Origin of the sequence: Lentzea sp. NEAU-D7, assembly GCF_026242055.1 — a bacterium.
GTDB lineage: Bacteria > Actinomycetota > Actinomycetes > Mycobacteriales > Pseudonocardiaceae > Lentzea.
Genome location: NZ_JAPJDL010000007.1, coordinates 56,752 through 114,011, shown reverse-complemented (window position 1 = coordinate 114,011; position 57,260 = coordinate 56,752). Strand labels below are relative to the sequence as shown.

At 68.9% G+C, this 57,260-nt stretch carries 53 protein-coding genes and 1 tRNA gene (2 of these 54 only partly in view); 33 read left to right on the top strand and 21 right to left on the bottom strand.

Features of this window, described 5'->3' with window-relative positions; translation table 11 throughout:
* Window positions 1–1,165 carry the 3' portion of a tyrosine-type recombinase/integrase gene (locus ORI60_RS16295; protein WP_266038148.1) on the top strand. 233 nt of this gene lie to the left of the window's left edge, so 1,165 of the gene's 1,398 nt are visible here — the last part of the coding sequence; its start codon lies beyond the left edge, outside the window; it ends in the stop codon at window positions 1,163–1,165.
* Between the two features lie 177 nt (window positions 1,166–1,342).
* On the opposite strand, the gene ORI60_RS16290 is transcribed toward ORI60_RS16295, so the two are convergent.
* A tRNA-Arg gene (locus tag ORI60_RS16290) sits at window positions 1,343–1,417 on the bottom strand.
* 151 nt (window positions 1,418–1,568) lie between these two features.
* Here ORI60_RS16290 and ORI60_RS16285 point away from each other — a divergent pair.
* Window positions 1,569–2,477 carry a cation diffusion facilitator family transporter gene (locus tag ORI60_RS16285; RefSeq protein WP_266038147.1) on the top strand — a complete coding sequence of 303 codons (909 nt, stop codon included), beginning with the start codon at window positions 1,569–1,571 and terminating at the stop codon, window positions 2,475–2,477.
* A gap of 262 nt (window positions 2,478–2,739) precedes the next feature.
* On the opposite strand, the gene ORI60_RS16280 is transcribed toward ORI60_RS16285, so the two are convergent.
* Window positions 2,740–6,969 (bottom strand): GH92 family glycosyl hydrolase, encoded by a 4,230-nt coding sequence (locus ORI60_RS16280; RefSeq protein ID WP_266038146.1) that lies wholly within the window; start codon window positions 6,967–6,969, stop codon window positions 2,740–2,742.
* A 193-nt stretch (window positions 6,970–7,162) separates the two neighbouring features.
* On the opposite strand from ORI60_RS16280, the gene ORI60_RS16275 reads away from it, so the two are divergent.
* Window positions 7,163–8,290, top strand: coding sequence for an ROK family transcriptional regulator (locus tag ORI60_RS16275; protein ID WP_416234420.1), 1,128 nt, complete (start codon window positions 7,163–7,165; stop codon window positions 8,288–8,290).
* Between the two features lie 220 nt (window positions 8,291–8,510).
* Here the strand turns inward: ORI60_RS16275 and ORI60_RS16270 are convergent, their stop codons facing one another.
* From ORI60_RS16270 to ORI60_RS16260, 3 genes are all read right to left on the bottom strand, one after another.
* Window positions 8,511–10,385 carry an acyl-CoA dehydrogenase family protein gene (locus ORI60_RS16270; protein WP_266038144.1) on the bottom strand — a complete coding sequence of 625 codons (1,875 nt, stop codon included), beginning with the start codon at window positions 10,383–10,385 and terminating at the stop codon, window positions 8,511–8,513.
* Between the two features lie 252 nt (window positions 10,386–10,637).
* Complete coding sequence (locus tag ORI60_RS16265) at window positions 10,638–11,333, bottom strand: DUF305 domain-containing protein (protein ID WP_266038142.1); 696 nt, start codon at window positions 11,331–11,333, stop codon at window positions 10,638–10,640.
* On the bottom strand, window positions 11,333–12,163 hold the full coding sequence (locus ORI60_RS16260) for a DUF3105 domain-containing protein (protein ID WP_266038454.1): 831 nt from the start codon (window positions 12,161–12,163) through the stop codon (window positions 11,333–11,335). The genes ORI60_RS16265 and ORI60_RS16260 overlap by 1 nt, the downstream gene beginning before the upstream one ends.
* Before the next feature lie 169 nt (window positions 12,164–12,332).
* Here ORI60_RS16260 and argS point away from each other — a divergent pair, with 169 nt between their 5' ends.
* From argS to rho, 6 genes are all read left to right on the top strand, one after another.
* Complete coding sequence (gene argS, locus ORI60_RS16255; RefSeq protein ID WP_266038141.1) at window positions 12,333–13,961, top strand: arginine--tRNA ligase; 1,629 nt, start codon at window positions 12,333–12,335, stop codon at window positions 13,959–13,961.
* Entirely contained in the window at window positions 13,961–15,379 is a 1,419-nt protein-coding gene (gene lysA / locus ORI60_RS16250) for a diaminopimelate decarboxylase (protein WP_266038140.1), read from the top strand. The genes argS and lysA overlap by 1 nt, the downstream gene beginning before the upstream one ends.
* Window positions 15,376–16,677, top strand: coding sequence for a homoserine dehydrogenase (locus tag ORI60_RS16245; protein ID WP_266038139.1), 1,302 nt, complete (start codon window positions 15,376–15,378; stop codon window positions 16,675–16,677). Before lysA ends, ORI60_RS16245 begins: the two co-directional genes overlap by 4 nt.
* A gap of 11 nt (window positions 16,678–16,688) precedes the next feature.
* On the top strand, window positions 16,689–17,741 hold the full coding sequence (gene thrC, locus ORI60_RS16240; protein ID WP_266038138.1) for a threonine synthase: 1,053 nt from the start codon (window positions 16,689–16,691) through the stop codon (window positions 17,739–17,741).
* Window positions 17,738–18,592 (top strand): homoserine kinase, encoded by an 855-nt coding sequence (gene thrB / locus ORI60_RS16235; protein WP_266038137.1) that lies wholly within the window; start codon window positions 17,738–17,740, stop codon window positions 18,590–18,592. Before thrC ends, thrB begins: the two co-directional genes overlap by 4 nt.
* A 319-nt stretch (window positions 18,593–18,911) precedes the next feature.
* Complete coding sequence (gene rho / locus ORI60_RS16230; RefSeq protein WP_266038136.1) at window positions 18,912–20,936, top strand: transcription termination factor Rho; 2,025 nt, start codon at window positions 18,912–18,914, stop codon at window positions 20,934–20,936.
* Window positions 20,937–21,033: 97 nt separating this feature from the next.
* Here the strand turns inward: rho and ORI60_RS16225 are convergent, their stop codons facing one another.
* Entirely contained in the window at window positions 21,034–21,420 is a 387-nt protein-coding gene (locus tag ORI60_RS16225; protein WP_266038135.1) for a hypothetical protein, read from the bottom strand.
* Between the two features lie 243 nt (window positions 21,421–21,663).
* Here ORI60_RS16225 and rpmE point away from each other — a divergent pair, with 243 nt between their 5' ends.
* The 5 genes from rpmE (at window position 21,664) to prmC (ending at window position 26,539) form a co-directional block, all read left to right on the top strand.
* Window positions 21,664–21,876, top strand: coding sequence for a 50S ribosomal protein L31 (rpmE, locus tag ORI60_RS16220; protein ID WP_089921602.1), 213 nt, complete (start codon window positions 21,664–21,666; stop codon window positions 21,874–21,876).
* An 85-nt stretch (window positions 21,877–21,961) separates the two neighbouring features.
* The gene (prfA, locus tag ORI60_RS16215; RefSeq protein ID WP_266038134.1) at window positions 21,962–23,026 is read left to right on the top strand and encodes a peptide chain release factor 1; all 1,065 of its coding nucleotides are present in this window, start codon (window positions 21,962–21,964) and stop codon (window positions 23,024–23,026) included.
* A 22-nt stretch (window positions 23,027–23,048) separates the two neighbouring features.
* Window positions 23,049–24,257 carry an acyl-CoA thioesterase/bile acid-CoA:amino acid N-acyltransferase family protein gene (locus ORI60_RS16210; protein WP_266038133.1) on the top strand — a complete coding sequence of 403 codons (1,209 nt, stop codon included), beginning with the start codon at window positions 23,049–23,051 and terminating at the stop codon, window positions 24,255–24,257.
* Between the two features lie 11 nt (window positions 24,258–24,268).
* Window positions 24,269–25,654, top strand: coding sequence for a dihydrolipoyl dehydrogenase (gene lpdA / locus ORI60_RS16205; RefSeq protein ID WP_266038132.1), 1,386 nt, complete (start codon window positions 24,269–24,271; stop codon window positions 25,652–25,654).
* An 18-nt stretch (window positions 25,655–25,672) separates the two neighbouring features.
* Entirely contained in the window at window positions 25,673–26,539 is an 867-nt protein-coding gene (prmC, locus tag ORI60_RS16200) for a peptide chain release factor N(5)-glutamine methyltransferase (protein WP_266038452.1), read from the top strand.
* A gap of 4 nt (window positions 26,540–26,543) precedes the next feature.
* Here the strand turns inward: prmC and ORI60_RS16195 are convergent, their stop codons facing one another.
* The 10 genes from ORI60_RS16195 to ORI60_RS16150 form a co-directional block, all read right to left on the bottom strand.
* The gene (locus ORI60_RS16195) at window positions 26,544–26,867 is read right to left on the bottom strand and encodes a hypothetical protein (protein ID WP_266038131.1); all 324 of its coding nucleotides are present in this window, start codon (window positions 26,865–26,867) and stop codon (window positions 26,544–26,546) included.
* A complete protein-coding gene (locus ORI60_RS16190; protein ID WP_266038130.1) occupies window positions 26,864–28,531 on the bottom strand; it encodes a hypothetical protein in 1,668 nt (555 codons plus the stop codon). Before ORI60_RS16190 ends, ORI60_RS16195 begins: the two co-directional genes overlap by 4 nt.
* A 416-nt stretch (window positions 28,532–28,947) precedes the next feature.
* Window positions 28,948–29,556 (bottom strand): hypothetical protein, encoded by a 609-nt coding sequence (locus tag ORI60_RS16185; RefSeq protein ID WP_266038129.1) that lies wholly within the window; start codon window positions 29,554–29,556, stop codon window positions 28,948–28,950.
* A complete protein-coding gene (locus ORI60_RS16180; protein WP_266038128.1) occupies window positions 29,553–30,773 on the bottom strand; it encodes a hypothetical protein in 1,221 nt (406 codons plus the stop codon). The genes ORI60_RS16185 and ORI60_RS16180 overlap by 4 nt, the downstream gene beginning before the upstream one ends.
* Window positions 30,770–31,078, bottom strand: a complete 309-nt coding sequence (locus tag ORI60_RS16175) for a type VII secretion target (protein ID WP_266038127.1) — start codon at window positions 31,076–31,078, stop codon at window positions 30,770–30,772. The genes ORI60_RS16180 and ORI60_RS16175 overlap by 4 nt, the downstream gene beginning before the upstream one ends.
* Complete coding sequence (locus ORI60_RS16170) at window positions 31,075–31,554, bottom strand: YbaB/EbfC family nucleoid-associated protein (RefSeq protein ID WP_266038126.1); 480 nt, start codon at window positions 31,552–31,554, stop codon at window positions 31,075–31,077. Before ORI60_RS16170 ends, ORI60_RS16175 begins: the two co-directional genes overlap by 4 nt.
* Window positions 31,551–32,303 carry an ESX secretion-associated protein EspG gene (locus tag ORI60_RS16165; protein WP_266038125.1) on the bottom strand — a complete coding sequence of 251 codons (753 nt, stop codon included), beginning with the start codon at window positions 32,301–32,303 and terminating at the stop codon, window positions 31,551–31,553. The genes ORI60_RS16170 and ORI60_RS16165 overlap by 4 nt, the downstream gene beginning before the upstream one ends.
* The gene (locus ORI60_RS16160) at window positions 32,300–33,553 is read right to left on the bottom strand and encodes a hypothetical protein (RefSeq protein WP_266038124.1); all 1,254 of its coding nucleotides are present in this window, start codon (window positions 33,551–33,553) and stop codon (window positions 32,300–32,302) included. The genes ORI60_RS16165 and ORI60_RS16160 overlap by 4 nt, the downstream gene beginning before the upstream one ends.
* Window positions 33,554–33,575: 22 nt before the next feature.
* Complete coding sequence (locus tag ORI60_RS16155) at window positions 33,576–34,109, bottom strand: DUF3558 family protein (protein ID WP_266038123.1); 534 nt, start codon at window positions 34,107–34,109, stop codon at window positions 33,576–33,578.
* Complete coding sequence (locus tag ORI60_RS16150; protein ID WP_266038122.1) at window positions 34,109–34,489, bottom strand: hypothetical protein; 381 nt, start codon at window positions 34,487–34,489, stop codon at window positions 34,109–34,111. Before ORI60_RS16150 ends, ORI60_RS16155 begins: the two co-directional genes overlap by 1 nt.
* A 324-nt stretch (window positions 34,490–34,813) precedes the next feature.
* Between ORI60_RS16150 and ORI60_RS16145 the strand changes: the two genes are divergently transcribed.
* From ORI60_RS16145 to ORI60_RS16085, 13 genes are all read left to right on the top strand, one after another.
* Window positions 34,814–35,464, top strand: coding sequence for an L-threonylcarbamoyladenylate synthase (locus tag ORI60_RS16145; RefSeq protein WP_266038121.1), 651 nt, complete (start codon window positions 34,814–34,816; stop codon window positions 35,462–35,464).
* A gap of 81 nt (window positions 35,465–35,545) precedes the next feature.
* Window positions 35,546–36,688: a glycosyltransferase family 4 protein gene (locus ORI60_RS16140; RefSeq protein ID WP_266038120.1), complete on the top strand. Its 1,143-nt coding sequence runs from the start codon at window positions 35,546–35,548 to the stop codon at window positions 36,686–36,688.
* A gap of 125 nt (window positions 36,689–36,813) precedes the next feature.
* Window positions 36,814–37,260: a hypothetical protein gene (locus ORI60_RS16135; RefSeq protein WP_090066623.1), complete on the top strand. Its 447-nt coding sequence runs from the start codon at window positions 36,814–36,816 to the stop codon at window positions 37,258–37,260.
* Between the two features lie 149 nt (window positions 37,261–37,409).
* A complete protein-coding gene (gene atpB / locus ORI60_RS16130; RefSeq protein ID WP_266038118.1) occupies window positions 37,410–38,186 on the top strand; it encodes a F0F1 ATP synthase subunit A in 777 nt (258 codons plus the stop codon).
* 64 nt (window positions 38,187–38,250) lie between these two features.
* Window positions 38,251–38,496, top strand: coding sequence for an ATP F0F1 synthase subunit C (locus tag ORI60_RS16125; RefSeq protein ID WP_090008758.1), 246 nt, complete (start codon window positions 38,251–38,253; stop codon window positions 38,494–38,496).
* A gap of 31 nt (window positions 38,497–38,527) precedes the next feature.
* Window positions 38,528–39,073, top strand: coding sequence for a F0F1 ATP synthase subunit B (locus tag ORI60_RS16120; RefSeq protein ID WP_266038117.1), 546 nt, complete (start codon window positions 38,528–38,530; stop codon window positions 39,071–39,073).
* A gap of 3 nt (window positions 39,074–39,076) precedes the next feature.
* Window positions 39,077–39,910: a F0F1 ATP synthase subunit delta gene (locus ORI60_RS16115; protein ID WP_266038451.1), complete on the top strand. Its 834-nt coding sequence runs from the start codon at window positions 39,077–39,079 to the stop codon at window positions 39,908–39,910.
* Between the two features lie 46 nt (window positions 39,911–39,956).
* Window positions 39,957–41,603, top strand: a complete 1,647-nt coding sequence (gene atpA, locus ORI60_RS16110; protein WP_266038116.1) for a F0F1 ATP synthase subunit alpha — start codon at window positions 39,957–39,959, stop codon at window positions 41,601–41,603.
* Between the two features lie 8 nt (window positions 41,604–41,611).
* Window positions 41,612–42,526: a F0F1 ATP synthase subunit gamma gene (locus ORI60_RS16105; RefSeq protein ID WP_266038115.1), complete on the top strand. Its 915-nt coding sequence runs from the start codon at window positions 41,612–41,614 to the stop codon at window positions 42,524–42,526.
* A complete protein-coding gene (atpD, locus tag ORI60_RS16100; RefSeq protein WP_266038114.1) occupies window positions 42,519–43,955 on the top strand; it encodes a F0F1 ATP synthase subunit beta in 1,437 nt (478 codons plus the stop codon). The genes ORI60_RS16105 and atpD overlap by 8 nt, the downstream gene beginning before the upstream one ends.
* 166 nt (window positions 43,956–44,121) lie before the next feature.
* Window positions 44,122–45,288, top strand: a complete 1,167-nt coding sequence (locus ORI60_RS16095; protein ID WP_266038112.1) for an MFS transporter — start codon at window positions 44,122–44,124, stop codon at window positions 45,286–45,288.
* 16 nt (window positions 45,289–45,304) lie between these two features.
* Window positions 45,305–46,810 carry an ABC transporter transmembrane domain-containing protein gene (locus tag ORI60_RS16090; protein ID WP_266038110.1) on the top strand — a complete coding sequence of 502 codons (1,506 nt, stop codon included), beginning with the start codon at window positions 45,305–45,307 and terminating at the stop codon, window positions 46,808–46,810.
* A complete protein-coding gene (locus tag ORI60_RS16085; protein WP_266038109.1) occupies window positions 46,807–48,537 on the top strand; it encodes an ABC transporter ATP-binding protein in 1,731 nt (576 codons plus the stop codon). Before ORI60_RS16090 ends, ORI60_RS16085 begins: the two co-directional genes overlap by 4 nt.
* Before the next feature lie 7 nt (window positions 48,538–48,544).
* On the opposite strand, the gene ORI60_RS16080 is transcribed toward ORI60_RS16085, so the two are convergent.
* Window positions 48,545–49,771, bottom strand: coding sequence for a hypothetical protein (locus ORI60_RS16080; protein WP_266038108.1), 1,227 nt, complete (start codon window positions 49,769–49,771; stop codon window positions 48,545–48,547).
* On the bottom strand, window positions 49,762–50,250 hold the full coding sequence (locus tag ORI60_RS16075; RefSeq protein WP_266038107.1) for a SigE family RNA polymerase sigma factor: 489 nt from the start codon (window positions 50,248–50,250) through the stop codon (window positions 49,762–49,764). The genes ORI60_RS16080 and ORI60_RS16075 overlap by 10 nt, the downstream gene beginning before the upstream one ends.
* A 106-nt stretch (window positions 50,251–50,356) precedes the next feature.
* Here ORI60_RS16075 and ORI60_RS16070 point away from each other — a divergent pair, with 106 nt between their 5' ends.
* Both ORI60_RS16070 and ORI60_RS16065 read left to right on the top strand, forming a co-directional pair.
* Window positions 50,357–50,722 carry a F0F1 ATP synthase subunit epsilon gene (locus ORI60_RS16070; protein ID WP_089921576.1) on the top strand — a complete coding sequence of 122 codons (366 nt, stop codon included), beginning with the start codon at window positions 50,357–50,359 and terminating at the stop codon, window positions 50,720–50,722.
* 22 nt (window positions 50,723–50,744) lie between these two features.
* Complete coding sequence (locus tag ORI60_RS16065) at window positions 50,745–51,176, top strand: DUF2550 domain-containing protein (protein WP_319987408.1); 432 nt, start codon at window positions 50,745–50,747, stop codon at window positions 51,174–51,176.
* Window positions 51,177–51,227: 51 nt separating this feature from the next.
* On the opposite strand, the gene ORI60_RS16060 is transcribed toward ORI60_RS16065, so the two are convergent.
* Window positions 51,228–51,800, bottom strand: coding sequence for a cob(I)yrinic acid a,c-diamide adenosyltransferase (locus tag ORI60_RS16060; protein WP_266038104.1), 573 nt, complete (start codon window positions 51,798–51,800; stop codon window positions 51,228–51,230).
* A 35-nt stretch (window positions 51,801–51,835) separates the two neighbouring features.
* Between ORI60_RS16060 and murA the strand changes: the two genes are divergently transcribed.
* On the top strand, window positions 51,836–53,101 hold the full coding sequence (murA, locus tag ORI60_RS16055) for a UDP-N-acetylglucosamine 1-carboxyvinyltransferase (RefSeq protein ID WP_266038102.1): 1,266 nt from the start codon (window positions 51,836–51,838) through the stop codon (window positions 53,099–53,101).
* A gap of 45 nt (window positions 53,102–53,146) precedes the next feature.
* On the opposite strand, the gene ORI60_RS16050 is transcribed toward murA, so the two are convergent.
* Window positions 53,147–53,434 (bottom strand): hypothetical protein, encoded by a 288-nt coding sequence (locus tag ORI60_RS16050; RefSeq protein WP_266038100.1) that lies wholly within the window; start codon window positions 53,432–53,434, stop codon window positions 53,147–53,149.
* A 103-nt stretch (window positions 53,435–53,537) separates the two neighbouring features.
* Between ORI60_RS16050 and ORI60_RS16045 the strand changes: the two genes are divergently transcribed.
* Together ORI60_RS16045 and ORI60_RS16040 are read left to right on the top strand one after the other, a co-directional pair.
* Complete coding sequence (locus ORI60_RS16045; protein ID WP_266038099.1) at window positions 53,538–55,532, top strand: protein meaA; 1,995 nt, start codon at window positions 53,538–53,540, stop codon at window positions 55,530–55,532.
* 17 nt (window positions 55,533–55,549) lie between these two features.
* Entirely contained in the window at window positions 55,550–56,308 is a 759-nt protein-coding gene (locus ORI60_RS16040) for an enoyl-CoA hydratase-related protein (RefSeq protein WP_266038097.1), read from the top strand.
* Here ORI60_RS16040 and ORI60_RS16035 read toward each other — a convergent pair.
* A complete protein-coding gene (locus ORI60_RS16035; RefSeq protein WP_266038096.1) occupies window positions 56,223–57,077 on the bottom strand; it encodes a helix-turn-helix transcriptional regulator in 855 nt (284 codons plus the stop codon). The two genes, ORI60_RS16040 and ORI60_RS16035, sit on opposite strands and share 86 nt — an antisense overlap.
* A gap of 102 nt (window positions 57,078–57,179) precedes the next feature.
* On the opposite strand from ORI60_RS16035, the gene ORI60_RS16030 reads away from it, so the two are divergent.
* Window positions 57,180–57,260: the 5' end (the start) of an SDR family oxidoreductase gene (locus ORI60_RS16030; protein WP_266038095.1), read on the top strand. The gene runs 621 nt beyond the window's last position; 81 of the gene's 702 nt are visible here — the first part of the coding sequence; the start codon lies at window positions 57,180–57,182; the stop codon falls past the right edge of the window.

Genomic DNA, 57,260 nt, shown 5'->3' with positions numbered 1-57,260 from the left:
GTCCGACGAGATGAGCTGGTACCAGTTCGCCTGCGCGTTCGTCGACATGAAGTGGCCGCACGTCGCGGCCACGACCCGCCGCACGCACGCCGAGGCACTGACCAGGGCCACGCCGGCGATGTGGTCCTCGACCAAGGGCAAGCCGGACGATGCGCTGATCCGTAGCGCGCTGACCCGCTGGGCGTTCAACACCAATCGCCGGGACGCGGCCGACATGCCTGAGGAGGTGCGCCGGACGCTGAGGTGGGTTGAGGCGAACACCTTGCCCGTGGCGTCGCTGCGCGACCCGCAGGTGCTGCGCCCCCTGCTGGACAGGCTCGCGGTCAAGCTCGACGGCAAGCCAGCGGCACCGAGCGTCGTCTCCCGTCAGCGCAAGATCCTCGGCACGGCGATGGAGTACGCCGTGGAGCGCAAGCTCCTCGACTCCAACCCCATCCCGGCTCTGAAGTGGATCGCGCCGCGGAAGACGGTCCAGGCGGTCGATCAGCGCCGAGTCGCGAACCCGTCGCAGATGCGCGACCTCCTGGAGGCCGTGCGGTTGCAGAAGCGCAGCGGCCCTCGCCTGACGGCGTTCTTCGGCTGCCTCTACTACGCCGGGATGCGCCCAGAGGAGGCCGTCGCGCTCTCCAAGCGCCAGCTCTCGCTGCCCGAGGAAGGCTGGGGTGAGATCCACCTGGAGGACGCCCACCCGTACGCGGGCAAAGACTGGACCGACAGCGGGAAGAACCGCGACGAGCGAATGCTCAAGCAGAGGGATGCGGGCACGATCCGCCCGGTTCCCAGCCCTCCCGAGTTGACCGCCTTGCTGCACCGCCACATGCGGACTTACGGCACCGCGAGGGACGGCCGCCTGTTCCGTGGCGAGCGCAACGACGACGAGCTGCCCAAGCTGACGATCCTGCGGGCGTGGCGCAAGGCGCGCGAGAAGGCATTGCCCGCCGAACTGGCGGCGAGCGACCTCGCCGCAACGCCTTACGACTTGCGTCATGCCGGCATCTCGTTGTGGCTCAGCTCTGGCGTGCCGCCGAAGCAGGTCGCCGAGTGGGCAGGGCATTCCCTGGAGGTACTGTTCCGGATCTACGCCCACGTGCTGAGCGGCTCCAACGAGGCGATCCGCGCACTCGTCGAGGCTGGACTCAAAGAGGCTTCGGACGACGCAAAGTGACGTGATCGAGGTCACGGCCAGCATGCCGCTTCGAGGCCCTCTTGATCAAGTTCGGGGCGATCTCGTCGGCACACCATCGGCACAGACGCCCGTAAACGGCCGTTTTTGGCCGTGCACAGCCGGACAAGCAAAAGGCCCGCTGGTCTGCATTCGTGCAGTTCAGCGGGCCTTTTTGCGTGGTGCCCCCGGCAGGATTCGAACCTGCGCTCCCGCCTCCGGAGGGCGGTGCTCTATCCCCTGAGCTACGGGGGCCGTAGCTACGTGGAAGATCCTAGCGCACTCGCGCGACTGTGTTTCACACCTACCCCCGGTAGTACCCCTGAGCGTGGCCTCCGTCACCAACAGCCCTGGTGAGGAATACTCCGGATTGCACTCATGCGCATGTCGCTATATGTTCCGAAGCATGGGTCATGGCCATGGACACGGATCAGCGTCGGCGAGCGGGCAGCACGCCGGCAAGCTCTGGATCGCGTTCGGCATCGGTGCGGTCTTCATGGTGGTGGAGTTCGTCGTGGGGTTCGCGACGTCCTCGCTCGCCTTGATCTCCGATGCCGCGCACATGCTCACCGACGTGCTCGGGGTCGGCATGGCGCTGGCCGCGATCATGGTCGCCAGGAGGGCCAAGGCCGGGAAGAACCGCACGTTCGGCTTCTACCGGGCCGAGGTGCTGGCCGCGCTGGCCAACGCCGTGCTGCTCTTCGGCGTGGCCGGGTACGTGATCTACGAGGCGGTCGGCAGGTTCCAGGACCCGCCCAGCGTGCCGGGGTGGCCCGTCCTCATCGCCGCGGCGCTGGGGCTCGCGGCCAACCTCGTCTCCTTCAGCGTCCTCAAGGAGGGCGCCAAGGAGAGCATCAACGTCAAGGGTGCGTACCTCGAGGTGCTGGCCGACCTGATCGGGTCGGTGGGCGTGCTCGTCTCCGCGCTGGTCACGATCACCACGAGCTGGAAGTACGCGGACCCGATCATGGGTGTGCTGATCGGCGTGTGGGTGCTGCCGCGGACGTACACGCTGGCCAAGAACGCGCTGCACATCCTGTTCCAGCACGCGCCGGAGCGGCTGGACGTCACCGAGATGCAGAAGGCGCTGACCGAGCTGCCGGGAGTCACCGAGGCGCACGACCTGCACGTGTGGACGCTCACCAGTGGCATGGAGGTGTGCTCGGCGCACCTCGCCACCGCGAAGGACGCCGACCACGAGATCGTGCTCAAGGCCGCGCAGTCGTTGCTGGCGACCAAGTACCACATCGAGCACGCGACGCTGCAGGTCGAGGGTGGCTCGTCAGCGCAGCGGTGCCGGGAGCTTTCGTGGTGAGCCAGGCAGGTCGCGGATGCCGTCCTTGGTGGACCGGGCGCCGGTTCGTGACGGAATGACAGGAAGCCTGGGCTGAGGCACCGCCACCCACACGCGGCCTCGTTCGAACGGCACCACAACAGCCTCCCCAGTCACCGCACCTGAACTGTCAAGATCTCACCGAAGTATGTCTGAAAGGGATAGATCCTTTCAGGTGAACGGGAAAGGCCGCGCTCCGTGACGGAACGCGGCCCTTCTCGTCTGCAGGAAGGTCAGTTACCCGCTACAGCCCAGCGCACTGTCCTGCCTTCGGCCCCTTCACGTCGTTCGCGAAGCCGTTGTTCGACGGCGCCGGGTCGTTGCCCGTGCAGGACAACGGCCCGCCGACCGAGGTGGCCGCCACGACTGACCTGGTCTTGTTCGACGTCAGTGACACAGGGCCACCGACCGAGGAGTTCTCCACCGCGACCTCCGATGAAGAACCGTGCACGGTCACCGGGCCGCCGACCTTCGTGCCGACCAGCACCACGGACGCCGCGTCAGCCGCCGACAGCGGGCCCTTGATCTCGCCGCCGAAGACGTAGAGCGTGGCGCCCTTCTGCACCGTCACCGGGCCGCTGATCGTGGCACCGTCCACATAGGTCACGCCCTTGACCTGCAGCGGCCCGTTGACCGTGCCCGTCACCGTGGTGGTGGCGGCGGGCAGCGGCTTCGACATCAGCTCGAACTCGGCCAGCGTCACGTCGCCCGCGAACTCCAGCCGGTAGAAGTTGTACCGGCCCGGCGAGGCGATCTTGAACGACCGGGTGTACTGCTGCCACTGGAAGTTCTCACCGGAACGCTTGTCGACCGTCGACCACGTCTTGCCGTCGTAGGAGCCCTTCAGCTCCCACGCCGACGGCGACGTGCCCGTCTTGCCGTTGGTCAGCGTGTAGAACTCCGCCTTCTCCTTCGCGTCCGCGGGCTTGAAGTCGAACGAGCGGACCACCGCGGAGGTCGACGAGTTGTTGTCCACCAGAGCAGCCGTGGACACGCCGGAGGCGACGTCGCGCAGCGGCGTCGGGACCGCGTCACCGGTGGTGATCGAGTCCGGCACGTCGTTCACGCCCGTGCCCCAGGCGGAGGGCTTGGGGCCCATGTCGAAGTCGATCGTGGCGCCGGCCGAGAGCAGGTCGTGCGGCAGCGACGTCTTGTTCCACGTCTTGCCGTTGACCTTCACGCCCTGCACGTAGATGTTCTTCGCGTTGTTCTTCGGCGCGTTGACGACGAGCTTCTTGCCGTTCTCCAGCTTCACGGTCGCCTTGGTGAACAGCGGCGAACCGATCGCGTAGGCGGGCTTGCCCATCTGCAGCGGGTAGAAGCCCAGCGACGAGAAGAGGTACCAGGCCGACATCTCGCCGTTGTCCTCGTCACCCGCGTAGCCCTGGCCCTGCTCCGAGCCCACGTACAGGCGCGACAGGATCTCGCGCACCTTCTCCTGGGTGCCCGAGGGCTTGCCCGCATAGTTGTACATGTAGGCGATGTGGTGCGACGGCTGGTTCGAGTGGCCGTACTGGCCCATCCGCACGTCCCGCGCCTCGATCATCTCGTGGATCACGCCGCCGTAGCCGCCGGGGAACTTCGCGGTCTCCGGCAGGGTGAAGAACGAGTCGAGCTTCTGCGCCAGCTTGTCCCGCCCGCCGTACAGGTTCGCGAGACCCTGCCCGTCGTGCGGCACCGTGAACGCCATGTTCCAGCCGTTCGTCTCGGTGTAGTCGTAGCGCCAGTCCTGCGGGTTGTACTTCGCCGGGTCCTCGACGCGCCGCGAACCGTCGACGTTGCGGCCCTGGAAGAAGTCGATCCGCTTGTCGAACGTCAGCACGTAGTTCTGGGCACGGTTGAGGAAGTACTCGTGCTCTTCCAGGTACCGCTTCTCGCCCGTCTTCTCGTGCAGCGCCTTCGCCATCGACGCGATGCCGAAGTCGTTGAGGTAGCCCTCGATCGCCCACGACCACGCCTCGTGCAGCTGGTCGTTGCCGGTCCAGCCGAGGAAGATCGACCGGTCCATGCCCTTGCGGCCGACGTTGTTGCTCGGCGGCACGACGGACGCGTTCTTCACCGCGGCGTCGTAGGCGGCCTTGATGTCGAAGTTCGAGACGCCCTTGAGGTACGCGTCCGCGAACGCCACGTCGGAGCTCGTGCCCGTCATCAGGTCCGCGTAACCGGGGGAGGACCAGCGCGAGATCCAGCCGCCGTCCTTGTACTGCTGGACGAAGCCCTCGGCCATCTCGCCCGCCTTGCTCGGCGTGAAGAGGCTGTAGGCGGGCCAGGTCGTGCGGTAGGTGTCCCAGAACCCGTTGTTGACGTAGACCTTGCCGTCGACGATCTTCGCGCCCGTCTTCGTGGGCGTGCTCTCCCCGACCGGCGGCGACACCGGGGACGCGTACTGGATCTTGTCGCCGACCTTCTCGAAGCCCGAGTTCGGGTAGAGGTAGAGCCGGTACATGTTGGAGTACAGCGTGATCAGCTGCTCTTCGGACGCGCCCTCGACCGAGATGATGCCGAGGATCTTGTCCCACGCGGCCTGGGCGCGGTCGCGCACGGCGTCGAACGTGTCGGACGCCGAGACCTCCTGCTCGAGGTTGGCCCGAGCCTGGTCGACGGAGATCAGCGAGGTGGCGATCCGCAGCTCGACGGTCTTGTCGCCGAACGAGAAGTAGCCGCCCACGTTGTCACGGCCCGCGCCGGTGAGCCGGCCGCTCGCCGTGACCGCCTTGTCGACCTTGCCGTAGACGAACAGGCGGGTCGCGCCGGTGGAGAGGCCGCTCTTGACGTCCGAGTAGCCCGTGACGACGCCGTTGGCCGCGTCGAGGGTGACACCACCGAGGTTGTTCACGTTGTCGAACACGAGGTTCTTCTGGCCCTCGTCGGTGAACGTGAACCGGAAGACCGCCGCGTGGTCGGTCGGGGTGATCTCGGTCTTCATGCCGTTCTCGAAGGTCACGCCGTAGTAGTGCGCCTTCGCGACCTCGTTGTCGTGCCGGAACGGCAGGGCCCGCAGCGCGCGGTCCTGCGTCGGCGCCTTGTCCGACGGCATGACCTGGAACGTCTGGCGGTCACCCATCCACGGGCTGGGCTCGTGGGAGGTCGTGAACGCCTGCAGCGTCGGCAGGTTCTGCGCGTTGTTGCGCTGCTGGTACTCGTACAGCCAGCTCTGCGAACCCGCGTTGGTCATCGGGGTCCAGAAGTTGAAGCCGTGCGGCACCGCGGTCGCCGGGAAGTTGTTGCCCCGCGAGAACGAGCCGTTCGAGTTCGTGCCGCGCGTGGTCAGCACGTAGTCCGACGGCTTCGCGTACTGCTTGGTGACGACGTCGCCGATGCGGATGTCGTCGAACCAGGCGCCGAACTCCGTCGGGCCCTTCGGGCCGTCGTAGGCGACCAGGATCCGCTTGATCGTCTTGCCGGCCGCGACGGCGCCGATCGTGGACGCCACCTTGTTCCACTGGTTGGCGTACAGGAACTTGCCCGCGCCCTGACCCTGCGGCGACAGCACCGCGCCGTGCTGGTCGACGGCCTTGAGGTCGCTCAGGTACGTGCCGTCGGAGAACGCCAGGTCGACCGACGAGTACGTGCTCGGGTAGTTCAGGTTGTCGGTCACGAAGTCCGGGAAGATCATGTACGACAGCTCGGTCCTGGCGCCGACCGGGACGTCGACGTCGAAGACCTTGTTGTAGCTGTACGCGCGGCCCTCGGTCGTGTGCTTGCCCTGGGCGCGGAACGCCTTCACGCCCGTCCAGCCGACCCGCGACTTGGCCGTGTAGCCGCCGGTGGGGCCGTTGCCGACGAGGCTGCGCATGTTCGGCGCCGGGGGCGTCGTCGTGCCGTCGGACAGCTCGACCTCGGCGAGCTGCACGATGTTCGCGCCGTGGTTCGCCGTGATGTCGAGCTTGTAGTGCCGGTACGACGCCGGGGAGGCGATGTCGTAGACCTTGGTCTGGAACCGGTCGGTGAAGTTCTCGCCGGCGCGGGTGTCGAGGACTGCCCAGTTCGTGCCGTCGTTCGAGCCCTGCAGCGTCCAGTCCTTCGGGTCGCGCTCCGGTGCGTCGTTCGCCGAGGAGAGCGAGTACTTCTTGATCGTCTGGGCGCTCGTCCCGAAGTCGAACGTCACCCAGCCGGTCGTGGCGAAGACCAGCCACTTGGTGCTGGTGGTGCCGTCGACGAGCTCGGCCTTGCCTTCGCCCGAGCCCGCGTTCTCGCCGTTGACCGCCAAGGTCGCTTTGTCGGCGACGTTGCCGGGCAGCCCGGTGCCGCTCGAGCCGATCACGCCCGCCGACTTCGGCTGCCCTGCGGCGTCGGTCTCGACCGTGCTGACCCACGACGGTTGCGGTTGATCGTCCTCAAAGGACGAGAAGAAACCCACGCCTGGCTCCTCTGGTGCGGCGGCCGCGTGGCCGTTGGTGACGCCGCACACCAGTGTCGCAGTGATCGCAACGCTCAACAGAGTTCTGGTTCGTCTCTTCCCCAGTTGCCTCATTGCAACCCTTCCGCCGCCTGGCCTGCCCCTTTTGGTGGGGACCTTTTCTGCACGTGACATCGTTGTCAAGGGACCGGACGGGAATTGTCGCGCAACCTGTCCTCTCAACAGTTGCGCGCGACACGAGTCGATCAAGATCTAGAATCGTCAGGTGCGCGACCGCAAGCCGCCAGAGGTGGGTACACCGGCGGGAATGCGCGTGCTCAACCAACGCGCTGTGCTCGACCTGTTGCGCCGTTCGGGTGCGGCCACCCGTCCGCAGATCGCCAAGGACACCGGCCTGTCCAAGCCCACGGTCGGGCAGGCGCTGGCCGACCTCGAACGCCACGGCCTGGTGCGCCCCACCGGTCGCACGACGTCGGGTCCCGGCCGGTCGGCCGTGGTCTACGAGCCGGACGCCACCGCCGGGTACGTGCTGGGCGTCGACATCGGCCGGGAACGGGTCCGGGTGGCGCTGGCCGATCTGGGCGGGGCCGTCGTGGCCCGCGTCGACGAGCGGAACCGCAGCCGCTCGGCCGCCGCCGTGGTGCGCGCGGTGACCGGCCTGGCCGAGCGGACGGTGGCCGATGCCGGGATCGCTCTCACGGACGTCGTGGTGAAGGTGGTCGGCAGCCCCGGGGTGATCGATCAGCGGTCGCGGGTCGTTCGGCACGCGCCGCACCTGCCCGGCTGGGAGTCGGAGGGTGTCCTGGACGGCCTGGAGTCGTCGCTCGGGCCGGTGGTGGTCGTGGAGAACGACGCGAACCTGGCGGCCCTGGGCGAACACGTCCACGGGGCGGCTCAGGGCGCACGCGTGTTCGTGTGCGCGACGGTCGGCACCGGCGTCGGCATGGGGATAGTCGTGGACGGCACGCTGTTCCGCGGTGCGCACGGGGCGGCCGGCGAGGTCGGCTTCCTGCCGTACGGGAAGTCCGCTTCGGACGTCCGGCGTGGACAGTTCGAGGACGCGGCGTCGGCGGGATCCGTTGTGGCACTGGCGCGGGAGCGGGGCCTGACGGCGCGCACGGCCCGCGAGGTGTTCGGGCTCGCGCGCAAAGGCGACGGCCGGGCTCTGGGGATCGTGCGGCTGGAAGCGGAACGGCTCGCGTTCCTCGTGGCCGCCGTCACCGCGGTGATCGACCCGGAACTGGTCGTGCTGGGCGGTGGCGTCGGGTCGAACGTCGACCTGCTGCTGGAGCCGCTGGAGGCCTCGCTGCGCACGATGACACCGTTGGCGCCGCGGATCGTGGCGGGCTCGCTCGGTGACGGCGCGGTGCTCTCCGGGGCCGTCGCGATGGGCCTCGAAGCCGCCCGGGAATTGGTCTTCGAAGTTACTCTCTGAGTGTAGTTGAGTACCCCTCACCTGGTAGTTCACTCAATTGTCGTAACTGTTAACGGCGTTTTGTGGCTTAGCGTTACCGGAACCTCCACCTGGAGGGTTGTGTCCTTCCGTTGCAAGGGGAGTCGGTAGGGGGATGCGGGGGACGTAGCCCCCTACCGGCCGTGCACTGGGCAGGTGCCGCGCCCGCACCACCATCAGCCTGCCCAGTGCAGCCAACGGGCTAGCGAGGTGTCGGCCGGTGGACGTTGTCCGCCGTCGACTCGTGGTGGGTGGAGTCCGCGATCCAGCTGCCCGGGATGGACGAGTCGACCACGCCCTCCTCGAGCCACGCGTAGTTGCCGTCGAGGACCTGCCGCGCCAGCACCTGGTCGCTGTCGTCGGTGTTCTTCCAGAGCTTCTCGAACAGCTCGTCGACCCGGATCCGCGCCTGCTTGGCGAACGCGTCCGCGAGCGCCTGGGAGTTGGGGTTCTCGTCCTGCGCGGCCCGCACGCACGCGGCGCTGATCGCGAACAGCTCGGCGCCGATGTCCACGATCCGGCTCAGGAACCGCTGCTTGCGCTCCATCTTCCCCTGCCACCGCGACATGGCGTAGAACGTCTGCCGCGCGAGCTTGCGCGCCGACCGCTCCACGAACCGCAGGTGCTTCGCGAGCGGCCCGAACTCCGTGTAGCCGGCCGGGGTCTGGCCCTTGCCGACGACGAGCGTGGGCAGCCACTTCGCGTAGAACCCGCCCGCCTTGGCCGCGGCCTTCATCTTGGCCTGGCGGTCGGCGTCGGGGTCGATGATGTCGCCGGCGACGCTGAGGTGCGCGTCCACCGCCTCGCGGGCGATCAGCAGGTGCATGATCTCCGTCGAGCCCTCGAAGATCCGGTTGATGCGGAGGTCGCGGAGGACCTGCTCGGCCGCGACGCCGCGTTCCCCTCGCGCCGCCTGGCTCTCCGCCGTCTCGTAGCCCCGGCCGCCGCGGATCTGGACCAGTTCGTCGGCCACCAGCCACGCCTTCTCGGACGCGTAGAGCTTCGCAAGGGCGGCCTCGATGCGGATGTCGTGGCTGCCGGCGTCCGCGAGCTCGGAACTGAGGTCCAGCACGGCCTCCAGCGCGTAGGACGTCGCCGCGATGTAGGCGATCTTGCCCGCGATGGCCTCGTGCCTGCCGACCGGAAGACCCCACTGGATGCGTGCGTTCGACCATTCGCGCGCGATCTTGAGGCACCACTTGGCGCTGCCCGCGCAGAGGGCGGGCAGGCTGAGGCGGCCGGTGTTGAGGGTGGCCAGGGCGATCTTGAGGCCGGCGCCCTCCCTGCCGATGACGTTCTTCTTGGGGACGCGGACCTGGTGGAACCTCGTCACGCCGTTCTCCAGGCCCCTCAGGCCCATGAACGCGTTGCGGTTCTCGACGGTGATGCCCTCGGCGTCCGCCTCCACGACGAACGCCGTGATGCCCTTGTCCGGCACCTGGGCCATGACGACGAGGAGGTCGGCCACGACACCGTTGGTGGTCCAGAGCTTCACGCCGTTGAGGACGTAGTCGTCGCCGTCCGGGGTGGCGGTGGTGCCGAGCCTCGCCGGGTCGCTGCCGACGTCCGGTTCGGTGAGCAGGAACGCGGTGATCTCGCCCTTGGCGCACCGGGGCAGGAACTCCTGCTTCTGCTCGGGGCTGCCGAACATCGCGACGGGCTGCGGGACGCCGATGGACTGGTGGGCGGAGAGCATGGCGCCGAGCGCGGGGCTGGCGCTGCCCACCAGCATGAGGGCCTTGTTGTAGTAGACCTGCGTGAGGCCGATGCCGCCATACTCGGGCTTGATCTTCATGCCGAACGCGCCGAGGTCCTTGAGGCCCTTCAGGACGTCGTCGGGGATCTGCGCGTCGCGTTCGATGACGGTGTTGTCGATGCGGGTCTCGGTGAACTTCCGGAGCTCTTCGAGGAATGCCTCGCCGCGCGCGCGGTCCTCCGCGGTGCCACTCGGGTGCGGGTGGATGAGGTCGATGCGGAAGTGACCGAGGAAGAGCTCCTTGCCGAAACTCGGTCGCTGCCAGCGGGTCTCGCGTGCTTGTTCGGCGACCTGCCTGGCCGCGCGCTCGTCGACGGTCATGGTTACCTCCGAGTAGGGGTGTGACCCACGTTACTCAGAGGTAGGCGGATGTCCATGGGGTTCGAGGACGCCCGCGCGGGTCGGCTCGCGGGCGTTCGTCGCGTTCCGGCGGAGGGGGTCGCCTTGCGTGCGGGCTGTTGCCTTGCCGTCGGCCTACGTCGGACAGCCCGCCCGTCGCACCCGCGGGGCAAGGGAAAGGGCCGCCCCCACACCTCTGGGGACGGCCCTCGGAACCTGATCAGCGACACCGGGCTACGGCAGCGGTGCGGCTCCGCGCTTCGCCAGGTAGTCCTTCATCAGCTCGGTCTCGGCGGACTGCGACTTCAGCATGTTGTCGGCCAGCGTGCGCACGACCGTCTGACCGGCGGCGGTCGAGGCGTACTCGGCCATCGGCGCGCCGCCCACGTGGTGGCGGAGCATCAGCTGCAGCCAGTACACGTCGAACTCGCGGCCGGCGGCCACCGTGCGCAGCTTGGTCAGCTCGTCGGTCGTGGCCATGCCGGGCATCAGGGGCTTGCCGGCCTCGGGCGTGGTGGCGCCGTGGCCGTGGACGCCGGCGGCGTCCATCCACTTCATGTAGACGCCCGAGATGTTCTGCTCGTGCTCGTTCCACATCATCAGCCAGCCCTTCATCCGCCCCACCTGTTCGAGCTGGGTGGAGGAGATGTCGAAGGCGAGCTGGCGGATCTCCGGGTCCGTCGAGCGGTCCCGGGCGATGTTCGCCATCTGGATGCCCTGCAGGTGGTGCATGGCCATGTCCTGGCAGAAGCCGACGTCCACGGAACCGGAGGCCGGAGCCGCGGAGGACGTGGTCGAGCCGGGGAGCTTCACGAGCAGGCCCACCGCCGCGCCCAGCAGGAGCACGGCGAGGACCGCTGCGCCGATGACGAGGACCCGGACCACCCCGGAGGGGCGGCCGGGTGCCTCGTCGGTGCCGGGAACGGTCATCAGCTCGACGGCGGCGTCGAGGCGGAGCCCGACGCGGGCGGCGTGCTGGGGTTCTGCTGCGGCTGGCCCTCGGTCACGGAGTCGTCCTTGCCGCCGTCCATCGGAACGGCGTCGGCGCCCGGCTTCTCGGCCACGAACGGGGCCGGGTTCGACAGGAACGCCGTGTTCTCGCAGGACGCGCCGACCTCGGGGTAGGTGTTCGCGTTGCGCAGCAGCGACGAGATGAACTGGTCGACGCGCTCGTCGTCGGCGCTCTCGACCTTCAGCTGGTGGCCCCAGGACTGCAGCGAGATCGGCTTGTCGAGGCCGGGGAACGGCGACAGCATCATGTACGGGATGCCCTCGACCTTGGTCTTCAGCTTGGTGAGAGCGTCGTCCTTGACCTGGTCGGGGTTGTACGCGATCCACACGGCGCCGTGCTCCAGGCCGTGGACCATGTTCTCCGTGCGCACGGCCTTGTCGTAGACGACGCCGGTGCAGTCGGCCCACTGGGCGTCGTGCGGGCCGCCGAACGCGGGAGTCTGGTCGTACGCGACGCGCTGGGTCGGCTCGACGTGGCGGGAGCCCTTGTACTCCTTGATCACGATGCCCGCGAGCGCGGTCGACGGGTCCTTGTTCGTGTCCGAGGGCTTCCACTTGGCCAGGGCGGCCTCTTTGACGTTGTTCGCGTGGATCTGCGAGTACGCATACCCGAAAACACCGCCCGCGAGGCCCAGCACCGCGATCACCGCGATGATCGTGCCCCACGGCTTCGGCTTGCTCGCCACCACCGAGGAACGGGCTGCGGCCACGCTGTTGCGTGTGGCCTTCGTCTTCTTGCCGCTGGTCATGTCCGCCTCAGATGTCGTCCTGGTCAACCGGCGCCAGTGTAGGGACATCGTGTCTGGTCACTGTCAGCGCAGTGCGATACCACGTGCGCGTTAACACTTGCCGTCTCACCCTCCGAGACCCGGTAACCCGGTCGAGACCTGCGACAACGCTTCTCTAGACTCTCCGGGCGTGACTCCTGAAGTGCTCGCCGATCTCGTTCGGACCGCGGTTGCCCGGTTGCTGGCCGACCGGGGCCTGGACACCACCGCGCTCCCCGAGCAGGTGACGGTCGAGCGACCCAGGAACCCCGAGCACGGGGACTACGCCACGAACGTCGCGCTCCAGATCGCCAAGAAGGCCGGCGTCGCGCCCCGCGAGTTCGCGACGTGGCTCGCCGAGGCCCTGCTCGCCCAGGACGCCATCGCCCGGGCCGACGTGGCCGGTCCCGGCTTCCTGAACCTCACCATCGCCACCGAGGCGCAGGGCGCGATCGTTCGTGCGGCCCTGGAGACCGGGTACGGCACCGGCACCGAGCTCGGCGGCAGGCGGATCAACCTGGAGTTCGTCTCCGCGAACCCCACCGGCCCCATCCACCTCGGCGGCGCGCGCTGGGCCGCCGTCGGTGACGCGCTGGGCAGGGTGCTGCGGGCCCGCGGCGCCGAGGTCACCCGCGAGTACTACTTCAACGACGCCGGCGCGCAGATCGACAGGTTCGTCCGGTCGCTGATCGCCGCCGCGAAGGGCGAGCCCGCCCCCGAGGACGGCTACGCGGGCACGTACGTCAGCGACATCGCCGCCGAGGTGCTGCGCCGCGAGCCGGGCGCGCTGAGCGACCCGGAGACGGTGCGCAAGATCGGCGTCGGGCTGATGTTCGAGGAGATCAAGAGCAGCCTGCACGACTTCGGCACCGACTTCGACGTCTACTTCCACGAGGACTCGCTGCACCAGAGCGGCCGCGTGGACGAGGCGATCGCGAAGCTCAAGGCGAACGGCTCGCTGTACGAGAAGGACGGCGCCTGGTGGCTGCGGTCCACGGACTTCGGTGACGACAAGGACCGCGTCGTCATCAAGAGCGACGGCAACCCGGCCTACATCGCGGGCGACATCGCCTACCTCGTCGACAAGCGCGGTCGCGGCTTCGACCTGTGCATCTACATGCTCGGCGCGGACCACCACGGCTACATCGCGCGCCTCAAGGCCGCGGCGGCCGCCCTGGGCGACGACCCCGACAGCGTCGAGGTGCTGATCGGCCAGCTCGTGAACCTCGTCAGCGACGGCCAGCCCGTCCGGATGAGCAAACGCGCGGGCACCGTCATCACGATGGAGGACCTGGTCGACGCGGTCGGCGTGGACGCCGCCCGCTACGCCATGATCCGCTCGTCGGTCGACTCCGGCCTCGACATCGACCTCGACCTGCTGCGCAAGCACAGCAACGAGAACCCGGTCTACTACGTGCAGTACGCGCACGCCCGCACGTCGTCGATCCTGCGCAACGCCGCTGATCTCGGCATCACCCCAGGTGAGGACTTCGCGCTGCTCACCCACGAGCGCGAGGGCGACCTCATCCGCACCATCGGCGAGTTCCCGCGAGTGGTGGCCACCGCCGCCGAGCTGCGTGAACCGCACCGCGTCGCCCGCTACCTCGAAGAGCTCGCGGGCACGTACCACCGCTTCCAGCAGGACTGCCGCGTCCTTCCGCGCGGCGATGAGGAGACGACTCCGTTGCACCAGGTCAGGCTTCAGCTCGTCAACGCGACCAGGCGCGTGTTCGCCGCGGGCCTCGGCCTGCTCGGCGTGACCGCCCCGGAGCGCATGTGATGCGCGCGCATCCGGCCGGACCCCGGCACGCCGACGTCATGGCATCCGGCACCACCGCCGGCGACCGCCCTTCCAGCGCGGACCAGCTCGACTACCTGCACCCGACGGTGTGGCCGCGCAACGCCAAGCGCAACGACGCGGGCGTCGTGGAGCTCGCGGGCGTGGACGTGCGCGGGCTCGCCGAGCAGTACGGCACCCCGTTGTTCGTCATGGACGAGCAGGACTTCCGCGCGCGTTGCCGCGAGCACGCCGAGGCGTTCGGCGACCCGACGCTCGTGCACTACGCCTCCAAGGCGTTCCTGAGCGTGCAGGTCGCGAAGTGGGTGGCCGAGGAAGGCCTCTCGATCGACGTCTGCAGCGGCGGCGAGCTCGCCATCGCGCTGCGGGCGGAGTTCCCGGCCGAGCGCATCGCGTTGCACGGCAACAACAAGAGCGTTCCCGAGCTGATCGCGGCCGTCGAGGCCGGCGTCGGCGGGATCGTGCTCGACTCGTACCACGAGATCGCGCGCCTCGACCAGATCGCGCGCGACCGCGGTGTGGTGCAGAAGGTGCTGATCCGCGTGACGGTCGGCGTCGAGGCGCACACCCACGAGTTCATCGCGACCGCGCACGAGGACCAGAAGTTCGGCTTCTCGCTGTCCTCCGGCGACGCGGCCGAGGCGGTGCGCCGCGTGCTGAAGGCCGGTGGGCTCGAGCTCGTCGGCCTGCACAGCCACATCGGCTCGCAGATCTTCGACGCGTCCGGCTTCGAGGTCGCCGCGCGCCGCGTGATCGGCCTGCTCGCGGAGATCCGCGCCGAGCACGGCGACGTCCCGTCGCTGAACGTCGTCGACCTCGGCGGCGGTCTCGGCATCGCCTACACGCCGGACGACGACCCGCCCCCGCCCGCCGAGCTCGCGCGGCAGCTGCACAACATCGTGCAGAAGGAGTGCGAGCACAACGGCCTGGAGATGCCTCGCATCGCGGTGGAGCCCGGCCGCGCGATCGTCGGTCCCGGCACGGTCACCGTGTACGAGGTCGGCACGATCAAGGACATCGAGCTCGACGGCGGCGCGCGGCGCCGGTACGTCAGCGTCGACGGCGGCATGAGCGACAACATCCGCACCGCTCTGTACGACGCGGTCTACGACTGCAAGCTCGTCTCGCGCGCTTCCGAGCCCGAGTCGAGGGCCGTGCTGTGTCGTGTGGTGGGCAAGCACTGCGAGTCCGGTGACATCGTGGTGCGCGACTGCTGGTTGCCCGACGACCTGGCGCCGGGCGACCTCGTGGCGATCGCCGCCACAGGGGCCTACTGCTACTCGATGGCGAGCGGGTACAACCGACTTCCACGGCCCGCGCTCGCCGCGGTGACCGATGGAGAGGCGCGGCTGCTGCTGCGTCGTGAGACCGAGGACGATCTGTTCCGTCTGGAGGTATGAAAGCCGTGAAACCGATTCGGGTCGCCTTGCTGGGATGTGGCACGGTGGGCACGGAGGTAGTCCGGCTGCTGACGGACCAGGCCGAGGACCTCACCCAGCGCATCGGCGCGCCGGTTGAGCTCGCCGGCATCGCCGTGCGCAGGCCGAACAAACACCGTGAAGTGCCGGAGCACCTGCTGACCACGGACGCCGAGGCGCTCGTCAAGCGCGCCGACGTGGACGTCATCGTCGAGGTCATCGGCGGTGTCGACCCCACGCGCGGCCTGCTGCTGGAAGCGCTGCGCGGCGGCAAGTCCGTCGTGACGGCGAACAAGGCGCTGCTGGCCGAGCACGGTTCCGACCTGTTCGAGGCGGCGGACGCTTCCGGGGCGGACCTCTACTTCGAGGCCGCCGTCGCCGGTGCGATCCCGTTGCTGCGCCCGTTGCGGGAATCCCTTGCGGGAGACCGGATCACGCGCGTCATGGGCATCGTGAACGGCACGACGAACTTCATCCTGTCGGCGATGGACGCCACGGGCGCGGGGTACAGCGAGACGCTCGAAGAGGCCTCGCGCCTCGGTTACGCCGAGGCCGACCCGACGGCGGACGTCGACGGGTTCGACGCCGCGTCGAAGGCCGCGATCCTTGCCTCCCTTGCGTTCCACACGCGCGTCACGGCCTCGGACGTCTACCGCGAGGGCATCCGCGCGGTGTCCGCGGCGGACATCGCGGCGGCCAAGGGGCTCGGCCGCACGGTGAAGCTGCTCGCGATCTGCGAGCGCGTGACCAGCCCGTCCGGCCAGGAGTCAGTCGCCGTTCGAGTGCACCCGGCGATGATCCCCAGGACGCATCCGCTGGCGAGCGTCAACGGAGCGTTCAACGCGGTGTTCGTCGAGGCCGACGCGGCGGGGGAGATGATGTTCTACGGGCAGGGCGCCGGTGGCGCCCCCACGGCGAGCGCGGTCGTCGGCGACCTGGTCGCCGTGGCGCGCAACATGGTCGCGAGCGGGCACGGCCCGCGCGAGTCCGCCTACGCCGCGCTCACCGCGCAGCCCATGGGGAACACGCCCACCCGCTACCACATCAGCCTCGACGTGGCGGACAAGCCCGGTGTCCTCTCGCAGGTCGCCGCGGTCTTCGCCGAGCACGACGTGAGCATCGCCGCGGTGCGCCAGGAAGGCCGCGTCGAGGACGCCAGCCTGGTGATCGTCACGCACGCGGCGACCGACGCCGCGCTGCGGTCCACTGTGGACAAGATCGGTGGCCTCCCCGTGGTGCGGGACGTCGTCAGCGTCATGAGGGTGGAGGGCGAAGAGTGAGTCCAGAAGGAATGAGCACTGCGAGAGCAGGCTGGCCCGGTCTCATCAACGCCTACCGGGACCGCATCGAGATCCCCGCGGGCGCCGAGGTCGTGACGCTGCACGAGGGCGGCACGCCGCTGGTGCACGCCAAGCGCCTCTCCGCCGCCACGGGGTCCGACGTCTGGGTCAAGGTCGAGGGTGCGAACCCGACGGGCTCGTTCAAGGACCGCGGCATGACCGTGGCCATGACGTACGCGCTCGCCTCCGGCCTGAAGGCGGTCATCTGCGCCTCCACCGGCAACACGTCGGCGTCCGCCGCGGCCTACGCGGCCAAGGCGGGCCTGACGGCGGCCGTGCTGGTGCCCAGCGGCAAGATCGCGATGGGCAAGCTGGCGCAGGCCGTCATGCACGGCGCGAAGATCCTGCAGATCGACGGCAACTTCGACGACTGCCTGGAGCTCGCGTCGAAGACCGCGGCCGAGTACCCGGTCACGCTGGTGAACTCGGTCAACCCGGTGCGCCTCGTCGGCCAGCAGACCGCCGCGTGGGAGGTCTGCGACGTGCTCGGCCAGGCGCCGGACGTGCACTGCCTGCCTGTCGGCAACGCGGGCAACATCACCGCGTACTGGAAGGGCTACACGTCCTACGACAAGGGCCTGCCCCGCATGTTCGGCTTCCAGGCCGCGGGCGCCGCTCCGCTGGTCAGCGGCCAGCCGGTGCCGAACCCCGAGACCATCGCGACCGCGATCCGCATCGGTTCGCCGGCGTCGTGGACGGGCGCGGTCAACGCCAGGGACTCCTCCGGCGGCCTGATCGACGCCGTCACCGACGAGCAGATCCTCAGCGCGTACCGGCTGCTGGCGTCGTCCGAGGGCATCTTCGTCGAGCCCGCGTCGGCCGCGTCCATCGCCGGTCTGCTGAAGACCGCCGAGGACGGCAGGCTGCCGAAGGGCTCCACCGTTGTGTGCACCGTCACCGGTCACGGTCTGAAGGACCCCGACACGGCGCTGCTCGGCACCACCGAGGTCGAGCCCGTCCCGGTCGACCCCGGTGCCGTCGCGCACGCGCTGGAGCTGGCGTGAAGTTCCTCGTCTCCGTCCCCGCGTCGACCGCGAACCTCGGTTCGGGGTTCGACGCGCTGGGCATGGCGCTCGGCATGTACGACGACGTCGAGGTGGCCGGCGGCGAAGGCGTCGACGGCCTCTCGATCACCGTGGATGGTGCCGGATCAGGCGATGTCCCGCTCGACGAGAGCCATCTCGTTGTGCGGGCCGTCCGCGCCACCGGCTACACCGGTGGCCTGGCCCTGAGGTGCCGCAACACCATCCCGCACGCACGGGGACTGGGCTCGTCGGCCGCCGCGATCGTGGCGGGTGTCGTAGCCGGGTTCACCCTGCTGGGTCGCGAGTTGGACACGGGCGCGTTGCAAATCGCCGCCGAGTTCGAGGGGCACGCGGACAACGCGGCCGCCTCGCTGTTCGGCGGGGTCGTCGTCGCGTGGTCCGAAGGAGAGCGGTACCGCGCCGTCCGGATGGACGTGGACGCACGGGTGCGCCCGGTCGTCCTGATCCCGTCGCAGGAGTCGTCCACCAAGACCACGCGCGGCCTGCTCCCTTCCGAGGTGCCGCACGCGGACGCCGCGCACGCCGCGGGTCGGGCTGCCCTCGCGGTGCACGCGCTGACGTCCGATCCGACGGTTCTCCTTGCGGCCACTGAGGATCGACTCCACCAGAACTACCGCGAGCCCGCATGGCCGGACACCGTTCGGGTGATCAACGATCTTCGCAAGCTGGGAGTTCCCGCCTGCGTGAGCGGAGCGGGACCCACCGTGATCGCCTTCGGTGATCTTCCGGCCGAGGTCGACACGCACGGCTTCGACGTGCGCAGACTCGACGTCGACGCCGCCGGCGTGCGCGTTCGGCCATTGGACTGACACGCCCGACCCCGGTTGTTGCATGGCGGGGGACCTGCGTCTACCCTCGGGGGCGATCAGTCACTGCGCGCACGGGCGCCGGTGTCGCGCTCGGACATTCGTTCCGGGTCGCAATCCTTTTGTGTTCCGGCTCTGTGCCGTGCGGGCGGGGCGGACGCGAAAAGGCACCCGATCGCCGTGTGATCTGAGAAAAGTCCCGTGCTTGAGGGAAGCCGTCGTGCTTCCGTCTTCATCGGACTTGACCGCCGTTCCCCGCTGAAGTGGGAAGGCGGGTCCGCTGGGCCGCGTAGGAGGCGGGGCCTGGTCAGGAAGGACTTGTGTGACCAACACCGATTTGCTGAGCAGCGAAGTCGCAGCTGCCGCTGGTTCTGGAGCCGAGGAGAACGCTCTGTCCACCCCATCGAACGGCACGACGCCGCGCCGCCGCGCGGGTCTGTCCGGCATGGTGCTCGCTGAGTTGCGCGAGCTCGCCGGCCAAATGGGCATCACCGGAACCGCAGGCCTGCGCAAGGGCGACCTGATCGCGGCCATCAAGGAGAAGCAGGGCTCCGGAGCCCCGGCGAAGGCGGAGAAGCCCGCGAAGACCGAGAAGGTCGCCGCGAAGGCCGAGGCACCCGCCGAGGCGCCCGCTGAGAAGCCCGCCGCTGCCAGGGCCGCTGAGAAGCCTGTTCAGCAGCAGCTCGACGTGGCGGAGAAGCCCGCCGCGGCCGAGTCCGGCGCGTCTGACGACTCCCGCTCGTCCGAGGACGGGGGGCGCCGCGGAAACCGTCGCCGCCGTTCCGGCCGTGGCGGCGGCAACGCCGAGGGCGATGGCCAGCCGCAGCAGGAGCAGCAGCGTTCCGAGCGCCCTGAGCGCGCCGACCGTCCTGAGCGGACCGACCGGCCGGAGCGCGCTGAGCGCCCCGAGCGCGGTGAGCGCCAGGACCGCGGTGAGCGCCAGGACCGCGGCGAGCGCAACGAGCGTTCCGACCGGGGTGACCGCGGCGACCGCAACGAGCGCGGCGGCCGTGACCGCAACCGCGACCGCGGCGAGCGTTCCGACCGCGGTGACCGCGGCGGCGACCGCCAGGGTGGCGGCCAGCCCGACGGTGACGACGACGGTGGTCGCCGTGGCCGCTTCCGCGACCGCCGCCGTCGCGGTGGCCGTGGCGAGGACCAGGGTGGCGGCGGTCGTGGTGACCGCGAGACCGAGGTCCGCGACGACGACGTCCTGCTCCCGGTCGCGGGCATCCTGGACGTGCTGGAGAACTACGCGTTCGTCCGCACCTCCGGCTACCTCGCCGGCTCGAACGACGTCTACGTCTCGCTCTCGCTCGTCCGCAAGTACGGCCTGCGCCGCGGTGACGCCCTCACCGGCGCCGTCCGCCAGCCGCGCGACGGTGAGCAGCAGCGCCAGAAGTTCAACCCGCTGGTCCGCGTCGACAAGATCAACGGCCTGGACCCGGAAGAGGCGCGCAACCGCCCGGACTTCACCAAGCTGACGCCGCTCTACCCGAACGAGCGTCTGCGCCTGGAGACCGAGCCGCACATCCTCACGACCCGTGTCATCGACCTGGTGATGCCGATCGGCAAGGGCCAGCGCGCCCTGGTCGTGTCGCCTCCGAAGGCCGGCAAGACCTCGGTGCTGCAGTCGATCGCCAACGCGATCACGACGAACAACCCCGAGTGCCACCTCATGGTGGTGCTGGTGGACGAGCGTCCGGAAGAGGTCACCGACATGCAGCGCTCGGTGAAGGGTGAGGTCATCGCCTCCACCTTCGACCGGCCGCCGTCGGACCACACGACCATCTCCGAGCTGGCGATCGAGCGGGCGAAGCGCCTGGTCGAGATGGGCCACGACGTCGTCGTGCTGCTCGACTCGATCACGCGTCTGGGCCGTGCCTACAACCTGGCGGCACCGGCCTCCGGCCGCATCCTGTCCGGTGGTGTCGACTCGACCGCGCTGTACCCGCCGAAGCGCTTCCTCGGTGCCGCTCGCAACATCGAGGGCGGCGGTTCGCTGACCGTCATCGCCACCGCGCTGGTCGAGACCGGCTCCGCCGGTGACTCGGTGATCTTCGAAGAGTTCAAGGGCACGGGCAACGCCGAGCTCAAGCTCGACCGGAAGATCGCGGACAAGCGGACGTTCCCGGCCGTGGACGTCGACTCGTCGGGTACCCGCAAGGAAGAGCTGCTGCTCTCGCCGGACGAGATGGCCGTCACGCACAAGCTGCGCCGGGTGCTCCACGCGCTCGACGGTCAGCAGGCGATCGACCTGCTGCTGGACCGGCTGCGGAAGTCGCGCACCAACATCGAGTTCCTGATGCAGGTCGCGAAGACGACGCCCGGTGCCGAGCAGGACTGACGCCGTGTGAGTTTCACGTGAAAAAGCCCCCGCTGCAGGTCAGCGGGGGCTTTCTCATTGCTCTTCACTCGAATGCCGGAGCCGGTCCGAAACGGCCTCAGCGGCAGCCGGCGGTCTGGCGGTTCTCGTCGTTCTGCACCAGCAGCTGGAACACCAGCCCCAGCAGCACCGGGACTCCCACCACCGTCGCGGCCAGCACGGGTACCTCCACCGCGCCCACGACGACTCCCAGCACCAGCACCGCGGCCAGGTAGGGCCACCGCAGCCAGGCCCGCTGCCACGCCCGCCTCCACCGCACCCCGCCGGAGACGGCGGCGGCCACGGCCACCCCGGCCCCCGACACGACCGGCGACAGCGGCACCGTGGTCCAGGACCCGACGAGCAGCCCTGCCGACCCCATCAGGCCGAGCACGGCGGCGGAGAAGAGGAACGGCACTGCCAGCCACATGTGCTGGTTCATCGGCCGCTCAGCGGTGCAGAACACGGCACACAGTCTGATGGACGCCGACCAACAACACAGAGCCGTATCTGGTCGAACGGCGACACCTTGCGCTGAACGGCGTATCGCGGCGGTTAAGCGGTTGTGACTTAAGCCACCGATCACTCCCGGGAACAACCGCGTTTTTGCACGTGTTGAACGGTCTGGCAAACTAAACGGTCGAGTCCGGCTCCGGTTCACCCGTTCACCAACAGGGACCCGGCGGCCATCCTTGAAAGGGACAAGATCTTGAAGAGTGGAATCCACCCCGAGTACACCGTCACCGAAGTGACCTGTAGCTGCGGGAACGCGTTCACCACGCGCAGCACCACCTCGGCGTCCGAGGTTCGCGTCGAGATGTGCTCCAACTGCCACCCGTTCTACACGGGCAAGCAGCGCATCCTGGACACCGGCGGTCGCGTGGCGCGCTTCGAGGCGCGTTACGGCAAGCGCAACAAGTAGCTGCTTTCACGGCGCCTGACCTCGGCCTTCGGGCCGGGGCGGGCGCCGTCGCCGTTTCCAGGGAAACACTACGAAAGCAGGAGACGTGTCGCAGTCGCTGGACAGCTTGCTCGCCGAGTACGACGAGCTGGAGAAGAAGCTCGCCGACCCCTCCGTGCACGCTGACCAGACGGGGGCGCGCAAGCTCGGCAAGCGGTACGCCGCGCTCGGTCCGATCGTGAAGACGGCGCGGGAGATCGAGCAGGCCAGGAACGACCTGGAGGCGGCCAGGGAGCTGGCTGCCGAGGACCGGTCGTTCCAGGAGGAGGTCGAGCAGATCGAGGAGCAGCTCCCCAGGCTGGAGGAGAAGCTCAACGAACTGCTGCTGCCGCGCGACCCGCACGACGGGGACGACGTGCTGCTGGAGATCAAGTCCGGCGAGGGCGGCGAGGAGTCCGCGCTGTTCGCCGGGGACCTGCTGCGCATGTACACGCGGTACGCCGAGCGGCAGGGGTGGAAGGTCGAGATGCTCGACGGCACCGACTCCGACCTCGGCGGGTTCAAGGACGTCACCGTCTCCATCAAGGCCAAGAGCCCGGTCCCGGACGGGGTGTGGAGCCGGCTGAAGTGGGAGGGCGGCGTGCACCGCGTGCAGCGCGTGCCCGTCACCGAGTCGCAGGGGCGCATCCACACGTCGGCCGCCGGCGTCCTCGTCTTCCCGGAGACCGAGGAGACCGCCGCGGTCGAGATCGACGAGAAGGACCTGCGCATCGACGTGTACCGGTCGTCGGGCAAGGGCGGCCAGTCGGTCAACACCACCGACTCCGCGGTGCGCATCACCCACCTGCCCACCGGCATCGTCACGTCCTGCCAGAACGAGCGCAGCCAGCTGCAGAACAAGGCCCGCGCCATGCAGGTGCTGCAGAGCCGCCTGATCGCCCTCGCCGAGGAGCAGAAGGCGCAGGAGCAGTCGGACGCGCGCCGCACCCAGATCCGCACGGTCGACCGCAGCGAGCGCGTGCGGACGTACAACTTCCCGGAATCGCGAATTTCTGATCACCGGGTTGGGTACAAAGCGCATAACCTGGACCAGGTGCTCGACGGTGACCTGGACGCGGTGGTGGACGCACTCGCCGCCGCTGACCGGGCAGAACGGCTCGCAGGCGGGTAATCCGACGTGAGAGGGGCGCGTTGTGGCCGAGATCCTGGTTAGTCCGCTGACAGCGCCTCTCGACCGGCAGGTGGACGTGGTCGTCGCCGGGCTGGAACCCGGCCAGTCGATCACCGTGCAGCTGTCCACGGGTGATCGCGCCTCCCGTGCCGTGTTCGAGGCTGACGACCGTGGCGTCGTGGACCTCACACGGCACGCACCAGTCGATGGCAGCTACGACGGCGTCGACCCGATGGGGCTGTTCTGGTCGCTGGAACGCACCGGCGGCAAGGCCGGCCCCACCGTCCTCTCCGTCGAGGGCGTGGGGGACCGCGTGCTCGACCGGCAGTCCGTGCCCGAGGGCGTCGAGCGGCTGGAGGTCCGGGAGCACGGTCTCGTGGGCACGCTGTTCGCCCCTGAGGACGACGGAGGCGAGCTGCCGGGCGTCATCGTGCTCGGAGGGTCGGAGGGCGGTCTTCAGGAGGCTGACGCGGCGCTGCTGGCCGCGCACGGGTTCGTCACGTTCGCGCTCGGCTACTTCGGCGTGGACGGGCTGCCGGAGCACCTCGAGGACGTCCCGCTGGAGTACTTCGGCAAGGCGATCGAGCACCTGTCCGAACGCGCGGGCGAGATCGGTGTCGTCGGCGGCTCGCGCGGCGGTGAGCTGGCGTTGCTCGTCGGGTCCAAGTTCTCGCAGGTCAGCGCTGTTGTGAGCGTCGTCGGCAGCGGTGTGGTGACGCAGGCGATCGGGCCGGGCGCGAACCTGCTGCAGAAGCTCCAGCACGAGGCGGCGTCGTGGACGTGGAAGGGCGAGCCGCTGCCGTACCTGCCGTACTACGTGGGCGACGAGCTGCGCGCGAAGATCGTGAACGGCGAACCGGTGCCGCTGCGGCTCGCGTTCGACACGAGCGACGGCATCCCCGAGGACACCGAGATCCCGGTCGAGAACATCGCCGGAGGTGTGTTGCTCATCTCGTCCGGGCAGGACGACGGGTGGCCGTCGGCCGAGCTGAGCGACGTCGCGATGCGGCGGCTGAAGGACCACGAGCACCCGTTCCCGTACGAGCACGTCGTGTATCCCGAGGCAGGACACCTGATCGCGGGCCCGCCGCACCGGCCGGCCACCGACGTGACCTATCCGGGGCCGGGCGTCACCTTCTCGGGTGGTGGTGTTCCGCAGGCCACCGCACGCGCCCGCGCGAACGCCTGGAAACGGACGGTTGAGTTCTTGCGGGAGCAGCTCGGGAGCTAGGTTGTGTGCTTATGAGCGCACACTTTGATGTCGTCGTCGTGGGTGCGGGTCCCGGCGGGTACGTCGCCGCGATCCGTGCGGCTCAGCTCGGGCTGAAGACCGCCATCGTGGAGGAGAAGTACTGGGGCGGTGTGTGCCTGAACGTGGGCTGCATCCCCTCGAAGGCTCTTCTGCGCAACGCTGAGCTCGCGCACCTCTTCACGCACGAGCAGAAGACGTTCGGCATCAAGGTCGACGGAACCGTCAGCTTCGACTACAGCGCGGCGTGGCAGCGCAGCCGCAAGGTCGCCGACGGGCGCGTCAAGGGCGTGCACTTCCTCATGAAGAAGAACGGCATCACCGAGTACAACGGGTGGGCCAACTTCACCGACGACCACACGCTGACCGTCGGGGACGAGACGATCACGTTCGGCCACGCGATCATCGCCGTGGGCGCCACGACCCGGATGCTGCCCAACACGCAGAAGTCCGACCGCGTCGTGACCTACGAAGAGCAGATCATGACCGAGGACCTCCCCGAGTCGATCATCATCGCCGGTGCGGGCGCGATCGGCGTCGAGTTCGCCTACGTCATGCACAACTACGGCGTGAAGGTCACCATCGTCGAGTTCCTCGACCGCATGGTGCCGCTCGAGGACGAAGAGGTGTCCGCCGAGCTCCTCAAGCGCTACAAGAAGCTGGGCGTCGACGTGCGCGTCGGCACGCGGGTCGAGTCGATCGACGAGTCGGGCCCGAAGGTCCGCGTCACCGTCTCGAAGAACGGTGCCGAGGAAGTCCTCGAGGCCGACAAGGTCATGCAGGCCATCGGGTTCGTGCCGCGCGTCGAGGGCTACGGCCTCGACAAGACCGGCGTGAAGCTCACCGAGCGCGGCGCGATCGACATCGACGGCCGCGGGCGCACCAACGTGCCGCACATCTTCGCGATCGGCGACGTCACCGCGAAGCTGATGCTCGCGCACACGGCCGAGTCCATGGGCATCATCGCCGCGGAGACCATCGCGGGCGCCGAGACCATGGAGCTCGACTACGTGATGATCCCGCGGGCGACGTTCTGCCAGCCGCAGATCGCCTCCTTCGGCTACACCGAGAAGCAGGCCCGCGAGAAGGGCTTCGACGTCCAGGTCGCGAAGTTCCCGTTCACCGCGAACGGCAAGGCGCACGGCCTGGCCGAGCCCGGCGGCTTCGTGAAGCTGATCAGTGACGGCAAGCACGGCGAGCTGCTCGGCGGCCACATCATCGGCCCCGAGGCGACCGAGCTGCTTCCCGAGCTCACGCTGGCGCAGCAGTGGGACCTCACCGTCCACGAGGTCGCGCGCAACGTCCACGCGCACCCGACGCTGTCCGAGGCGGTCAAGGAAGCGGTGCACGGCCTGGCCGGGCACATGATCAACTTCTGAGATAGCTTCTTCTCGATGATGAACCGGCAGCCGATCCGCCTCGCCGTCTCCGAGGCGGCGAAGATCCTCGCCGAGGCGGGGGTGGACAGTCCGCGCGTCGACGCGGAGTACCTGGCCGCGCACGTGCTCGGCGTCGAGCGCGGGCGGCTGCCGCTCATCCCGCTGGTCGATCCGTCGGTGATCGACCAGCTGCACAAGCTCGTGCGCGTTCGCGCCTCGCGCATCCCGTTGCAGCACATCCTCGGCTGGGCGCCCATGGGCACCATCTCGGTCGAGGTCGGGCCGGGGGTGTTCGTGCCGCGGCCCGAGACCGAGCTGCTGATGGAGTGGGGCCTCAAGGCGCTCGTCGGCGTCTCGTCGCCGGTGGTCGTGGACCTCTGCACGGGAACGGGCGCGCTGGCGTTGTCGATCGCGGCCGCCCGCCCGGACGCGGTGGTGCACGCGGTGGAGATCGACCCGCAGGCGCTGTCGTGGACGCGGCGCAACGCCGACGCGCGGGTGGCGGCCGGGGACACGCCGATCCGGCTGCACTCGGGTGACGCCACCGACCCGTCGCTGCTGTCCGACCTGGACGGTCTGGTGGATCTCGTGGTGTGCAACCCGCCCTACGTGCCCGAGGGAACCCCGGTGCAGCCCGAGGTGGGCGTGCACGATCCGCACCACGCCGTGTTCTCGGGCGCCGACGGGCTGGACGTGATCAGGCACGTCGTGCGGGCGGCCGCGCGGTGGCTGAAGCCCGGCGGGTCCGTCGGGATCGAGCACGACGACACGCAGGGCGAGTCCGTGCCGGCGCTGCTGTCCGCGCGGCGCGTGCTCACGGACGTGACCGACCACGCCGACCTCGCCGGGAGGCCGCGGTTCGCGACCGCCCGCAAGGTCGGGTAGCGGGTCAGAAGAGGGCGTCGAAGGCCTTCGACAGGTCCTTCACCTGCTCGCCCAGGCCGCGGTCCGACAGCTTGTCCATCAGGTGGTCCGCGACGTCCTTGCTGGGCTTGGGTTTGCGGGCTTCGGCGCGGAGGTCGTCCACCACCTCGATCGTGGACGTGGCCGCCTGGGCCTCGTTCAGGTCCTCGCGCAGCTCGTCGAGCAGCCGCAGCACGGTGCTCACGTCCTTGATGTGTCCGATGTGGACGTCCCCGGTCCTGGCGCGTCCGCTGGTCCCGATGTTGCTGCCGATCACCGGGCCCTGGATCTCGAAGTTGCGCTCGTTCATGAGGTTCCCTTGCCGACGTTCGTCTTGCCGGTGCGTGCCTTGCCCGACGTGCCGATGTTGCTGGAGATCACCGGGCCGGTGATGTGCACGTTGTTGCTCGTCACCTGCATGGCCTGTTCCATGAACTCGGTGACCGAGATGCCCTTGCTCTCCAGGAACTCGCCGAGCGTGCGCAGCAGCCGTGACTCCAGCACCTTGATGTAGCGCTCGACGTCGGTGAGCTGGAAGTAGTTGTCGACCTGGCTCCTGCTAGCGAGTTCGCGCAGGCTGTTGCTGGCGCCGTAGCGCTCCGCGACGTACGTGCCCTCCGCCTGCGGGATGGGGTTCATCCAGCCGACCGCCGTGGTGAACCGCTTCGGGATCGAGGCCGGGAACCTCAGCAGGTCCACGATCGCCTCGACGAACGGCCGCAGCGACTGCTCGGGCAGCATGTCGATCTTCCGGTGCTCGGAGTTGATCGGGTGCAGGATGCACGGCGTCCACTCGACGTAGAGCATCTCGTCGTCGAGTCCGAACGTCAGGTACGCGGAGATCACCACGTCGCGGTCCCACGTCTCGACCTGGAACGAGCGGAAGTAGCGCATCCACTCCATCGGCCTGGTGATCAGATCGTCCACAACGGACCGGCTGACCGTGTCCTGCGGCGAGTGGTCCTTGTCGGGCAACACGATCCGCGCCTCGGCGTCGTCGATGTGGTCGATCAGCTCGACCGAGGAGATGACGACGCGGTCGCCGGTCTGGAGGTTGCGCAACCGATGACCCGGCGACAACGACGGCGAACGGCCCGTCTTGACCAGCTCGCTCGTGATGCGCTCGTACAGCTCCGGCAGGGCGAATCCCGGCAGTGGCGCGTCGAGCTTCCCCTCGGCGGGCTTGAGGGGCAGCGCCATGGACCACGGTTCGAACATCGCACCGGAGCCGACGAACGGCCGGTAGCCGTGGTAGACGATCACCTGAGCGCCGTCCGCCTCGTCAGGCTCGTCGTCCTCCTCGACCGGGTAGAGCGCGAGCGCTGCGGCGTAGTTCGCGTGCCCAAGCCCCCGGAACGCCCACTCGTTTCGCCACAGCTCCTTCTCGCCCTTGCTGGTGCGGAACCCCGCGCGCCGGAAGCTCTTCGTGACCAGCAGCCACGTCACGACCCGATCCGCGAACAGCACCGCGAAGATCAGCACGATCGCGATGATCAAGACCGCGAGCGCGCCGTCGCTGCTCTCCGGCCCGCACTCCTCGTACCTGGGCCTGCAGTACGAGGTGGAGTCGTCGAGCTCTTCGATGAACTTGTACAGCACGAAGAAGAGCGCGATCGCGCTGGCGATCGCGCCGAGCACGGCCGGCCCCCGCTGCGCGACCCGCCGCGGCCGCGCGAACGCCATCCGAGCCCCGGCCCCGGCCGCCGCGAGGGAGGCGATCACCAGCCAGATCACGAGCACCGTCCCGCTCGCGGCGAACAACGCCGCCACCGCCAGCACCAGCAGCAGCCCGTCGCGCACCTTGCGCCGAGTACGCGCCGCCACCGCCTCCCGCAACACCGCGCCGGAGTTGACGCCGGGCGAACGCGGAATCGACCGAGTGGCCTCCACGAGGTACTCGCGAATGGCGGAATCCGCGAACTCCTCGTCGCGGTGAGCGGCTCCGCAGAGGAAGCGGGTCGTGTCGTCGCGCAACTTCGGAGAATCGTTTCCCGTCGCCGGCGCGGGAGTTGACATTGTCCTGTCCACTTTCTGTCATTGAATAGAGCACTCTGTCTTTGTGCTGGTCAGGGACATGGTGAGACAACAACAACACGTAATTGAACTCTGCTGCAGGGACGATAGTCGTTCCTGATCGGAATGGGGCGAAGATGGCGAAAATAGGCATTGTCAATGCGCCGAAAGAGGGCAAACGACGCGCTTGCCGGACGCGCCATCCCGACGCCGCCGCTCCGGCGCCGCGTCCTGCCCGGTGTGGGGAGTGGCCAAATCCTGGCCAATAACACGACGTTTGATGCCGGTGGAGCCGAACGGTCGTATGTTCTCCGCGGGGAGGGCACGCGGTCACGCGCTACGAGGAACCGCCGCCTCGCGCGTGACCGCGTGTGCGCCTACCTCTGGTCCTCTTCTGCTTCCGCCGGCACGGCTTCGCGAACCGGAAGCCAGGCGACGAGGAAGATGAACGCCGCGTTCATGAGCAGGGCGACCAGCAACATCAGGCTGCGCCCCAGCCCGACCTTGTCAGGTTCCAGGTGGGGGACGAACCCCGTCCTGTCGACGACGAGGTCCATCTCCGCGCCGGGCTTCTGAGCAGAGTGGGACGACGTCGGCGTGTAGTGCACCTGCCGGTCGCCGCACCGCAGCTCGTTGCTGTAGGTCGTGGGGCCACGTCGGCCGGGGTGTTCCTGGACGCTGATGACGTCGCAGCGCAGGTTGTCCCCGAACGCGGTGAGCCACAACGAATGACTGCCGACGTTCGAGGGGAAGACGGTGACGATGCCGATCACCATCGCGGGAAGACCGGCCCACCTCGACGGCTTGGGCCGGTAGCCCCCGGCAGCGAGGACGTAGAAGATCAAGCAGGCGACCACGGCGAACGCCACGAGGATGAAGGCCTTGCCGACCGCCATGAAGAGGAAGCTGCCCGCGATGATTCCTGAAGCGAGCAGGCCTGTGCGAACAAGTTGCTTCGGCTGGAGCTCGGGTCTGGGGCGGGTCACTCGTCCAACGATCCTTGCTGTCTCGGGAACGTTCGGCCCTGGCTCTCCAACTCGTCGTACTTCGCCCACTCACGGAGATGGTCTGCCGTAGCTTTGGCGACCCAGCCGCCGTTCTCGATGTTGGGCATCGAGTGCGGCGTCACCGTGCCGTCTGGGCGCGTGCGCGGCTTATAGGGTGTGTAAGCCCCGACCGCGTCCTGGGATTTCTCGGAAACCCTCTTGACGTGCTCCCTGTTGCTCCACGGTTCCTCGTACTTGTTCTTCCAGACGTTGCCCGCGTCTCCGTAGCCGTCCTTGAACTCGCGACCTGCCTGCTTGAGCTTGTCACCGGCATCGCTGAGCGAGGGGCGAGTGCTGCCCCAGTCCTCCAGCCGCTTGCCCGCATCCGCGAGACCGTCTCCCCGGGGCGACGGAGTGCGCGGCGCGCTCGTGCCGCCGCCATTGCCGAACCTGCCGAGGCGCTTCAGAGCGTCGCCCAGTTGTCCGAAGAGGCCCTTCACGCGGTTCATGATGCGCATGACCAGCTTGACCAGCTTGGCCAGCTGTTGCGTGATCTTGCCGAGCACCATCGCTCCGCGCCCCACGGCCCATGCCGAGAACGCTGCGATCGAGCTGCCCAGCGACACCACCGACGACGCGAGCGCGATGACCGCGTTGCGGATGACTTCCCAGATGAACAGCGCGATGAGATCGCGGATCATGCCGCGGATCGCCGCCGTGATGGTGCCTGCGGTGGCCACCTCGGATGCGACGTAGGTGCTCATCTTCGACACCATCGCGATCTCGGCGGCCAGTTCGCCCTGGCTCTGCCGGAACCGCTCGGCCGCGGTGCCCTGCTCCCAGCACGGGAGCTCGCTCTTAACGGCCCTGTCCTGTTGCTCACTGATGTTGTGGAGATCGTCCGCGACCTGGTTCCACGTGGTGACAGCAGCCTTGATCTTGTCGCCGTTGCCGGCCAACCAGTCGAGCGGTTCGCGCAGAAAGCTGAGATGTTCGATCAGCCAGCCGATGCCAGCGGTGGCGAGCGCGCCCACCGGATCCATGACGGCGCCCAGCACGTCGAGGCCGAGCGCGGCCGCGTTCATGCCGAACTCGGCGACGTCCCCTTCTCCGAGGCGCATTGCCGAGTCGATGGTCTGAGCCAACGACTCGACAGGGCCTGCGCCCGCGTAGTTGTCGGTGTGCAAGGCTCCATCGCCGAAGCCGGTCCAGCTCATCGAGGGCCTCCGAACCTGTCGCGGTTCGCGTCTTCATGGGACTCGTAGGTCTCGGCTGTTGCCACGGTGTCTTCGGAGGCTTTGCCGACAGCAGTGGCGAGTTCCCTGATCGCGGCGGTGGTGCCCTGCGCCCACTCCTGCGCGTTCGCAGCGAAGAAGGACAGCAACTGGCCGAACGTGTCGCCGCCCAGGTCGACCGCGGCCGCCTTACTGCCGACGGCGTCCAGTGCGTCTTCCCGCGTTCGCTGGCCCTTCGCGAACTTGAGCAGTTCGACCGGGTCAACGCCGAATCCCGGGCCGGTCATCGGAGCACGCTCCCGAATCCGTCCTCGTCATCCTCCGGCGGGCGCTGTGGCCTCGGCTGCAGCTTCGGCGCGGGCTCGTTCCACGAGACCTCGCGCATGACCTGACCCTCCGCGGGCGGTGGCGGCGCTTCTTCTTCCTCCTGCTGCGGGATGAAGCTGCGCAGGAAATCCATCGCCTCGGTGCCGCCGAACTCAGGCTCCACAATGGACGCGACCTGCTCGGCGGCCTGGATCTGGGCCTTCTGCACGGTCTGCATCACGAGCTGGCTCAGCTGCACGTGCGTCAGTCGCATCGCGACGGGCGAGAACTCGATGTGCTGCAACGCGCCGTTCGGAGCGACCTGAACCGTCACCGCCTCGTTGGGGGAGGTGACGGTGCTGCTGGCCTGCTGGATCTGCTCCTGCATCTGCTGGGAGCGCTGCTGGAGCTGCTGCGCCCTTGACTCCAGGTCCGCGATCATCTGTTCGGGGTTCATCGCTCGCTCGTCATCGCCAGCACCTGTCCGAGGTGTCGTGCCAGTCCCATGTTGTCGGCGGGGCTGATCGTGAACCAGCCTTTGCGGGTCTCGACGTTGGCGTAGCGCCCCTGGCTGGTGTCGACCCACGTGACGGGCGGGAAGTCGCGGGTGGTGCGGCCCTGTCCCATCTGCACCAGGAAGTGTCCGTTGCCGATGGCCGGGCCGGTCAGCATCTGCTTGGCGATGCGGACCTCGTCGCTCTCCGCCGTGCGGACCGACTGCCGGAAGCCCTCTTGTTGCTGCGGAAGGCTTTCGAAGGCCTGGGCCGGCACCGTCACGAGCTTGCCCGGCCCCGGCCTGCCGTGCGGCATGGCGTTCGCGAGGCAGGTGGCGATCTCGTTGGGCTGCACCAGGCTCAGCGTGACGCCCGTGTCCTCCTGGACCACCAGCACCGCGTAGCCGCCGCGCGCCACCACGCTGGCGCGAACGAGCTTCTGCTGGGTCATGTCCGGGATGCAGAGCGCGATCACGCGGAGTTCGGGGCGCGCCAACAGGTTCAGCGCGTCCTCGAGGTCGGGCTCCGGCCTGCCCCGCCGTGCCAGGTTCCGGCGTTCGAGATCGGCGTGCACGGCGGCCTTGATGCGGGCGCGCTCGTCGAGCGTCTCGCCGTGCTGGCTGATGTCGAACGGGTACGGGATGCTCCCCGCCCGCAGGTCCTCCCAGAGGACCTCGAACGCGGGCAGGGAGAGCTGCGCGATCTGCCTCATCCGCCGATCACCGGCGGCGCGACCATGCGATCGTCGTCGAAGAACTCGTCGGTGGGGATGAGGTAGTTGGACTTGTGCTCCTTGTCCTCCTCGCCACTCCCGGCACCGGCGCCACCTCCGGCACCCATGCCACCCGCACCGGCGGCGCCGCCACGGCCCGCGGCACCAGCACCGCCGGCACCCGCGGCGCCACCCGGACCACCCGCGACGCCGGCGCTGCCACCAGGGGTGGCGGGACCGAAGCTGCCCATGCCACGACCTGAGCCGCCCACACCGGCCATGCCGCCGGGACCCATGCCGCGGCCACCCGCACCGCCACCGCCGGGGCCACCGGGACCGCCGCCGCGGCCACCGCCAGGACCACCTGGTCCACCGCCGCCGGGCCTGCCGTTCACGCCGCCGCCGGGCGGTCGCACGCCGGGCGGGAGCATTCCCGGCGGGAGTGCTCCTGGAGGACCGACCGGGGGCCGGTTCTGGCCGCCGCCGGGCGGGTTGTTCGGGTTGCCCGGCTGGGTGAGTCCGGGCGCGACCCACGCGGGGTTCGTCGTGTTGTTGTTGCCGGCGTTCGGCGACGGGATGCCCGGCATGCCCGTGCTGGTGGAACGAGGCTGGAACGTGCTGGAGTTGCTCAGGCTCTGGGAGTGCGTGGTGCTGCTCGTCTGCGTGACGCCCTGGTCCCTGGTGACCTCAGGGATCACGTCCATGGCGGGCATCGACTGCGCCGCGGACATCATCGTGGTGTCACGCTGCTGCATGACGCGCACGGCTTCCTGCTTGGCCTCGACCTTTTCGTTGTGCGTGGTGTACATCTCGATGGCGCCACCGATCATCGCCGGCGGAGCGATGACCGCGGCCGCACCCCACTTGCCCGCGATCTGCAACGGGTTGTAGTCGACGGGCTTCGGCATGCTGTGGTGCGCCTGCACCGCCGCGTCCCGCTGCGTCGCGATGGCCCCGGCCGTGGCGTGGAACGCCGAGCCCGTGTCGTGCGCGAACGTGCTGACCTTCGTCAGCGCGGCCCGGACCGCCTCGGCGGCATTGCCGTTCCAGCCGCTCTGGGACTCGTTGACGATCTTGTTGAAGTCGTGGGCGAGCTCGCGGAACTTCGTGCCGAACTGAACCCAGACGTCGATGACGCCCGTCGCGGCGTTCGGGTCGTAGTTCTGGTTGACCAGGCCCTGCATGTGGTCGTGTTCCTGGGCCGGATAGTTCTCCGTCGACGGTTGGACGACGGGCTTGACGGGCGCCATGAGATTTCCCCCTTGGATGGCGTTACGGCAGCTTCGCCGCGACCTTCTCTGCGGCCTTTTCGGCACGGTCGCATGCTGCGGCCGTGTCTTCACGTGCCAGGTCCACCGTCCCGATCACCGAAACGGTCGAGCTGTCGGTGACGGAAATCCAGATGGCGCACGTGCTCTTCGCGCCCTCGAACCCCTCGGAACGGATCGCGTCGAACTTGCCGATCTTCGTCTCGACGTCCTTGTCACCCTTGGTGTTCAGGTCCTTGACGCCGGCATCGGGACGAACGCTGACGCTCACACCGCCGTCGCCGCTGACCTTCCAGCGGCAGTTGTCGGCGGACCCGAGCTTCTTCGCTTCTCCGGGGTATTCGAGTCCGAACCCCTTCGCCTCAGCCTCGCTGAGGAGGTCGCAAGGCTTGACGGACGCGAGTCCGGACACTGCCCCGGAGGTGGTCGTAGGAGTCTCTCCGCCGCTCGGCCCTGGCTGCGGGGTGCCCGTCGTACCGGTGCACCCGGCGGACAACGCCGTGAGACCGATGGCGGCGGCGATCAAGGTTCGCTTCATTACTTCCCGTTCAGCTTCTTGAGGGAGTCGGCGTGCGATTGATCGATATTTTGGTAGGAGGCCCGACTCTTCTCCACCTGTTCGATGAGCGACTGAATGACCTTGGTGATGTCGACCAGCTGCTGCGTGGCGTGTTCGCCGAACTGCTTGTTGAGCTGGCTCATCGTCTGCGCGTAGCCGCCGCCGAGCTTGGTGTCGGCCGTGAGTTCGCGCTTCGCGTCGAAGACCTCGGCCAGCGCGTCCTTCATCTCGCGCAGCTTCCTCACCATGCTGTCGACGACGGCCGGATCGACGGAGAAGCTTCCGGATCCGGTGGCCGACGCCACCGCCTTGCTCGCAGCCGCGATGTCCGCGACACCGGTGCCGAGCACGGCCTGCACGTTCTGCTTCGGCAGGAAACTGCCGCGCTTCCCCCATGACGTTGCTTCCTCGGACACAGAAGCTCGACCCTCCCCCATTGCGCTCCGTGGTCGACTCATGACCATACAGTTGTGCGGCCGTTTGGGGGATGCGTTGAACTACTCAGCCTGTTCGGGCCGGAACTTCACCTGGTCAGAGCGGTCGCAGACGCGCGAAGTGAGAACCGGGCCGCACGTACGGGACCGCGAACGAGATCTCGGAGAGTGTCCGGTCCGGCCCGCGGGGGAGAGGGATAGGACAGGCCTTGCGTCACCCGGCCGTGGAGGCTGGCTAGGCTCACCGAGGTGAGCACGGTCTACGACTGCAGCGAACCGGGCAATCGCGCGGCGGGGCTTGCCGCCGCCGCCGGCGCGGTGCGGAGCGGGCGCCTTGTCGTCCTGCCCACCGACACCGTCTACGGGATCGGCTGCGACGCGTTCGACGCGGAAGCCGTCCGGAGTCTTCTCGACGCCAAGGGGCGTGGGCCCGACATGCCCGTGCCCGTGCTGGTCGGGTCCTGGACCACCATCGACGGGCTGGTTCTCAGCGTGCCGCGGCAGGCGCGGGCCCTCATCGAGGCCTTCTGGCCCGGTGGGCTCAGCATCGTGCTGCCGCACGCGCCCAGCCTGGCGTGGGATCTGGGGCAGACGCGCGGCACCGTCATGTTGCGCATGCCTTTGCACCCTGTCGCCCTCGAGTTGTTGCGCGACGTCGGTCCGATGGCCGTGTCCAGCGCCAACAAGACCGGGCACGCGCCCGCGTCCAGTGCGCAGGAGGCTCGTGACCAGCTCGGCGACGCCGTGCCCGTGTACCTCGACGGTGGGCTCAGCGGCGAGAACATCGCCTCCACCATCGTCGACCTCACCAGGCCCGACGCGCTGATCCTGCGCGAGGGTGCGGTCAGCAAGGAAGACGTCAACGAGGTGCTCGGTATCGAGGTCGAGGTCGCGCGGTAGCCGGCGGCTGCCAGAATTGATCATGGTCGCCGCGGGTACCGTGGCGACCACCCCGAACACCCCCGATTGATTGGTAGGCCCGTGGGGCCCGCATCCTCGTTCATCCTTCCCGTGCGCGAGTACCTGCTCGTCGCGTTGATCGCTGCCGTCGTGACGTTCCTGCTCGTCGGCCTGGTGCGCGCGATGGCGTTCCGGCTCGGGGCGGTGGCGTACCCGCGGCAGCGTGACGTGCACGTGCAGCCGATGCCGCGCATGGGTGGTGTCGCCATCTACGGCGGTGTGCTGGCCGGCATGTTCGTGGCGCACCAGCTGCCGGTGCTGCGGGCCGCGTTCGACTTCTCCAACGACCCGTGGGGCGTCATCGTCGCGGGCGGCGTCATCGTGCTCGTGGGCGCTATCGACGACAGGTTCGAGCTCGACTCGCTCACCAAGCTCGCCGGCCAGGTCACGGCCGCGGGCATCCTCGTGCTGTTCGGTCTGCAGTGGATGATCGCGTGGGTGCCGTGGGACGGCGGCGCGACGATCTCCCTCGACCAGAACCAGGGCGCTCTGCTGACCGTGCTGCTCGCGGTCACCATGATCAACGCGATGAACTTCGTCGACGGGCTCGACGGGCTCGCCGCCGGCATCGGCCTCATCGCCGCCGCGGCGACGGCCGCGTTCTCCATCGGTCTGCTCGTCGAGCGCCAGGGTGCCGTCGAGGCCTACCCGCCCGCCCTGATCGCCGCTGTGCTGGCGGGGGCGTGCCTGGGCTTCCTGCCGCACAACTTCAACCCCGCGCGCATCTTCATGGGCGACTCGGGCTCGATGCTCATCGGCCTCATGCTCGCCGCCGCCACCACCAGCGCGTCGGGCAAGATCAACCAGGCCACCGGCAGCGCGGCCGACCTGCTCGGTCTGCTCTCGCCGCTGATCGTGGTCGCCGCGGTGCTGTTCGTGCCTCTGCTCGACCTGCTGATGGCCATCATCCGCCGCACGCGCCGCGGCGAGAGCCCGTTCTCCCCGGACAAGATGCACCTGCACCACCGGCTGCTGGAGATCGGGCACTCGCAGCGCCGCGCCGTGCTGCTCATCTACTTGTGGGCCGGTGTCCTGGCGTTCGGTGCCGTCGCGCTCACGCTGTTCGACCCGATCATCGTCGCCACGTGCTTCGTCATCGGGCTGATCGTGACGTTCGTGGTCTCGGTGATCCCCCGGCTCAGGGACGCCCGCAGCAAGTCCTGAACGGAAACCTCCGTTCGCCCGCGAGACACGGGAAATTGGTCCGCCATCTTGTTTGGGGCCGCTTAACCACCGTTAACGAGGGGCTGCCCGCAGGTGCTGGAATGCGGGTTCCTAGACTTCGGGACATGAGCGACGCGGACAAGGCCGTCACGCACGAGCTGACCGTCCAGCGACTCGCCGGGGAAATGTTCCGCGAGGCCGCGTGGGCCGCGCTCGGCACGTTTGTCCTCGGCGTCGTCGTGTCAACTGTGATCTGGGGGACCGCTGGTCTCTTCGGATCATTGATCGGTGGTGCGATCGCCATCGGTTCGAGCCTTGCCACGTTGTTGTTGATGCGCAAGACGGCGGCGCTCGATCCGATGTTCGTGATGGTCGCCGCACTCGGTGGATTCATGGGCAAGCTGATCGTGTTGCTGCTCGCCGTGATCCTGCTTCGCAACCAGTCCTGGCTCGAACCCAAGGCACTGGGAATCACCCTGGTGGCGACTGTGCTCGTCACGTCGTTCCTGGAGGCCAGAGCCTCCAAGCGCAGCCGTAGCCAGATGGTCGTGCCCGCCTCCGAAGGCGCCTAGACCTGCTGATATGGTCCGCGCAGACCAGGGACACCCGATAGCAGGGGTGCCTCTGGTAGTCGCTTGCGAACCGTAAGGTACGTTAAGTCCAGATCGTGACGATTCCCCCGGCGGAGTGAACGCCGGCCGGGAGAACCGGAAGGAACACAGTGACCAAGTTGCTGGCTTCGGGGGGCGAGTTCGTCGCTCCCGGCGTGAAGGACTTCTTCCTCCCGCCGATCTTCGGCTCGGTCACGAAGCCGATGGTCCTGCTGGTGCTGTCGATCGTGATCATCGCCGTCTTCTTCATTGCGGCGACCCGCAACCTCAAGGTCGTTCCCGGCAAGTTCCAGTTCGCCGCCGAGTCGGTTTACGACTTCGGGCGCAACAACATCGCCCGGGAGCAGATCGGTGCGAAGGACTTCAAGCCGTTCATCCCGCTGATCCTCACGATCTTCTGCTTCATCTTGGTGAACAACCTGTTCGGGCTCATCCCGATCGTCCAGTTCCCCACGATGTCGCACATCGGCTTCCCGCTCGCCGTTTCGTTGCTCGTCGTTTACCCGGTGTACCACTTCGTCGGGTTCAAGCGTCACGGCTTCGTGGGCTACTTGAAGCACCAGACGGTTCCGCCGGGCGCGCCGTGGTTCGTGCTCCCGCTGCTGATCCCGATCGAGTTCTTCCAGAAGTTCGTCCTGAACCCGCTCACGCTGGCGATCCGAGTCTTCGCCGCCATGTTCGCGGGTCACCTGCTGCTGCTGGTGTTCACCCTGGCTGGTGAGTTCCTGCTGCTCAACGGCGGACTGACCGTCATCGTGGCGCCGGTGTCCTTCGCCTTCGCCATCGCGCTGACCTTCCTGGAGGCACTGATCATGTGTCTGCAGGCCTACATCTTCGCGCTGCTGTCTGCCAGCTACATCGGCATGGCGCTGGCAGAAGAGCACTGAGAAACAGCACAAAGCCTCCGATCCGCGAAATCTCGCGGACCGAGTTGGAAAGGGAACAGCAACAGTGAGCGCTATCCAGATCGCCCAGGACGCCGTCAACCTGAACCAGGGTCTCGCGGCCATCGGCTACGGTCTCGCGGCCATCGGCCCGGGCATCGGCGTGGGTCTGATCTTCTCCTCGGTCATCAGCGGCACCGCCCGCCAGCCCGAGGCCCGCGGCGTGCTGCTCGGTCTCGCGTGGACCACCTTCGCCATCGTCGAGGTCCTCGCGCTGATCGGCTTCGTCGTTTACTTCATCGCGACTGCCTGACCGAATCCTGATCGCGTTAGGAGAAACCGTGATGGACACCCTCATCCTGGCGGCGGAGGGACCGGTCAACCCGGTCCTCCCGCACACCTCGGAGATCATCCTCGGTCTCGTCGCGTTCCTGCTCCTCCTCTTCGTCATCAAGAAGTTCGTCTCACCGCGCTTCGAGGCGTTGTACGAGGAGCGGACGGCCAAGATCGAGGGTGGCATCGAGAAGGCTGAGCAGGCCCAGGCCGAAGCCCAGCGTGCTCTCGAGCAGTACAAGGAGCAGCTGGCCGAGGCTCGCGCCGAGGCCGCGCGCATCCGCGACGACGCTCGGGCCGAGGGCCTGCAGATCGTCGAGGAGATGCGCGAGCAGGCGCAGGCCGAGTCCGCGCGCATCGTCGCGCAGGGCCAGCACCAGCTGGACGCTCAGCGCGCCCAGATCGTCGCGGAGCTGCGTGCCGACCTCGGCCGCACCGCTGTCGAGCTGGCGAGCAAGGTCGTGGGCGAGTCCCTCGAGGACGACTCCCGCCGCCGTGGCACCGTCGACCGCTTCCTCAACGAGCTGGACGCCGTCGCGGCGCCCGCGAGCAAGTAGAGGCTGCCGATGACGTTGCATGCCGCTAGTCGTGAAGCTCTGGCAGCCGCGGAACTGCGGCTGCTGGAGCTGGCCGACGCCACCACGTCGACGGACGAGCTCGCCAAGCTCGGCGAGGAGCTTTTCGCCGTGCTCGACCTGCTGGTCGGTCAGCGCTCGCTGCGCGGCGCGCTCGCCGACGCCTCGTCCGAGGCCGCCGGTCGTGAGCAGCTGGCTCGCGGCCTGTTCGCCGGCAAGGTGAGCGACGCGACCCTGCAGATCCTGGTCGCCGTCGTGACCTCGCGCTGGTCCAGCCCGCGCGAGCTCGTGGACGGTGTCGAGTCGCTCGCCCGCACCACGCTGCTGGTGCGTGCCGAACGCGACGGCCAGCTGGACTCGACCGAGGACGAGCTGTTCCGGCTCGGCCGCATCGTGGCTGGTTCGAACGAGCTCGAGCTGCTGCTGGCGGACCCCGCCGGCGACGCAGCCGGCAAGGTCGCGCTGGTCGACTCCCTGATCGAGGGGAAGGTCAGCCCGGTCACCAAGACGCTGGTGGACCAGCTGGTTCGCAACCCGCGCGGAGTGCGCGTGGCGGACGGGCTCTCCGAGCTCGCCGACCTGGCGGCCAAGCGCCGTCAGCGTTCCGTCGCGCACGTCCGGTCCGCCGTGGCGCTGACCGCGGAGCAGGTCGACCGCTTGACCGCGACGCTGACCACGATCTACTCGCGCCCGATCGCGCTGCACGTGGAGGTCGACCCCTCTCTGGGCGGTGGCCTCTCGATCAAGATCGGCGACGAGATCATCGACGGAAGCATCGCAGGCCGGTTGGCGGCACTGCGCCGCAATCTCGCCAGCTAGCCCCCGAGCCCTTTCCCAAGAACGAAGAAGTGAGAGCAGGAACGACATGGCGGAGCTGACGATCTCGTCGGACGAGATCCGCAGTGCGATCGAGAAGTACGTCTCGAGCTACTCCCCGGAGGTCAGCCGGGAAGAGGTCGGTACCGTCTCCGAGACCTACGACGGCATCGCCATCGTCGAGGGCCTTCCGGGCACGATGACCAACGAGCTGCTCGAGTTCCCCGGTGGCGTCCTCGGCGTCGCCCTGAACCTCGAGGTCCGCAACATCGGTGCGGTCATCCTCGGTGACTTCGACAAGATCGAAGAGGGCCAGGAGGTCCGCCGGACGGGCAAGGTCCTGTCCGTGCCGGTCGGCGACGGCTTCCTCGGTCGTGTCGTCAACCCGCTGGGTACGCCGATCGACGGCCTCGGTGACATCGTCGCCGACGACACCCGCGCCCTGGAGCTGCAGGCCGCGTCCGTGCTGCAGCGCCAGCCGGTGTCCGAGCCGATGCAGACCGGCATCAAGGCCATCGACGCGATGACCCCGATCGGTCGCGGTCAGCGTCAGCTGATCATCGGTGACCGCAAGACCGGCAAGACCGCGGTCTGCATCGACACGATCATCAACCAGAAGAAGGCCTGGGAGTCGGGCGACCCGAAGCAGCAGGTCCGCTGCGTCTACGTCGCCATCGGCCAGAAGGGCTCCACCATCGCGGGCGTCAAGGCCGCGCTGGAGGAGGCGGGCGCACTCGAGTACACGACGATCGTCGCCGCCCCCGCTTCTGACTCCGCCGGCTTCAAGTGGCTGGCGCCGTACACCGGCTCCGCCATCGGCCAGCACTGGATGTACCAGGGCAAGCACGTCCTGATCATCTTCGACGACCTGACCAAGCAGGCCGAGGCGTACCGCGCGATCTCGCTGCTGCTGCGCCGCCCGCCGGGCCGCGAGGCCTACCCCGGCGACGTCTTCTACTTGCACTCGCGTCTCCTCGAGCGTTGCGCGAAGCTCTCGGACGACCTCGGCGGCGGTTCGATGACGGGTCTCCCGATCATCGAGACCAAGGCGAACGACGTGTCGGCGTACATCCCGACCAACGTCATCTCGATCACCGACGGTCAGTGCTTCCTCGAGTCCGACCTGTTCAACGCCGGTGTCCGCCCGGCCGTCAACGTGGGTATCTCCGTTTCCCGCGTCGGTGGTGCCGCGCAGATCAAGGCGATGAAGGACGTCGCGGGCTCGCTGCGTCTGGACCTGTCGCAGTTCCGCGAGCTGGAGGCCTTCTCCGCGTTCGCGTCCGACCTCGACGCCGCGTCGCGCGCCCAGCTGGACCGCGGTGCCCGTCTGGTCGAGCTGCTCAAGCAGGGCCAGTACTCCCCGGTCCCCGTCGAGGAGCAGGTCGTCGAGATCTTCGCCGCGACCAAGGGTCACCTGGACGACGTCCCCGTCGCCGACATCCGCCGGTTCGTCGCGGACTTCAAGGACTCGCTGCGCCGCAACCACGCGGACCTGCTGGGCTCCATCGTGGAGACCAAGAAGTTCCCCGAGGACGCTCAGCAGCGCGTTGTCGCCGCCGTGACCGAGTTCAAGAAGCAGTTCACCGCTTCGGACGGCACGACGATCGTCAACGAGGCGTCCGAGAAGGCGATGGACGCCGACAAGGTCGCCCAGGAGTCGGTGAAGGTCCACAAGCCCGAGCCCACCAAGAAGTGATCTGAGCCATGGGCGCACAGATTCGGGAGCTCCGCCAGCGGATCCGAACGGTCAACTCGACCAAGAAGATCACGAAGGCGTACGAGCTCATCGCCACGTCTCGCCTCGCCAAGGCGCAGACCAGGGTCGCGGCCTCGCGCCCCTACGCGGACGAGATCACGAACGTGCTCTCCGCGTTGGCCGAGGCCTCGGCGAACCTCGACCACCCGCTGCTGTCGGAACGCGAGAACCCCAAGCGTGCCGCCGTCCTGGTCGTGACCAGCGACAAGGGCATGTGCGGTGGTTACAACGCGAACGTGCTCAAGGCCGCTGAGCAGCTGATCCAGCTGCTCAAGTCCGAGGGCAAGGAGCCGGTGCTGTACGCGACCGGCCGCAAGGCGATCGGGTACTACAACTTCCGCCGTCGCGAGGTCACCGCGTCGTGGAGCGGGTTCTCCCAGACCCCGCACTACGTCAACGCCGTCGAGGCGGGTGACGCGCTGGTGGAGGCGTTCCTGGAGGGCACGGAGAACGGTGCGCAGGGCGTGGACGAGATCCACGTCGTGTACACCGAGTTCAAGTCCATGCTGAGCCAGACGCCGACCGCCAGGCGGATCGCGCCGATGGACGTCGAGTACACCGGTGAGACCCCCAAGGGCCCGCGCGCGGTGTACGACTTCGAGCCCAGCGCGGAAACGCTGCTCGGAGCGATGCTGCCCAAGTACGTGAAGACGCGGCTGTTCTCGGCCATGCTGGAGGCGGCGGCTTCGGAGTCGGCGGCTCGTCGTACGGCCATGAAGGCGGCGACGGACAACGCGACGGAGCTCGTGCGCAACCTCAGCCGGGCGGCGAACTCGGCCCGTCAGGCCCAGATCACCCAGGAGATCAGCGAGATCGTCGGTGGCGCCTCCGCGCTTACCGGTGGCGCAGGAAGTGATGAGTGACATGAGTGCTACTGCCACCACCACCCGCACCGGCCGTGTGGTTCGGGTGATCGGTGCGGTCGTCGACGTGGAGTTCCCGCGCGACGCCGTGCCGGAGCTGTTCAACGCTTGCCACGCCGAGATCACCTTCGAGGCGGTCGCCAAGACGCTGACCCTCGAGGTCGCGCAGCACCTCGGCGACAACCTGGTCCGCACCATCTCGATGCAGCCGACCGACGGTCTGGTGCGCGGTGCGACCGTGACCGACACCGGCAAGGCCATCTCGGTCCCCGTCGGCGACGTCGTCAAGGGCCACGTCTTCAACGCCCTCGGTGACTGCCTCGACGTTCCCGGCCTCGGCCGGGACGGCGAGCAGTGGGGCATCCACCGCAAGGCGCCCGCCTTCGACCAGCTCGAGGGCAAGACCGAGATCCTCGAGACCGGCATCAAGGTCATCGACCTGCTCACCCCGTACGTCAAGGGTGGCAAGATCGGCCTGTTCGGCGGCGCGGGTGTCGGCAAGACCGTGCTCATCCAGGAGATGATCACGCGTATCGCGCGTGAGTTCTCCGGTACGTCGGTGTTCGCCGGCGTCGGTGAGCGCACCCGTGAGGGCACCGACCTCCTCCTCGAGATGGAGGAGATGGGCGTTCTCAGCGACACCGCCCTGGTCTTCGGTCAGATGGACGAGCCGCCCGGCACGCGTATGCGCGTCGCGCTGTCCGCCCTCACGATGGCGGAGTACTTCCGCGACGTGCAGAACCAGGACGTGCTGCTCTTCATCGACAACATCTTCCGGTTCACCCAGGCCGGTTCCGAGGTGTCGACCCTGCTGGGCCGCATGCCTTCGGCCGTGGGTTACCAGCCGACGCTGGCCGACGAGATGGGTGAGCTCCAGGAGCGCATCACCTCGACGCGTGGCCGGTCGATCACGTCGCTGCAGGCCATCTACGTGCCCGCGGACGACTACACCGACCCCGCCCCGGCGACGACCTTCGCCCACCTGGACGCGACGACGGAGCTTTCCCGTCCGATCTCCCAGAAGGGCATCTACCCGGCCGTCGACCCGCTGTCGTCGTCGTCTCGAATCCTCGAGCCGTCGATCGTCGGCGAGGAGCACTACCGGGTCGCCCAGGAGGTGAAGCGAATCCTGCAGAAGTACAAGGAGCTGCAGGACATCATCGCCATCCTCGGTATGGACGAGCTTTCCGAGGAGGACAAGGTCCTCGTCGGTCGCGCGCGTCGTCTCGAGCGCTTCCTCGGCCAGAACTTCATCGTGGCCGAGAAGTTCACCGGTCAGCCCGGCTCCTTCGTGCCCATCAAGGACACGATCGAGGCGTTCGACCGCGTGTGCAAGGGCGAGTTCGACCACTACCCGGAGCAGGCGTTCTTCTCCTGCGGCGGGCTGGACGACGTCGAGGCCAACGCCAAGAAGCTGGCCGGCAACTGAGCTAGGTTCTCCGAAGGGCCGTTCCTCCTTTGTGGAGGGACGGCCCTTCCGGCGTTTCCGGAGCACATGACGTTTCCGTTGGACGGAAACCGCCCTCCCGGTCGCGGGCCCTGCCGTCGCACCATGCTCGGCAACACCAGGGCACCTCGACGAGGAGGAAGAGCGCGTGAACAAATGGGTGCTGCCGCTGTGCTGGACCGCTGTCCTGCTCGACGGCTTTGACCTCGTGGTGCTCGGCACGGTGATCCCTGTGCTGTTGCAGGAGAAGCTGCTCACGACGGCGAGCGCCAGCGCGGTCTCCACGGCCGGCCTGGTCGGGATGATGCTCGGCGCGCTGGTCATCGGGACCATCACGGACGTCATCGGGCGCCGCAAGGTGATGATCTACGCCGTGGCCGGGTTCTCCGTGTTCACGCTGGCCTGTGCGTTCGCGCCGGACGCGACGACGTTCGGGATCCTCAGGTTCCTCGCGGGGCTCGGCCTCGGCGGGTGCCTGCCCACGGCGATCGCGCTGGTCAACGAGGCGCGGCCGCAGCAGGGCGGGCGGGCCACGACGCTCATCATGACCGGCTATCACGTCGGTGCGGTCATCACGGCGCTGCTGGGGATCGTGCTCATCCCGCAGCTGGGCTGGCGGTCGCTGTTCGTGGTGGGCGCGGCACCGGCGCTGGTGCTGATCCCGTTGATGGTCAAGCACTTGCCGGAGACGGCGGCGCGCACGGCTCCCGCGCTGGAGGCCGTCGGTTCGCTGTTCAAGCCGGGCCTGCGGAAGGCGACGATCGCGTTCTGGGTGGCGTCGTTCATGGGGCTGTTGCTCGTGTACGGGCTGAACACGTGGCTGCCGCAGATCATGCGCAGCGCCGGGTACGAGCTCGGTACGGCGCTGGCGTTGTTGCTCACGCTCAACATCGGTGCTGTGGTGGGACTTCTGATCGCCGGAGCGGTCGCCGACCGGATCGGGATCAGGCCCGCAGCCATCGGGTGGTTCGCCGCCGCCGTGGTGTTCCTGGCCCTGCTGAGCATCAAGCTGCCGGGTGTGGGCGTGTACGTGGCCGTGTTGCTGGCCGGGTGCTTCGTGTTCAGCGCGCAGGTGCTCGTGTACGCCTACGCGGGGCGGGTTTACGAGGAGAACCGGGCCACGGGTATCGGATGGGCCGCTGGGATCGGACGGCTGGGCGCCATCAGCGGGCCGTTGCTCGGCGGTGCGTTGCTCACGGCTGGATTGGCGCACCCGTGGGGCTTCTACGCGTTCGCGCTCGTAGCGGCGTTGGGCGCAACGGCCGTTGGTGCGATTGGGCTGAAGGCGAAATCGGTCGTGGCGCCCGCCGGCTGATGGCAAGGTCGGGTGCATGGCCCGACACGTTCCGCACGACGACCCGGGGACGCCGGACGTCCGCTCGCCCTGGCGGTACCTGTGGTGGCTCGTGCTCGTGCAACGCGGGCGGGTGCTCGCCGGGGCGTGGTGGGGCTCGCTGTCGATGTGCGGGCTGATCCTGCCGCCGTACCTCATCTCGCGAGCGGTCGAGGCCGGTGTGCGGGGCGGCGACAGGACCGCGTTGCTGGGCTGGTGCGGCGCTCTGCTCGCGGTGGGCCTGGGCCTGGCACTGGTCTTCATCGCCCGCCACCGCACGATGACGCTGGTGCGGACCGACGCCTCGCTGCGCACGGTCCAGATCGTCGTCCGGCACGTCACCCGGCTCGGCGGGGTGGTCCGGCGGAAGCTGTCCACAGGGGAGCTCACTTACCTGCAGAACGGCGACACGGCGCGGATCGCGCACGCGCTGACCAGTACCGGGCCCGGAGTGGGTGCCGTGGTCGCGTACGTGGCCACGGCGGTGTTGCTGGTGCGGATCTCGCCGTTGGTGGCTGTGGTGGTGCTGCTCGGGGTGCCGGTGCTCGCCGTGGTGACGGGGCCCGTCCTGAGCCGGTTGCACGCCGTGGAGGCCGGGTACCGGCAGCGGCAGGGTGAGCTGAGTGCGCGGGCCGGGGACATCGTGGGCGGGTTGCGGGTGCTGTCCGGGATCGGCGGGAAGCCGGCGTTCGAGTCGCGGTTCCGGGCCCTGTCGCGGGAGGTCCTCGAAGACGGCTACCGGGTGTCGGCGTGGCTGAGCTGGGTGCAGGCGCTGACGTGGGGGCTGCCCGCGTTGTTCCTCGCCGTCGTCACGTGGATCGTGGCGCGCATGGCGGTCTCCGGCGCCATCTCGATCGAGGAGATGATCGCCGTCTACCTGTACGTCACCACGCTGACCGTGCCGGTCGGGTTCTTCATGGAAGGGGCGGACGCGATTCCCCGTGCGCTGGTGTCGGCGCGGCGGGTCATCGACGTTCTCCGGTTGCAGCCAGAGGAGCCGGACGCCGATTCCGTGCCGCTGGACGTGAAGACCGGCGCGCTGACCGTGGTCGTCTCGGCGAACGCGACGCTGGCGAGGGACGCCGTCGACCGGCTGCCGGGCGTGGTCGCGGACAACGACGACTACCTGTTCCCGGGGACGGTGCGCGAGGCGGTGTCGGTGGCGGTGCACAGTGACCGCGAACTGGACGAGGCGTTGTACGCGGCGGCCGCGGTGGACGTCGTGGAGGCGATGCCGGACGGCCTCGACTCACCCCTGGAGTCGCAGGGCCGCAACGTGTCCGGCGGCCAGCGGCAACGGCTGCGGCTCGTGCGGGCGTTGCTGAGCGAACCGGATCTGCTCGTGCTGGTGGAGCCGACGTCCGCCCTGGACGCGGTGACCGAGGCGGCGGTGGCGAAGAGGGTGCGGGAGAGGCGGTCGGGGCGGACCACGGTCGTCGTGTCGTCGTCGCCGTTGTGGGCGAACCAGGCGGATCAGGTCGTGCACCTGGAGGAGAGCCGATGACCGGGCTGCCGATCGCGGACCGCCGCGAGGTGCGGCAGGCCGCGGCGCGGCTGCTCCGGGGCGAACGGCGTGCGCTGGCCGCGGTGCTCGTGCTCACCGCGCTCTCGGCGTTGTCGGGGCTCGTCGGGCCGTACCTGCTCGGCAAGATCGTCGGCGGGGTGGAGGCCGGCTCGCTGACGCCGTCCACTGTGGACCAGCTCGCGCTCGGGGTGCTCGGTGCGGCCGTCGTGCACCTGGTGCTGGTGCGGTACAGCGCGTTGCGGGCGGCGAGGCTCGGTGAACGGTTCCTGGCCTCGCTGCGGGAGGAGGCGGTGACGCGCACGCTGGCGTTGCCCGCGCGGGTGGTCGACCGGCTGAGCACCGGCGACCTGATGACCCGCGTGACGAGCGACGTCGGCGTGGTCGGCCAGGCGTTGCGGGACAGCGTGCCCGAGGTGCTCGCGGGCGCCACACACCTCCTGGTCGTGTTCGTGGCGGTGTTCTGGCTGGACCCGGTGCTCGGCCTCGTCTCGCTGGTCGGCATGCCGTTCGTGGTGTGGGTGGTGCGCTGGTACCTCGCCCGTGCGCGCGACGCGTACCTCGCGGAGAGCGAGGCCAACGGTGACGTCGCGGAGATGTCCGCGGCGGTCGGCGAGGGCAGCCGGACGATCGAGACGTACGGCCTGAGGGCCCGGATGCTGGCCGCCGCGGACGGCACCGTCGCGCGGTCGTACCGGGCTCGGCTGCGGACGCTCGCGCTCAGGAACGTGCTGTTCCCGGTGACCACCTTCGTGAACACCCTGCCGGCCGTGCTGGTGCTGCTCGTCGGTGGCTTCTTCTACGCGGCCGACGGTGTGCGGATCGAGGTCGTCGTCACGGCGGTGTTGTGGGTCTGGCGGCTGGTCGAGCCGATGGACCGCATCCTGTTCTGGGTCGAGTTCCTGCAGCGCGGCGGCGCGTCCTTCGCCCGGATCGAGGGGATCGGGGCCCACGCCGAACCCGCGCCCGCCGTCCGCGAACCGGAGGGCGACCGCATCGAGGTGAGCGGAGTCCACTACTCCTATGTGGACGGACACGAGGTCCTGCACGGTGTCGACCTCGTGGTGCAGCCGGGAGAACGGCTGGCGATCGTCGGAGTCTCCGGCGCGGGCAAGTCGACGCTGGGCCGGTTGATCGCGGGCGTCGACCGGCCGGGGGAGGGGTCGGTGCTCGTCGGCGGGGTGCCCGTCGCCGATCTCGCGGCAGCAGGCGAGCAGCGGATCGTACTGGTGACGCAGGAACACCACGTGTTCATCGGGACGGTCAGGGAGAACCTCGCGATGGCGGCCCCGGACGCTCCGGACGACCGGTTGCTCGAAGCGTTGCGGACCGTCGGCGCGACGTGGTTCGAGGAGTTGCCCGAAGGCCTGGACACGCTCCTCGGTGCGGGCGGGCTCGAGCTGGATCCCGCCCAGGCGCAGCAGCTGGCGCTCGCACGCGTCGAGGTCGCCGATCCGCACACGCTGGTGCTGGACGAGGCGACGTCCTCGCTCGACCCGGCCACGGCCAGGCACGCGGAGCGCGCGATCGCGGCCGTGCGGGAGAGACGCACGGTGATCGCGATCGCGCACCGCCTGCAGACCGCGCGTGACGCCGACCGGATCGCGGTCGTGGACGCGGGTCGTGTCGTGGAGTTGGGATCCCACGACGACCTGGTCGCCAGAGACGGCACTTACGCGACGCTCTGGCGTTCCTGGCACGGCGCCTAGACACCGCTTAGGGGAGCTGAACGACCTTGGGGACGCCCTGCTGCCGCACGGTGACCTCCTTGGTGCCGGCGGGCGCCAGCCAGGCGTGGTCGCGCTCCTGCGGGCCGATGGTGGCGCCGAAGTCGGCGACGATCGTGCCCTGACCGTCCGGCAACGCCAGCACCGCGGGCTCGCCCTTGACCGCCCTGCCGCCGAGCACGGGCGCGCTGAACGTGCCGTCCGGCTGGTAGAGCGCGCCGTACAGCTCTCCGTAGGCCTCGAACATCAACGCGTAACGACCGTCCGGCAGCCACGCGCAGACGCTCCAGTCGCCGGTCACGTCCCAGCCGACCAGGTAGTCGAGCAGTGCCCGCTTCTGCAGCTCGCGCTTCGGGTCGTCCGCCTTCGTCCCCGGCGGCGTCCGTCGCTCCTCGGGCGTGCCCGTCGCGCAGTTCTGCCCGCTCCAGCCCAGACCGGGGTGGGGCACGAACGCGCGGTCCGGCCGGTAGTCGTACCTGCTGAGGATCGGCTGCCGGGTGAAGTCGTCGGGTTGCGGCACGGAGTCGCCGCGCACGAACACCGGCCGATCGGCCAGCGGAGCCACCGTGAACACGACGCCGTCCTCGTCGTGCGGGGCCGTCGCCCAAACGCGAGCAAGGCGGTTGTCCGGACCGCGCGCCGGTTTCAACGACCAGGAGACCGTCCTGCCCAGCGTCAGCACCACGTAGTGGTCGCCGAGAGGACCGAAGCGGTACAGCCCCGTCTCGTTGTCCCTGGCTTCCGCCTGCACGACCTCGCGGCCCGCCACCGCGCCGTCGGCGACCAGGCCCACGAGGGTCGCGGGCCGTGCGGAGTCGCGCACCCGCACCTCCTGCGCGACGAGGGCGATCGGGCCTGAAGGGGTCTGTCCCGTCCAGAACACGTTCGCTCGCTTTGAGACTTCCGTCACGGGCTCGTACGGCTTCCACGGCTGCTTCTGCGCCTCGTCCCATAGGTGCAGCGCGGTCGCGATGAGTTCGGAGTCGCCGGCGTGCGGACCGGTCGTCGTCGCCGTCAGCCGCGGATCCTCCGGCGGTTCCGGCGAGCGCGTCAGCGCCACCCCCGTCGTCACGCCTGCCAGCAGTGCCACCGCCGCGGTGATCGCCACCAGCTTGCGCGTGTGCCTGCGTCGTCCCCCGGCCATCACGTCCCCCACGAATCCCGGCCGCACGTCGAGTTCGGCCGTCGCGGCCTCCATCGCCTGCTTCAACTCCACGTCAGCACCTGCTCACCCATCAGTTCGCGCATGCGGGCGAGGCCGCGCGAGGTCTGGCTCTTCACCGTGCCGACGCCGCATCCGAGTGCACGCGCGGTCTCCGCCTCGCTGAGGTCGTCGAAGAACCGCAGCACCAGAACGGCGCGCATCTTCTTCGGCAGCTGCGCCAACGCACGCACCACAATGTCCGCGTCCACGACCTGTTGCTCGTGCCCGCGCGCCGCAGGCACCGCCCCCAGTTCCAGCGGTGCCTCCGGTTTGCGGGAACGCCGTCGCCACCGGTTCGCGGCCGAGTTGGCCAGCGCGGCGCGTGCGTACGCCTCCGGAGAGGAGCTGATCCGGCGCCACTTGCCGTACATGTTCATGAGGACGTCCTGCAGAATGTCCTCAGCGGCGCCTTTGTCGCCGCCGCACAGCAGGTATGCGGTGCGCAACAGCGCCTGCGACCGCAACGCCACGAAGTCCTCGAAGTCCTGCATGTCCCCCCTTCGGCGGTCGTCGGAGGTACTGACACCGGGCGGGGCGGCAAGGTTGTCAGGCGACCGTTTAGACTCAGTTCGACTCCAGACGACGAGGGAGATACGCGTGGCCGAGATGACCGTTGAACTGGTCGCCGTTGAACGCCGTTTGTGGTCCGGTAAGGCCACCTCTGTTTCGGCGCAGACCACCGAGGGCGAGATCGGCATCCTGCCCGGTCACGAGCCCGTGCTCGGCCAGCTGGTCGAGGGTGGCGTGGTGCGCGTGCGCACGACGGACGGTGGCCTGGTCACCGCCGCCGTGCACGGTGGCTTCCTCTCCGTGACCGGCACCGGCGTGTCGATCCTCGCCGAGGACGCCGAGCTCGCGGGCGAGATCGACGTGGACGCGGCGCGCACGGCGCTGCAGGACGCGGACGACGCAGAGCGCGCACGTGCGGCAGCGCGCGTGCGGGCCGTGGAACAGTCGGCCTGAGACCGGGCACGAGGCCGCAGCCGTGGGGATCACCGAGATTGCCGGCCTGATCCTTCTTGGGGTGGCGATCGTCATCACCTGCTTCGCCTGGCGCCGCATCCGGCTGCTGCGTGAGGGTGGCGTGCACGTCGCCCTGCGCAGCAAGTTCGATGATCGCGGGCGTGGCTGGCACCTGGGCGTGGGGCACTACCGGGGCGACTCGTTCGCCTGGTTCCGGGTGCTCTCGCTCGGGTCAGGGCCGAACGAGCTGATCTCGCGGGACGGCCTGGAGATCGACGCCCGGCGGGAGCCGACCGGGCCCGAGGCCTACGCCATGCCCGTGGGGGCGACCGTGCTGCGCTGCCGGTCCGCCTCCGGCGAGGTAGAGATCGCCATGGGGCCGGACGCCCTGACCGGGTTCTTGTCCTGGTTGGAGTCTTCTCCGCCCGGGCGGTCCATTCCCTGGGCTTCCTGAAGTTCGTGCGAACGACCCGCCGGGTTCTCCCGGCGGGTCGTTTCGCGTTCGTCAGGCGTTCTCGCCCGGCTGCCACAGGACGTCGCCGTCCGGGTTCGCCACGCGGGCCAGGATGAACAGCAGGTCCGAGAGCCGGTTCAGGTACTTGGCCGTGAGCACGTTCGTGTGCTCGGCGTCCTCTTCGATCAGCGACCACGTGCGCCGTTCCGCGCGGCGGGCGATGGTGCGCGCCTGGTGCAGCAGGGCCGCTCCCGGCGTGCCCCCGTTCAGGATGAACGAGTCGAGCTTGCCCAGGCGTTCGTTGAACGTGTCGCAGTAGCCCTCCAGGCGGTCCACGTAGGCCTGGGTCACGCGCAGGGGCGGGTACTTCGGGTCCGGTGTGATCGGGGTGCAGAGGTCCGCTCCGACGTCGAAGAGGTCGTTCTGCACCTTGCGCACCACCTCGAAGACGTCCGGTGCCAGCTGGCCCAGCGCCAGGGCCACGCCGAGGGACGCGTTCGTCTCGTCCACGTCCGCGTAGGCCTCGATGCGTGCAGAGGTCTTGGGAACGCGCGAGAAGTCGCCGAGTCCGGTCGTGCCGTCGTCGCCGACCCGTGTGTAGATCTTGGTGAGATGCACCGCCATGCCTGGCACTTTAGAGCCGTACGTAGGATTGCCGCGTGAGCGAGCATTTCCGGGTACACGGTGGCGCAAGGCTGGTCGGCGACGTCGACGTCGTTGGCGCCAAGAACAGCGTGCTCAAGTTGATGGCGGCGGCCCTGCTGGCCGAGGGCACCACGACCATCACCAACTGCCCGGACATCCTCGACGTGCCGCTGATGGCGGACGCGCTGCGGAGTCTCGGGTGCGAGGTCGAGCTCGAAGGCGACGTGGCGAGGATCACGACCCCCGCCGAGCTGAGCCACCGGGCCGACTCCGAGGCCATGGGCAAGCTGCGCGCGAGCATCTGCGTGCTCGGGCCGCTGGTCGGGCGGTGCAAGCGCGCGGTCGTGGCGCTGCCCGGCGGTGACGCGATCGGCTCGCGGCCGTTGGACATGCACCAGAGCGGGCTGGAGAAGCTCGGTGCGAGGACGTGGATCGAGCACGGCTGCATCGTCGCCGAGGCCGAGGGGCTGCAGGGCACGCAGATCTGGCTCGACTTCCCGAGCATGGGCGCCACCGAGAACATCCTGATGGCGGCCGTGCTCGCCACCGGGACGACGGTCATCGACAACGCCGCTCGCGAGCCCGAGATCGTCGACCTCTGCCTGATGCTCAACCAGATGGGCGCGAAGGTCGAGGGCGCCGGCACGTCCACCCTCACCGTGCACGGCGTGACCGAGCTCAAGCCGACCGAGCACCGCGTCATCGGTGACCGGATCGTGGGCGCCACCTGGGGCTTCGCCGCCGTCATGACGCGCGGCGACGTGCGGGTGCGCGGTGTGAATCCGCACCACCTCGACCTGGTGCTGGAGAAGCTGCGCATGGCGGGCGCCGAGGTCACCGTCTACGAGGGCGAGGACGAGGGGTTCCGCGTCGTCATGGAAGGCCGGCCCAAGGCCGTCGACTTCGTGACGCTGCCGTATCCGGGCTTCGCCACGGACAACCAGCCGTTCGCGATCGCGCTGTCCACGGTCTCCGAGGGCACCTCGATGATCACCGAGAACCTGTTCGAGTCACGGTTCCGGTTCATCGACGAGATGATCAGGCTCGGGGCCGACGCGCGCACGGACGGCCACCACGCCGTGATCCGCGGGATCGAGAAGCTGTCCAGCGCGCCGGTGTGGGCGTCGGACATCCGCGCCGGTGCGGGGCTCGTCCTCGCCGGTCTGTGCGCCGACGGGGCCACCGAGGTCTACGAGATCTTCCACATCGAGCGCGGTTACCCCGGGTTCGTGGAGAACCTCCGCAAGCTGGGTGCGAACGTGGAGCGCGTCAGCGTCTGATTGCGCTCGCCCGCTCGCGCGGTGAGATTCGCCGGAAAGTCGAACTCACGTCTTGAGCACCAGCCGCGCGTTCGGGACGTCCGCCGGGAACACCATCACCTGGTAAGGCGCGTGTCTCGAACGCGTGGCACGCACCCCGTTCTGCTTGAGCTTCTGCACGAGAACGTTCGCGGCCTCCTCCGTCGGGACGACCGCGACCTCGCTCAGCAACCCGAAGTCCGTGCCGTCCAGGTCCGGCACGGGCCGCCTGTCGTTTCCCGCGAAGTACCTCAGCACCAGAGCCAGCAAGCCGAGGACCGCGAAGACGATCCCGGTCTGGTAGAAGCCCGTCACCTCTTCATCATGCTCCCAGTGGTCACGATTCAGTGAGCAATCGCACGCGCAGCGTCGGTTACCGGCCAGTACGCTCCGGAGAACGACGACGTGGGAGGTTGCTGTGCCGTACCCAGCTGACCGTGAGCGCGACCGGCCCTGGGTGATGCGCACGTACGCGGGTCACTCGTCGGCGGCCGCCTCCAACGCGCTTTACCGCCGCAACCTGTCGAAGGGCCAGACCGGGCTGTCGGTGGCGTTCGACCTGCCGACGCAGACCGGCTACGACCCCGACGACGAGCTCGCGAAGGGCGAGGTCGGCAAGGTCGGCGTGCCCGTCAGCCACATCGGCGACATGCGGCAGCTCTTCGACCAGATCCCGCTCGCCGGTGCCAACACGTCGATGACGATCAACGCGACGGCCATGTGGCTGCTCGCGCTGTACGTCACCGTGGCCGAGGAGCAGGGCGCGGACCCGTCGGCGCTCGCCGGCACGACGCAGAACGACATCATCAAGGAGTACCTGTCCCGCGGCACCTACGTGTTCCCGCCGGGACCGTCGCTGCGGCTGATCACCGACATGGTCGCGTGGACCGTGTCGAACGTGCCGAAGTGGAACCCGATCAACATCTGCAGCTACCACCTCCAGGAGGTCGGCGCGACGCCGGCGCAGGAGGTCGCGTACGCGATGTGCACCGCGATCGCCGTTCTCGACTCGGTGCGCGACTCCGGCCAGGTGCCGCAGGAGAAGTTCGGCGACGTCGTCGCCCGGATCTCCTTCTTCGTGAACGCCGGTGTGCGGTTCATCGAGGAAATGTGCAAGATGCGCGCGTTCGCCCAGCTGTGGGACGAGATCACGCTGGAGCGCTACGGCGTCGAGAACCCGAAGCACCGCCGGTTCCGCTACGGCGTGCAGGTCAACTCCCTCGGTCTCACCGAGGCGCAGCCGGAGAACAACGTCCAGCGCATCGTGCTGGAGATGCTCGCGGTCTCGTTGTCCCGCAACGCCCGTGCGCGCGCCATCCAGCTCCCCGCGTGGAACGAGGCACTCGGTCTGCCGCGCCCGTGGGACCAGCAGTGGGCGTTGCGCATGCAGCAGGTGCTCGCCTACGAGACGGACCTGCTGGAGTACGAGGACATCTTCGACGGCTCCCCGGTCATCGAGGCGAAGGTGAACGAGATCCTCGCCGGTGCCCGCGAGGAGATCGACCGCGTGCAGGCGATGGGCGGCGCCGTCGCGGCCGTCGAGTCCGGCTACATGAAGTCGAACCTCGTGTCCTCGCTGGCGGATCGCCGCCGCCGCGTCGAGGCGGGCGAGGACATCGTGGTGGGCGTCAACAAGTTCGACACGACCGAGCCGTCGCCGCTGCAGGCCGAGGGCGCGAACTCGATCGAGACCATCGACCCGGTCGTCGAGGCGCAGGCCGTCGAGGCGATCAGGCAGTGGCGTGCCAACCGCGACAACGCTGCTGTGGAAGCGTCCCTGGACGCCCTGCGCGAGGCCGCGAAGACCGACCAGAACCTCGTCGAGGTCACGCTGGCGTGCGCACGTGCCGGCGTGACGACGGGCGAGTGGTCTCAGGCGCTGCGCGAGACGTTCGGCGAATACCGTGCTCCCACGGGCGTTTCCGGCGCGTCGGCGTCCGGTGAGGCGGGCTCGGAGATCGCGCGGGTGCGCGACCGGGTGCGCTCCACCGGCGAGGAGATGGGCGAACGCCTGCGCATGCTCGTCGGCAAGCCGGGTCTCGACGGCCACTCCAACGGCGCCGAGCAGGTGGCCGTGCGCGCCCGCGACGTCGGTTTCGAGGTCGTCTACCAGGGCATCCGCCTCACGCCGTCGCAGATCGTCTCGGCCGCCGTGCAGGAGGACGTGCACGTCGTGGGCCTCTCGATCCTCTCCGGCTCGCACCTGGAGGTCGTGCCCGCCGTGGTCGACGGCCTGCGCGAGGCCGGTGCCGGGGACATCCCCGTGATCGTCGGCGGCATCATCCCGCCGGACGACGCGGCCAAGCTGCGCGAGCGCGGCGTGGCGCGGGTGTTCACGCCGAAGGACTACGAGCTGACCGAGATCATGGACGAGATCGTCACCGTGATCCGAGAGGTGCGCTCGCTCTCGTAGGGCCTTAGTGTCGCGGAATGGTTGACGTTTCGCGGGACGGGTCCGTCGTCCGGATCACGATGAACCGCGCGGCCAAGCGCAACGCGCTGTCCGCCGAGCACCTCACGGAGCTGCTGGACGCGTTCCGCGAGGCACGCACGTCGGACGCGGCCGGGATCGTGCTGGCCGCGGAGGGGCCCGTCTTCTCCGCCGGGCACGACTTCGCGGACGTGCACGCCCGTGACGAGGAGGGCGTGCGGCTGCTGCTGGAGCTGTGCACCGTGCTGATGAAGACGATCCAGTCGGCGCCGCAGGTCGTGATCGCGCGCGTGCAGGGGCTGGCGACGGCGGCCGGATGTCAGCTCGTGGCTTCGTGCGACCTCGCGGTCGCGGCGGACACGGCCGGGTTCTCGTTGCCCGGAGGCAAGGCCGGGTGGTTCTGCCACACGCCCGCGGTGCCGGTGGCGCGGTCGATCGGGCGCAAGCGGTTGATGGAGCTCGTGCTCACCGGCGACGTGATCGACGCGGCGACGGCGGTGGAGTGGGGGCTGATCAACCGCGCCGTGCCGGCGGACGAGCTGGACGCCGCCACGGACGACCTGCTGGCGCGCGCCACGCGGGGGAGCAGGGCGTCGAAGGCGATCGGCAAGCGGACGATCTACGCGCAGCTGGACCGGCCCGAGATCGACGGGTACGAGATCGCGCTGTCCGTCATGGCCGAGACCTCGCAGTCCCCGTCAGCCAAAGAGGGACGGGCGTCGTTCCTGGAGAAGCGGCCGCCCGTGTGGCCCGACTAGTCGCGAGGAGCCTCAGCGCGTCGGCGTTCGGGCCCGGCTCCGCCTGGTAGACCACCAGGAACTGGCCGGGTGCCTCGCGGACGTCGAACGAGTGGTAGTTCAGCTTCAGCGCGCCGACGGCCGGGTGCACGAACTCCTTGGCGTCCTGGGTCTTCCCGCGCACCTCGTGCTGCTCCCAGAGCTCGCGGAACACCGGGCTCTCGCTGAGCGCCTCCACCATCTGCCGCAGGCGCGGCGACCTCGGGTCGGCGGTCTGCCGCAGGTGCGCGACGGTGCTCTGCGCGACCCAGTTCCAGCGCGGGTAGAAGCTCGCGGCGGCGGGGTCGAGGAACGTCATCCTGGCCGCGTTGTCGGCGGGCGAGAACGGCTCGTAGAGCGCCTCTGCCAGCGGGTTCACCGCGAGCATGTCGAGCAGCGAGTTCATCACGAACGCGGGCATGTCGTGCATGCCGCCGATGAGCCGCATCAGTTCCGGGCTGACCTTGTCGGTCGAATGACCTTCGTCCGCGACGACCCCGGCGAGGCGGTGCATGTGCGCCCGCGCGTCGGTGTCGAGCTGGAGCGCGCGGCTCAGCGCGTCGAGGACCTGCGCGGACGGGTTGGTCTCGCGGCCCTGTTCGAGGCGGGCGTAGTAGTCCGCGCTCACCCCGGCGAGCACCGCGACCTCTTCCCTGCGCAGGCCCTTGACCTTGCGCTGGGTGTGGCTCGGCAGGCCCGCATCCTGGGGGTTGACGCGGGCGCGGTGGGCTTTCAGGAACTCGCCTAGCACGCTTCCGAGGTTATTACCCGGCCGCGACTTCTGCCTGGGTGTGCCACACCTAGGCAGGAGGTGTCCTGGCAGACACCGCGCCGCGGGCCGAAAGTCGGTGCCATGAGCGAAAAAGTTGTGGTGATCAGCGGAGCTTCCAGCGGTATCGGCGAGGCGACGGCCCGAGTCCTCGCCAAGGCCGGG

Bases quoted from the DNA above. Each gene is read 5' to 3' on its own strand.
- ORI60_RS16285 (WP_266038147.1), top strand. From the start codon at position 1,569: ATGGGTCATGGCCATGGACACGGATCAGCGTCGGCGAGCGGGCAGCAC.
- ORI60_RS16280 (WP_266038146.1), bottom strand. From the start codon at position 6,969: ATGAGGCAACTGGGGAAGAGACGAACCAGAACTCTGTTGAGCGTTGCG.
- ORI60_RS16275 (WP_416234420.1), top strand. From the start codon at position 7,163: ATGCGCGTGCTCAACCAACGCGCTGTGCTCGACCTGTTGCGCCGTTCG.
- ORI60_RS16270 (WP_266038144.1), bottom strand. From the start codon at position 10,385: ATGACCGTCGACGAGCGCGCGGCCAGGCAGGTCGCCGAACAAGCACGC.
- ORI60_RS16265 (WP_266038142.1), bottom strand. From the start codon at position 11,333: ATGACCGTTCCCGGCACCGACGAGGCACCCGGCCGCCCCTCCGGGGTG.
- ORI60_RS16260 (WP_266038454.1), bottom strand. From the start codon at position 12,163: ATGACCAGCGGCAAGAAGACGAAGGCCACACGCAACAGCGTGGCCGCA.
- lysA (WP_266038140.1), top strand. From the start codon at position 13,961: ATGCGCGCGCATCCGGCCGGACCCCGGCACGCCGACGTCATGGCATCC.
- ORI60_RS16245 (WP_266038139.1), top strand. From the start codon at position 15,376: ATGAAAGCCGTGAAACCGATTCGGGTCGCCTTGCTGGGATGTGGCACG.
- thrC (WP_266038138.1), top strand. From the start codon at position 16,689: ATGAGCACTGCGAGAGCAGGCTGGCCCGGTCTCATCAACGCCTACCGG.
- lpdA (WP_266038132.1), top strand. From the start codon at position 24,269: ATGAGCGCACACTTTGATGTCGTCGTCGTGGGTGCGGGTCCCGGCGGG.
- prmC (WP_266038452.1), top strand. From the start codon at position 25,673: ATGAACCGGCAGCCGATCCGCCTCGCCGTCTCCGAGGCGGCGAAGATC.
- ORI60_RS16195 (WP_266038131.1), bottom strand. From the start codon at position 26,867: ATGAACGAGCGCAACTTCGAGATCCAGGGCCCGGTGATCGGCAGCAAC.
- ORI60_RS16180 (WP_266038128.1), bottom strand. From the start codon at position 30,773: ATGAGCTGGACCGGCTTCGGCGATGGAGCCTTGCACACCGACAACTAC.
- ORI60_RS16175 (WP_266038127.1), bottom strand. From the start codon at position 31,078: ATGACCGGCCCGGGATTCGGCGTTGACCCGGTCGAACTGCTCAAGTTC.
- ORI60_RS16170 (WP_266038126.1), bottom strand. From the start codon at position 31,554: ATGAACCCCGAACAGATGATCGCGGACCTGGAGTCAAGGGCGCAGCAG.
- ORI60_RS16165 (WP_266038125.1), bottom strand. From the start codon at position 32,303: ATGAGGCAGATCGCGCAGCTCTCCCTGCCCGCGTTCGAGGTCCTCTGG.
- ORI60_RS16160 (WP_266038124.1), bottom strand. From the start codon at position 33,553: ATGGCGCCCGTCAAGCCCGTCGTCCAACCGTCGACGGAGAACTATCCG.
- ORI60_RS16155 (WP_266038123.1), bottom strand. From the start codon at position 34,109: ATGAAGCGAACCTTGATCGCCGCCGCCATCGGTCTCACGGCGTTGTCC.
- ORI60_RS16135 (WP_090066623.1), top strand. From the start codon at position 36,814: ATGAGCGACGCGGACAAGGCCGTCACGCACGAGCTGACCGTCCAGCGA.
- ORI60_RS16120 (WP_266038117.1), top strand. From the start codon at position 38,528: ATGGACACCCTCATCCTGGCGGCGGAGGGACCGGTCAACCCGGTCCTC.
- atpA (WP_266038116.1), top strand. From the start codon at position 39,957: ATGGCGGAGCTGACGATCTCGTCGGACGAGATCCGCAGTGCGATCGAG.
- ORI60_RS16105 (WP_266038115.1), top strand. From the start codon at position 41,612: ATGGGCGCACAGATTCGGGAGCTCCGCCAGCGGATCCGAACGGTCAAC.
- atpD (WP_266038114.1), top strand. From the start codon at position 42,519: ATGAGTGACATGAGTGCTACTGCCACCACCACCCGCACCGGCCGTGTG.
- ORI60_RS16090 (WP_266038110.1), top strand. From the start codon at position 45,305: ATGGCCCGACACGTTCCGCACGACGACCCGGGGACGCCGGACGTCCGC.
- ORI60_RS16085 (WP_266038109.1), top strand. From the start codon at position 46,807: ATGACCGGGCTGCCGATCGCGGACCGCCGCGAGGTGCGGCAGGCCGCG.
- ORI60_RS16075 (WP_266038107.1), bottom strand. From the start codon at position 50,250: ATGCAGGACTTCGAGGACTTCGTGGCGTTGCGGTCGCAGGCGCTGTTG.
- ORI60_RS16060 (WP_266038104.1), bottom strand. From the start codon at position 51,800: ATGGCGGTGCATCTCACCAAGATCTACACACGGGTCGGCGACGACGGC.
- ORI60_RS16040 (WP_266038097.1), top strand. From the start codon at position 55,550: ATGGTTGACGTTTCGCGGGACGGGTCCGTCGTCCGGATCACGATGAAC.